This is a genomic window from Rhizobium sp. SVR5-9E (assembly GCF_056755095.1).
Genome location: NZ_JBNDHS010000045.1, coordinates 1 through 51,204, shown reverse-complemented (window position 1 = coordinate 51,204; position 51,204 = coordinate 1). Strand labels below are relative to the sequence as shown.

General features: G+C 61.4%; 48 protein-coding genes and 2 pseudogenes. 24 read left to right on the top strand and 26 right to left on the bottom strand.

Going from position 1 to position 51,204, the window contains the following annotated elements; all coding sequences use genetic code 11:
- The 5 genes from ACPYOJ_RS19925 to ACPYOJ_RS19905 form a co-directional block, all read left to right on the top strand.
- On the top strand, window positions 1–877 hold an 877-nt coding region (locus ACPYOJ_RS19925; protein WP_481417790.1), incomplete at its 5' end, for an aminotransferase-like domain-containing protein.
- A 19-nt stretch (window positions 878–896) separates the two neighbouring features.
- A complete protein-coding gene (locus tag ACPYOJ_RS19920; RefSeq protein ID WP_481417789.1) occupies window positions 897–1,901 on the top strand; it encodes a carbon-nitrogen hydrolase family protein in 1,005 nt (334 codons plus the stop codon).
- Complete coding sequence (locus tag ACPYOJ_RS19915) at window positions 1,889–3,319, top strand: cytochrome ubiquinol oxidase subunit I (protein ID WP_481417788.1); 1,431 nt, start codon at window positions 1,889–1,891, stop codon at window positions 3,317–3,319. Before ACPYOJ_RS19920 ends, ACPYOJ_RS19915 begins: the two co-directional genes overlap by 13 nt.
- A gap of 5 nt (window positions 3,320–3,324) precedes the next feature.
- On the top strand, window positions 3,325–4,332 hold the full coding sequence (gene cydB, locus ACPYOJ_RS19910; RefSeq protein WP_481417787.1) for a cytochrome d ubiquinol oxidase subunit II: 1,008 nt from the start codon (window positions 3,325–3,327) through the stop codon (window positions 4,330–4,332).
- Window positions 4,332–4,472, top strand: coding sequence for a DUF2474 domain-containing protein (locus tag ACPYOJ_RS19905; RefSeq protein WP_481417786.1), 141 nt, complete (start codon window positions 4,332–4,334; stop codon window positions 4,470–4,472). Before cydB ends, ACPYOJ_RS19905 begins: the two co-directional genes overlap by 1 nt.
- Before the next feature lie 57 nt (window positions 4,473–4,529).
- Here ACPYOJ_RS19905 and ACPYOJ_RS19900 read toward each other — a convergent pair whose 3' ends face one another.
- The 7 genes from ACPYOJ_RS19900 to cyoA form a co-directional block, all read right to left on the bottom strand.
- Complete coding sequence (locus tag ACPYOJ_RS19900; RefSeq protein WP_481417785.1) at window positions 4,530–5,015, bottom strand: DUF934 domain-containing protein; 486 nt, start codon at window positions 5,013–5,015, stop codon at window positions 4,530–4,532.
- Window positions 5,002–7,008: a DUF2849 domain-containing protein gene (locus tag ACPYOJ_RS19895; protein WP_481417784.1), complete on the bottom strand. Its 2,007-nt coding sequence runs from the start codon at window positions 7,006–7,008 to the stop codon at window positions 5,002–5,004. Before ACPYOJ_RS19895 ends, ACPYOJ_RS19900 begins: the two co-directional genes overlap by 14 nt.
- A gap of 37 nt (window positions 7,009–7,045) precedes the next feature.
- Window positions 7,046–8,269, bottom strand: a complete 1,224-nt coding sequence (hemA, locus tag ACPYOJ_RS19890) for a 5-aminolevulinate synthase (RefSeq protein ID WP_481417783.1) — start codon at window positions 8,267–8,269, stop codon at window positions 7,046–7,048.
- Between the two features lie 63 nt (window positions 8,270–8,332).
- Entirely contained in the window at window positions 8,333–8,701 is a 369-nt protein-coding gene (gene cyoD, locus ACPYOJ_RS19885) for a cytochrome o ubiquinol oxidase subunit IV (protein ID WP_481417782.1), read from the bottom strand.
- On the bottom strand, window positions 8,701–9,324 hold the full coding sequence (gene cyoC / locus ACPYOJ_RS19880; RefSeq protein ID WP_481417781.1) for a cytochrome o ubiquinol oxidase subunit III: 624 nt from the start codon (window positions 9,322–9,324) through the stop codon (window positions 8,701–8,703). The genes cyoD and cyoC overlap by 1 nt, the downstream gene beginning before the upstream one ends.
- A gap of 3 nt (window positions 9,325–9,327) precedes the next feature.
- Entirely contained in the window at window positions 9,328–11,304 is a 1,977-nt protein-coding gene (cyoB, locus tag ACPYOJ_RS19875; protein WP_481417780.1) for a cytochrome o ubiquinol oxidase subunit I, read from the bottom strand.
- A complete protein-coding gene (cyoA, locus tag ACPYOJ_RS19870) occupies window positions 11,304–12,326 on the bottom strand; it encodes a ubiquinol oxidase subunit II (protein WP_481417779.1) in 1,023 nt (340 codons plus the stop codon). The genes cyoB and cyoA overlap by 1 nt, the downstream gene beginning before the upstream one ends.
- A gap of 449 nt (window positions 12,327–12,775) precedes the next feature.
- Here cyoA and napE point away from each other — a divergent pair, with 449 nt between their 5' ends.
- The 6 genes and pseudogenes from napE (at window position 12,776) to ACPYOJ_RS19840 (ending at window position 17,232) form a co-directional block, all read left to right on the top strand.
- Window positions 12,776–12,964, top strand: a complete 189-nt coding sequence (gene napE / locus ACPYOJ_RS19865; protein WP_481417778.1) for a periplasmic nitrate reductase, NapE protein — start codon at window positions 12,776–12,778, stop codon at window positions 12,962–12,964.
- Window positions 12,965–12,969: 5 nt separating this feature from the next.
- On the top strand, window positions 12,970–13,293 hold the full coding sequence (locus tag ACPYOJ_RS19860; protein ID WP_481417777.1) for a 4Fe-4S dicluster domain-containing protein: 324 nt from the start codon (window positions 12,970–12,972) through the stop codon (window positions 13,291–13,293).
- Window positions 13,286–13,567, top strand: coding sequence for a chaperone NapD (locus ACPYOJ_RS19855; protein ID WP_481417776.1), 282 nt, complete (start codon window positions 13,286–13,288; stop codon window positions 13,565–13,567). The genes ACPYOJ_RS19860 and ACPYOJ_RS19855 overlap by 8 nt, the downstream gene beginning before the upstream one ends.
- A pseudogene (gene napA / locus ACPYOJ_RS19850) lies at window positions 13,542–16,044 on the top strand (periplasmic nitrate reductase subunit alpha). The gene ACPYOJ_RS19855 and the pseudogene napA overlap by 26 nt, the downstream one beginning before the upstream one ends.
- A complete protein-coding gene (locus ACPYOJ_RS19845) occupies window positions 16,014–16,517 on the top strand; it encodes a nitrate reductase cytochrome c-type subunit (RefSeq protein WP_481417775.1) in 504 nt (167 codons plus the stop codon). Before napA ends, ACPYOJ_RS19845 begins: the two are co-directional and overlap by 31 nt.
- Before the next feature lie 4 nt (window positions 16,518–16,521).
- A complete protein-coding gene (locus ACPYOJ_RS19840; protein ID WP_481417774.1) occupies window positions 16,522–17,232 on the top strand; it encodes a NapC/NirT family cytochrome c in 711 nt (236 codons plus the stop codon).
- Window positions 17,233–17,309: 77 nt separating this feature from the next.
- On the opposite strand, the gene ACPYOJ_RS19835 is transcribed toward ACPYOJ_RS19840, so the two are convergent.
- Entirely contained in the window at window positions 17,310–18,524 is a 1,215-nt protein-coding gene (locus tag ACPYOJ_RS19835) for an alpha/beta hydrolase (protein WP_481417773.1), read from the bottom strand.
- Between the two features lie 395 nt (window positions 18,525–18,919).
- On the bottom strand, window positions 18,920–19,576 hold the full coding sequence (locus tag ACPYOJ_RS19830) for a TetR/AcrR family transcriptional regulator (protein WP_481417772.1): 657 nt from the start codon (window positions 19,574–19,576) through the stop codon (window positions 18,920–18,922).
- Between the two features lie 124 nt (window positions 19,577–19,700).
- Here ACPYOJ_RS19830 and ACPYOJ_RS19825 point away from each other — a divergent pair, with 124 nt between their 5' ends.
- From ACPYOJ_RS19825 to ACPYOJ_RS19800, 6 genes are all read left to right on the top strand, one after another.
- On the top strand, window positions 19,701–20,894 hold the full coding sequence (locus tag ACPYOJ_RS19825) for an HlyD family secretion protein (protein ID WP_481417771.1): 1,194 nt from the start codon (window positions 19,701–19,703) through the stop codon (window positions 20,892–20,894).
- Window positions 20,895–20,917: 23 nt separating this feature from the next.
- On the top strand, window positions 20,918–22,501 hold the full coding sequence (locus tag ACPYOJ_RS19820; protein ID WP_481417770.1) for a DHA2 family efflux MFS transporter permease subunit: 1,584 nt from the start codon (window positions 20,918–20,920) through the stop codon (window positions 22,499–22,501).
- A gap of 346 nt (window positions 22,502–22,847) precedes the next feature.
- Window positions 22,848–23,879, top strand: a complete 1,032-nt coding sequence (locus tag ACPYOJ_RS19815; protein ID WP_481417793.1) for an ABC transporter substrate-binding protein — start codon at window positions 22,848–22,850, stop codon at window positions 23,877–23,879.
- Window positions 23,880–23,890: 11 nt separating this feature from the next.
- Complete coding sequence (locus ACPYOJ_RS19810; RefSeq protein WP_168832108.1) at window positions 23,891–24,736, top strand: ABC transporter ATP-binding protein; 846 nt, start codon at window positions 23,891–23,893, stop codon at window positions 24,734–24,736.
- A complete protein-coding gene (locus ACPYOJ_RS19805) occupies window positions 24,733–25,557 on the top strand; it encodes an ABC transporter permease (protein ID WP_481417769.1) in 825 nt (274 codons plus the stop codon). The genes ACPYOJ_RS19810 and ACPYOJ_RS19805 overlap by 4 nt, the downstream gene beginning before the upstream one ends.
- A gap of 87 nt (window positions 25,558–25,644) precedes the next feature.
- Complete coding sequence (locus ACPYOJ_RS19800; RefSeq protein WP_481417768.1) at window positions 25,645–26,334, top strand: class II aldolase/adducin family protein; 690 nt, start codon at window positions 25,645–25,647, stop codon at window positions 26,332–26,334.
- A gap of 65 nt (window positions 26,335–26,399) precedes the next feature.
- On the opposite strand, the gene ACPYOJ_RS19795 is transcribed toward ACPYOJ_RS19800, so the two are convergent.
- From ACPYOJ_RS19795 to ACPYOJ_RS19775, 5 genes are all read right to left on the bottom strand, one after another.
- Window positions 26,400–27,155: an IclR family transcriptional regulator gene (locus ACPYOJ_RS19795; protein ID WP_481417792.1), complete on the bottom strand. Its 756-nt coding sequence runs from the start codon at window positions 27,153–27,155 to the stop codon at window positions 26,400–26,402.
- 402 nt (window positions 27,156–27,557) lie between these two features.
- Entirely contained in the window at window positions 27,558–28,337 is a 780-nt protein-coding gene (locus ACPYOJ_RS19790) for an amino acid ABC transporter ATP-binding protein (protein WP_481417767.1), read from the bottom strand.
- 31 nt (window positions 28,338–28,368) lie between these two features.
- Window positions 28,369–29,172: a transporter substrate-binding domain-containing protein gene (locus ACPYOJ_RS19785; protein ID WP_481417766.1), complete on the bottom strand. Its 804-nt coding sequence runs from the start codon at window positions 29,170–29,172 to the stop codon at window positions 28,369–28,371.
- 50 nt (window positions 29,173–29,222) lie between these two features.
- Window positions 29,223–29,879 (bottom strand): amino acid ABC transporter permease, encoded by a 657-nt coding sequence (locus ACPYOJ_RS19780; RefSeq protein ID WP_481417791.1) that lies wholly within the window; start codon window positions 29,877–29,879, stop codon window positions 29,223–29,225.
- Window positions 29,880–29,897: 18 nt separating this feature from the next.
- A complete protein-coding gene (locus ACPYOJ_RS19775) occupies window positions 29,898–30,566 on the bottom strand; it encodes an amino acid ABC transporter permease (RefSeq protein ID WP_481417765.1) in 669 nt (222 codons plus the stop codon).
- A 403-nt stretch (window positions 30,567–30,969) separates the two neighbouring features.
- On the opposite strand from ACPYOJ_RS19775, the gene ACPYOJ_RS19770 reads away from it, so the two are divergent.
- The 4 genes from ACPYOJ_RS19770 to ACPYOJ_RS19755 all read left to right on the top strand — a co-directional run bounded on the left by ACPYOJ_RS19770 (window position 30,970) and on the right by ACPYOJ_RS19755 (window position 36,673).
- A complete protein-coding gene (locus ACPYOJ_RS19770) occupies window positions 30,970–32,007 on the top strand; it encodes a LacI family DNA-binding transcriptional regulator (protein ID WP_481417764.1) in 1,038 nt (345 codons plus the stop codon).
- A gap of 107 nt (window positions 32,008–32,114) precedes the next feature.
- A complete protein-coding gene (locus tag ACPYOJ_RS19765; RefSeq protein ID WP_481417763.1) occupies window positions 32,115–33,725 on the top strand; it encodes an acyl CoA:acetate/3-ketoacid CoA transferase in 1,611 nt (536 codons plus the stop codon).
- Window positions 33,722–34,498, top strand: coding sequence for an enoyl-CoA hydratase/isomerase family protein (locus ACPYOJ_RS19760; protein WP_481417762.1), 777 nt, complete (start codon window positions 33,722–33,724; stop codon window positions 34,496–34,498). Before ACPYOJ_RS19765 ends, ACPYOJ_RS19760 begins: the two co-directional genes overlap by 4 nt.
- A 90-nt stretch (window positions 34,499–34,588) precedes the next feature.
- On the top strand, window positions 34,589–36,673 hold the full coding sequence (locus ACPYOJ_RS19755; RefSeq protein WP_481417761.1) for an FAD-binding protein: 2,085 nt from the start codon (window positions 34,589–34,591) through the stop codon (window positions 36,671–36,673).
- A gap of 95 nt (window positions 36,674–36,768) precedes the next feature.
- Here the strand turns inward: ACPYOJ_RS19755 and ACPYOJ_RS19750 are convergent, their stop codons facing one another.
- From ACPYOJ_RS19750 to ehuB, 9 genes are all read right to left on the bottom strand, one after another.
- Entirely contained in the window at window positions 36,769–38,139 is a 1,371-nt protein-coding gene (locus tag ACPYOJ_RS19750; protein WP_481417760.1) for an aminotransferase, read from the bottom strand.
- A gap of 16 nt (window positions 38,140–38,155) precedes the next feature.
- A complete protein-coding gene (locus ACPYOJ_RS19745; protein ID WP_481417759.1) occupies window positions 38,156–39,640 on the bottom strand; it encodes an NAD-dependent succinate-semialdehyde dehydrogenase in 1,485 nt (494 codons plus the stop codon).
- A gap of 92 nt (window positions 39,641–39,732) precedes the next feature.
- A complete protein-coding gene (locus ACPYOJ_RS19740) occupies window positions 39,733–40,245 on the bottom strand; it encodes an Lrp/AsnC family transcriptional regulator (RefSeq protein ID WP_481417758.1) in 513 nt (170 codons plus the stop codon).
- A gap of 30 nt (window positions 40,246–40,275) precedes the next feature.
- On the bottom strand, window positions 40,276–41,268 hold the full coding sequence (locus tag ACPYOJ_RS19735) for a cyclodeaminase (protein WP_481417757.1): 993 nt from the start codon (window positions 41,266–41,268) through the stop codon (window positions 40,276–40,278).
- Window positions 41,258–42,277, bottom strand: coding sequence for a hydroxyectoine utilization dehydratase EutB (gene eutB / locus ACPYOJ_RS19730; protein WP_481417756.1), 1,020 nt, complete (start codon window positions 42,275–42,277; stop codon window positions 41,258–41,260). The genes ACPYOJ_RS19735 and eutB overlap by 11 nt, the downstream gene beginning before the upstream one ends.
- Window positions 42,278–43,051: an ectoine/hydroxyectoine ABC transporter ATP-binding protein EhuA gene (gene ehuA, locus ACPYOJ_RS19725; protein ID WP_168832093.1), complete on the bottom strand. Its 774-nt coding sequence runs from the start codon at window positions 43,049–43,051 to the stop codon at window positions 42,278–42,280.
- Window positions 43,048–43,743: an ectoine/hydroxyectoine ABC transporter permease subunit EhuD gene (ehuD, locus tag ACPYOJ_RS19720; protein ID WP_168832092.1), complete on the bottom strand. Its 696-nt coding sequence runs from the start codon at window positions 43,741–43,743 to the stop codon at window positions 43,048–43,050. The genes ehuA and ehuD overlap by 4 nt, the downstream gene beginning before the upstream one ends.
- Before the next feature lie 4 nt (window positions 43,744–43,747).
- Entirely contained in the window at window positions 43,748–44,419 is a 672-nt protein-coding gene (ehuC, locus tag ACPYOJ_RS19715) for an ectoine/hydroxyectoine ABC transporter permease subunit EhuC (RefSeq protein WP_481417755.1), read from the bottom strand.
- 120 nt (window positions 44,420–44,539) lie between these two features.
- Window positions 44,540–45,400, bottom strand: a complete 861-nt coding sequence (gene ehuB / locus ACPYOJ_RS19710; protein WP_481417754.1) for an ectoine/hydroxyectoine ABC transporter substrate-binding protein EhuB — start codon at window positions 45,398–45,400, stop codon at window positions 44,540–44,542.
- A 183-nt stretch (window positions 45,401–45,583) separates the two neighbouring features.
- Here ehuB and ACPYOJ_RS19705 point away from each other — a divergent pair, with 183 nt between their 5' ends.
- From ACPYOJ_RS19705 to ACPYOJ_RS19695, 3 genes are read left to right on the top strand one after another with little or no spacing between them, the layout of a single operon-like run.
- The gene (locus tag ACPYOJ_RS19705) at window positions 45,584–46,768 is read left to right on the top strand and encodes a M24 family metallopeptidase (protein WP_481417753.1); all 1,185 of its coding nucleotides are present in this window, start codon (window positions 45,584–45,586) and stop codon (window positions 46,766–46,768) included.
- Window positions 46,769–46,772: 4 nt separating this feature from the next.
- Window positions 46,773–47,927, top strand: a complete 1,155-nt coding sequence (gene argE, locus ACPYOJ_RS19700) for an acetylornithine deacetylase (protein WP_481417752.1) — start codon at window positions 46,773–46,775, stop codon at window positions 47,925–47,927.
- 39 nt (window positions 47,928–47,966) lie between these two features.
- The gene (locus ACPYOJ_RS19695; protein ID WP_481417751.1) at window positions 47,967–48,710 is read left to right on the top strand and encodes a GntR family transcriptional regulator; all 744 of its coding nucleotides are present in this window, start codon (window positions 47,967–47,969) and stop codon (window positions 48,708–48,710) included.
- Between the two features lie 161 nt (window positions 48,711–48,871).
- Here the strand turns inward: ACPYOJ_RS19695 and ACPYOJ_RS19690 are convergent, their stop codons facing one another.
- The 3 genes and pseudogenes from ACPYOJ_RS19690 to ACPYOJ_RS19680 all read right to left on the bottom strand — a co-directional run.
- Window positions 48,872–49,603 (bottom strand): hypothetical protein, encoded by a 732-nt coding sequence (locus tag ACPYOJ_RS19690; RefSeq protein ID WP_481417750.1) that lies wholly within the window; start codon window positions 49,601–49,603, stop codon window positions 48,872–48,874.
- Window positions 49,604–49,818: 215 nt separating this feature from the next.
- Window positions 49,819–49,898: pseudogene (locus ACPYOJ_RS19685) on the bottom strand (IS6 family transposase); the annotation flags it as partial.
- A 131-nt stretch (window positions 49,899–50,029) separates the two neighbouring features.
- On the bottom strand, window positions 50,030–51,204 hold a 1,175-nt coding region (locus ACPYOJ_RS19680), incomplete at its 5' end, for a sensor histidine kinase (protein ID WP_481417749.1).

Here is a 51,204-nt window from a genome sequence, read left to right as displayed (position 1 = left end):
CGCCCTGTTCGCAATTTGCGATCTGCTGCTCAGCCGCGGTGATGTCATTGCTGCCGGCGCGGTCACCTATCCCGGCCTGAAGGCGGTCGCCATGCAGAAAGGAATTCTCCTGGAGCCGCTGGCCATGGACGATCAAGGCATCATTCCTGATGCCTTCGAAAAGGTCTGCCGCGAGAAGGGGCCGAAAGTCCTCTATCTAATCCCGACGATCGACAATCCGACGACGGCCACGTTGCCAGAAGAGCGGCGGCGGGCGCTTGCCGCGCTCGCGCGCAGGCATGGCGTTGCGATCATCGAGGACGATCCCTATGCGCCGTTGCGTCCGGAGCGTCTCGTCGCCGTGGCGGAACTGGCGAGCGACATCACCTGGCACATCGCCACGCTCTCGAAATGCGCAACGCCCGCACTGCGGGTTGCCTATGTGGTGGCACCGAATGCCAGCCAGGCACTCAGGCTCGCCGGCGTGCTGCGTGCGACGATCCTTATGGCTCCGCCCCTGATGTCCGCGCTGGCAAGCCGTTGGATCTCGGACGGGACCCTCGAGGGGATTGCGGATGCCATCCGGGCAGAGAACGTCGAGCGCCAGAAGCTGGCGTCATCTATCTTCAGGGACATTCCTTTTGCCGCCGATCCGCATGGGCATCACCTCTGGCTGCGTTTGCCCGATCATTGGCGTGCAGCGGATTTTGCCGAACATGCCGATCGCGCCGGGGTCTCGATCGTAGCAAGCTCTGCCTTCGCGACGAGCGCGCATCCGATCGAGGCTGTCAGAATATCGCTCGGCGTCGCTCCGGATCGCGGCGCGCTGGAAGACGCGCTCACCTTGCTTTCCGGCCTGATTGCACAGCCGTCGCTGGCATCCAGGGCCGTCGTTTAGGTTTTGGGGGATCATCGTCATGTCCGATATTTTCAAAGCCGCCGTCATCCAGGCCGCACCCGTGCTATTCGACACGCCGAGGACGATCGCGAAGCTTGCCGATCTCACCCGCGATGCCGCAGGGAAGGGGGCTCGGCTGGTCGTGTTTCCCGAGGCGTTCGTCGGTGGCTATCCGAAAGGCATTGACTTCGGGGCGCGGCTCGGCATGCGCAGCCCCGAAGGCCGCGAGGACTTCCGGCGCTATCACGAGAGCGCAATCGACGTGCCCGGCACCGAGGCGGCACGGCTTGGCGAGATCGCCCGTGACAACTGTGTTCATCTGGTCGTCGGCGTGATCGAGCGGGACGGCGGAACGCTTTACTGCACGTCTCTCACCTACGGACCATCGGGCCGGCTTCTCGGAAAGCATCGCAAGCTGATGCCGACGGCGCTCGAACGCCTCGTGTGGGGCTTTGGCGACGGCTCGACGATCGGTGTCGCCGATACGCCGCTCGGCCGTATCGGCAGCGTCATCTGCTGGGAAAACTACATGCCGCAGCTGCGCATGGCGATGTACGCACAAGGGGTCGAGCTCTATTGCGCGCCGACGGTGGATGACCGCGATACATGGCTGCCGACGATGCGGACGATCGCACTGGAAGGGCGATGCTTCGTCATCTCGGCCTGCCAGTATTTCAGGCGCGACAACGCGCCGCTGGACTACGCGCCCATTCAAGGAGATGATCCTCGGACAGTGCTCATTCGCGGCGGCTCCTGCATCATCGACCCACTCGGAAATATCCTCGTCGAACCCGACTTCACGGGAGAGACCATCAAACTTGCCGAGATCGACCGGCGGGTGATTGCGCGCGGCAAGTATGACCTCGACGTCGTGGGGCACTACGCCCGTCCCGATGTCTTCCGGCTGTCAGTCGACACGCGGCCGAAGTCGGCGGTGGCGTTCGAGCCGCAATCGAACAAGGGCTCCGATCTGGGACCTGCCATCCCTGTCGAGCCGAAGGAGGATACGTTATGTTCGGATTGACGGCACTGGAACTGGCGCGCATCCAGTTTGGCTTTACGATTTCCTTCCACATCGTCTTCCCCGCCATCACCATCGGGCTCGCCAGCTATTTAGCCGTGCTCGAAGGTCTCTGGCTGTGGCGGCAGGAGGCGGTCTACCGCGACCTCTATCATTTCTGGTCGAAGATCTTCGCTGTCAACTTTGCGATGGGCGTCGTCTCCGGCCTGGTCATGGCCTACCAGTTCGGCACCAACTGGAGCTATTTCTCGTCTTTCGCCGGCAGCGTCACCGGACCACTTCTCACTTACGAGGTGCTGACGGCCTTCTTTCTCGAGGCCGGCTTTCTCGGTGTCATGTTGTTCGGCTGGAACAAGGTCGGTCCCGGGCTGCATTTCTTCGCGACGATCATGGTGGCGCTCGGCACGCTGATCTCGGCCACCTGGATTCTGGCCTCCAACAGCTGGATGCAGACGCCGCAGGGCTTCGAGGTCATTAACGGTCGCGTCGTGCCGGTCGACTGGCTGAAGGTGATCTTCAATCCCTCCTTTCCCTACCGTCTGGCGCACATGACGATCGCCGCCTATCTCACGACCGCACTTTTCGTCGGCGCCTCTGGCGCCTGGCATCTGCTGCGGGCGAACGCTACGCCGGCGGTGCGCACCATGCTCTCGATGGCGATGTGGATGGTGCTCGTCGTGGCGCCGATCCAAATCCTGGTCGGCGACCAACATGGCCTCAACACTCTGGAGCACCAGCCGGCCAAGATCGCCGCTATCGAGGGTCACTGGGAGAACATACCTGGCGAGAGCGTGCCGCTCATCCTCTTCGGACTGCCCGACATGGCGGCGGAAACGACGCGCTTTGCGATCGAGATCCCCTATCTCGGCAGCTTGATCCTCGCCCATGATATCAACGGCCACATTCCGGGCCTTAAGGAGTTCGCGCCGGAGGACCGGCCGAACTCGGCGGTCGTCTTCTGGACTTTCCGGCTGATGGTTGGTCTCGGCGTGCTGATGCTGCTGCTTGGCCTCTGGAGTCTCTATCTGCGCTGGCGGGGCGGACTTTATTACTCAAGACCGTTTCTGCGTTTCGCGACGCTCATGGGCCCAGCCGGCGTGATCGCCATCCTTGCCGGCTGGCTCACCACGGAGATCGGGCGGCAGCCATGGGTGGTCTACGGCGTGATGCGGACGAAGGATGCGGTCTCGAACCATTCGGCACTGGCGCTCTCGACGACGCTGATCATGTTCGTCATCATGTACTGTGCTGTCTTCGGCACCGGCGTCAGCTACATGCTGAAACTGGTCGTCAAGGGACCGCAGCCCTTCGACGAACATCCGCCGCACGACAAGGTACAATCGCAGCGGCCGGCGCGGCCGCTTTCTGCGGCACCGGACAACGTCGATTCGGCGGCTGACGCCGGACGGAAGGAGGCTTGACGGCTATGGGCATCGATCTTCCCCTCATCTGGGCCATCATCATCGGCTTCGGTCTTATGATGTACGTCATCATGGACGGTTTTGATCTCGGCATCGGCATCCTGTTTCCATTCGTCGCGAGCCGCGAGGACCGGGATACGATGGTCAATACCGTGGCGCCGGTCTGGGACGGCAACGAAACCTGGCTCGTCCTTGGTGGCGCGGCCCTGCTTGCCGCCTTTCCGCTCGCCTATTCGGTCATCCTTAGCGCGCTCTACCTGCCCCTCGTCCTGATGCTGGCGGGGCTGATCTGGCGCGGCGTCGCCTTCGAATTCCGCTTCAAGGCAGATGAGGCCCACAAACCCTTCTGGGACAAGGCCTTTGCCTGGGGCTCCTATATCGCGACCTTCTCGCAGGGCGTGTCGCTCGGCGCCTTCATCAACGGTTTCGAGGTTACCAACGGCGCCTATTCCGGCGGGCTGCTCGACTGGCTGACGCCGTTCAGCCTGTTCACCGGTCTCGGCCTTCTCGTCGCCTATGCGCTGCTCGGCTCAACCTGGCTCGTCATGAAGACGGAAGGGCCACTGCAGCAGCGCATGAAGGACCTTGCTCGGCCGGTGACGCTCGGCCTGCTTGCCGTCGTCATCGTCGTCAGCGTTTGGACGCCGCTTGCCCATGCTCCGGTTGCCGACCGCTGGTTCTCGCTGCCGAACATGATCTTCTTTGCGCCGGTGCCGGTCCTCGTGCTGCTTGCGACGCTCGCGACCCTCAGAGCCTTGCAGCGCGACTCCCACGCAGGACCCTTCTTGCTGGCGCTCGTCATGCTGTTTCTCGGCTATAGCGGCCTGGGGATCAGCCTGTGGCCGAATATCATCCCGCCTTCGATCTCGATCTGGGATGCCGCCGCGCCGCCGCAGAGCATGGGCTTCACGCTGGTCGGCGCGCTTTTCATTATCCCCTTCATCCTCGCCTATACCGCCTGGTCCTACTACGTCTTCCGCGGCAAGGTGAGGCCGGGCGAGGGCTATCACTGATGCCGGACGCGACCACCCGCAAAGACTGGTTGCGCCGGTTTGGCTGGCTCGTGCTGATCTGGACCGCGAGCGTCGTCGCGCTTGCGGTCGTTGCCATGCTATTCAGGCTGATAATGGGCTTTGCCGGATTGACTGTGTAGCCGCCCGATGCCCGCGGGTGCGAATGGAGGCGGCTCATCGCGGCCTCCGGAATGGGTTCAATTCCCGCGTTTCACGAGCCGCTGCAACAGCGGCTGGGGACGTTCGCCTTCCGCCGCGCTGGCAGAACTTGCCTGCTGCCATTGTGCAGGTGGATGCTCGGCGGGGGTTACGATAGACGTGAAACCACATTGCGCCAGCAACGGAAGCTGATCCGGGAGGATGTGGCCAATGGCTCGGACATCGCCCATGAAGCCATGGCGCTGCCGCAGCGAACGGGCCGCGGTAAAGCCGCGTCCGTCGCGGAACTTCGGAAATGGAATGACCACCAGATCAATCTGATCGAGAAACGGCGCCACAAGGTCCGGCGAGGTCTCCGGCGACAGCAGAATGCCGGCCGGTCGTGCCTCAAGGGATACCGCACCGAGTTCCTGCAACACATCGAACGATGCGATCCGGTACGGCCCGAGCGAACCTTGTTCACCTGCTTCCGGATAGATCCAGCGATCGGGAATCTCGTTACCCACTTGATTAATCAGCGCCATAGACGGCCTCCTTGAAGGGGGTTGCGCCGAGCCGCCGGTAAGTGTCGATGAACGCCTCGCCCCCGATGCGGTTGCCGAGATAGGCATCGACGATAGCCTCGATGGCATCGACGACATTTTCGGAGGCGACGGACGGGCCGATGATGCTGCCGATCGACGCCCTGTCGTCGGCCGAGCCGCCGAGGGTGATCTGGTAGACCTCCTCGCCGTTCTTGTCGACGCCGAGAAGGCCAATATGGCCGACATGGTGATGGCCGCAGGCATTGATGCAGCCGGAGATGTTGAGATCAATCGCCCCTATCTCCTGCTGGCGTTCGGGATCGGCAAAACGCTCGGCGATGCGCTGCGCGACGGGAATGGAGCGTGCGGTGGCAAGACTGCAATAGTCCATGCCCGGGCAGGCGATGATAATCAGCCCGACATTGCCGCTCGCAAGCCCGGCTGCAACCAAGCCCTTCCAGAGGGTATGCAGATCGTCCTTGCGTACATGCGGCAGCACGAGGTTCTGTTCGTGGGAGACGCGGATCTCGCCGAAGGAATGCCGGTCGGCAAGATCGGCGACAGCCTCCATCTCTTCGGCACTGACGTCGCCCGGGATGCCGCCGACGGGCTTCAGCGAAACGACGGCTGAGATATAGCCCGCCTGCCGGTGCGGATGCGTATTGGTTTTCACCCAGGCGCGAAAGGCGCGATCCGCGGCAAGCGCCCGCTCAAGCTCTGCCGAATGGCGCAGCAGGTTCTCGAAAGGCGGCGGAACGAAGCGAGCGGCGACGGCTTCGACGATCTCGTTTTCCAGCACGCAGTGATCGGCCGGCAGGCCAGCGAATTCTTCCTCTATCATCCGGATGAAATTCTCCGGCTTCATCTCGCGCAACAGGATCTTGATGCGGGCTTTGTAGATGTTGTCGCGTCGGCCAAGCGCATTGTAGACGCGCAGGATCGCCTCGACATAGCGCAACAGGTCGCGAACCGGCAGCCAGTCGCGCACCTTGGTGCCGACGACCGGCGTGCGGCCGAGACCGCCGCCGGCATAGATGGTGAAGCCCGGTTCGCCAGCGGCATTGCGGCTTGCCAGGATGCCGATGTCGTGTACCCGCACGGCCGCCCGGTCCTTAGGGCTGCCGGTGATGGCGATCTTGAACTTGCGTGGCAGGTAGGTGAATTCCGGATGATCGGTCGACCATTGCCGGAGGATCTCGGCATAAAGGCGCGGATCGACCACTTCCTCGGCCGCAGCCCCGGAAAAATGGTCGGTCGTGACATTGCGCACGCAATTGCCGCTGGTCTGGATCGCATGCAGGTCGGCTTCGGCCAGGATCGCCAGGATATCCGGCGCATCCTTGAGTCGCGGCCAGTTGAACTGAATGTTCTGGCGTGTCGTGAAATGCCCGTAGCCGCGGTCGTAGTGCCGGGCGACATAGGCAAGCTGGCGCATCTGCGCGGCGCTGAGCACGCCATAGGGCAGGGCGACCCGCAGCATATAACCATGAAGCTGCAAATAGAGACCGTTCATCAGCCTGAGCGGCTTGAACTCCTCCTCGCTGAGTTCGCCGGCAAGCCGCCGGTCCACCTGGCGGCGGAACTGTTCGGCGCGGTCGCGCAGGAACTGCCGGTCGTACTCGTCATAGCGGTAGATGCCGGCGTAGGGCGAAACCGAGGAGGCTGAGGGCGGTTCCGGAAAGGGCGGCTCCGCCCATTGCGCGGCCGGTGCCTTCTTCGCCAGGTCGGGGCGCACGCTCGGGCCGCTGCCCCGCAGGCGTTCACGCCTGGCGCTTGCCCTCCATTCCCCGCCTGTTTCATCGGCGCCGATCTCGCGCACGTCGACGACGATATTGCCGCGTTCGCTGAGGCGGGCGGTCTCCAGAGATGCGGCAAGCCCTCCCTCATCGATGGGCATCGCCTTCTCGATCTCTTCGGTCCAGCGCTCTCTGGCGTCGAGCCAGACGGCAACGCCATCGGCGAGCCGGTTGGCGGTAATCAGGTGTGCGGGCATATCCGTCCCTCCCTTTGCAAGAAACCAACGTAAGAAATCAGGCTGCCGCCCGACGGCCGTGCCAGCCGAGCCGGTCGCGCACGTCGATGAGGCCTTCGACCAGGGCGCGCATGTGCGCTTCCGTGTGGAAGGGCGTCGGCGTGATCCTCAGACGTTCCTGGCCCCGTGCTACCGTCGGATAGTTGATCGGCTGGACATAGATGTTGTGACGGGCGAGCAGCAGCTCGCTGGTCTGGCGGCACAGATGCGCATCGCCGATGATCAGGGGCAGGATGTGGCTCGGGCTGTCGAGGACCGGCATGTCCGCCGCCTCCAGCATCGCCTTGAGCTGCCGGACATTCGCCTGCTGCTCCGCCCGCTCCTCGGGATGGGCCTTCAGGTGCTGCACAGCCGCAAGCGCCCCGGCGGCGAGATGCGGGCACATGGAGGTGGTGAAGATGAAACTGTCGGCAAAACTGCGCACGACGTCCATCAGCAGCGCCGGCCCGGTAATATACCCGCCCATGACGCCGAAGGCCTTGGCGAGCGTTCCCTCGATGATCGTCAGCCGCCCGGCGACGCCCTGCTGCTCGGCAACGCCGCCGCCATGGGTACCGTAGAGGCCGACGGCATGCACTTCATCGAGATACGTGATGGCGCCGTGTCTCTCGGCGACGTCGCAGATGGCGGCGATCGGCGCGATATCGCCGTCCATGCTGTAGACGCTCTCGAAGGCGACGATCTTCGGCCGCGCCGGATCGATCGCGCTCATCAGTTCGTCGAGATGGGCGGGGTCGTTGTGGCGGAAGATGAAGCGCTCCGCGCCGGAGCGGCGGATGCCCTCGATCATCGAATTATGGTTCAGCGCATCGGAGAAAATGGCGCAGCCGGGCAACAGCTTGCCGAGCGTGCTGAGAGCTGCAAGATTCGAAATCCAGCCCGAGGTGAAAATCAGCGCCGCTTCCTTGCCGTGCAGGTCGGCGAGTTCCGTTTCCAGCGCAACATGCTGGCGGTTGGTGCCCGAGATGTTGCGCGTGCCGCCGGTTCCGGCGCCGAAATCGTCGATCGCCGCATGCATGGCGGCTAGCACGTCCGGGTGCTGGCCCATACCGAGATAGTCGTTGCTGCACCAGACGGTCACGCGACGGGTCTCACCCGTCGGGCCATGCCAGAGTGCGCTCGGGAATTCACCGGCGATCCGTTCCAGCTCGGCGAAGGTCCGGTAGCGGCCGTCGAGCTTCAGTTCCTTGATGAGGGCCTCAAATCTTGCAGCATAGTCCATGGCCTTGCTCTTTTCTGCCGCCTCGCAACACAGGCGATCCGGCGGCTTTGGGGTGAACATTTGCTAGTCGCGTACTTTCGCGCGTTCGATCGTCATGCTTGTCGGCATCATGTTCACGTTGGCGTTGTGCATGACCCAGAGCGAGCCGCTGACGATGATGGCGATCAGCATGATCGTCAGGAGGAAGATCGTCGTGTTGTTGCGCTGCTCCGGGCTGGTGCCGAGATGCAGGAAGAAGACGAGCTGCACGATGAGCTGGACGACCGCGAGGACGGTGATCGCCGGCAGGATGGCATCACCGGGAACGAGGCCGCTCATGACGGCGCCGAAGGAGAGACCGGTCAGCAAGAGCGACAGCACGAAACCGATCACATAGGATTTCAGGCTGGCGTGCGATGCCCCGGAACTGGTGTGGGAAGAGGGATGGGACATTACAGAACCCCGCGCAGATAGACGAAGGTGAAGACGCAGATCCAGACCAGGTCGAGGAAGTGCCAGAAGAGGCTGAGGCAGGCGAGCCGGCGGCGGACGACATGATCGAGGCCGAAGCGCGAGACCTGGTGCATCATCGTTGCGAGCCAGAGGAGACCAGCCGTCACATGCAGGCCATGCGTGCCGACCAGCGTGAAATACGCCGACAGGAAGGCGCTGCGGTCCGGGCCGGCGCCCTCGTGGATGAGAGCCAGGAATTCATGCACTTCCATGGCGATGAAGGCGGCGCCGAAGACGAAGGTGATGGCGAGCCACTGAATGACCTTCTCCTTCGCACCGGCCTGCATTTGCAAGCCGGCCATGCCGAAGGTGAAGCTGCTGACCAGCAGCACCACGGTCTCGATCGCCACATAGGGAAGATCGAAGAGTTCCCTCCCGCCGGGCGCCCCGGCGGTGTTGGCGGCGAGCACGCCGAAGGTGGCGAACAGCGTCGCGAAGATGAGGCAGTCGCTCATCAGGTAGATCCAGAAGCCGAGCACGGTGTTGGCACCGCTGTCGTGTCCATGGTCGTGCTGAACCGGTGCGTGGCTGCTTCCGTGGGTGGATTTAACGAGGATGTTCATCGGTCATGCTCCCTTTCGCAACAGGGCGAAGCGTGCGTTTTCGATGCGGGCGACTTCCGCCGCCGGCACGTAGTAGTCGACGTCCCGGTCGTAGGATCGGGCGATGAAAGTGCCGACCGTGCCGAGCAGTCCGATGGCGACGAAGACCCACATGTGCCAGATGAGCGCAAAGCAGAGGACGAAGCTGAAGGCGGAGATCACGAAGCCGGCCCCTGTGTTGCGCGGCATATGGATGTCCTCGTACTCCCAGGCCCGCTGGTTGGCGCGGCCGGTCTGCTTGTTTTCCCAATGCTGTTCGAGCGAGGTGATCCTTGGGACATGCGCGAAGTTGTAGAAGGGGGCCGGCGAGGCGGTCGCCCATTCCAGGCTGCGCGCATCCCAGGGATCGCCGGTAACGTCGCGGTTCTGCTTGCGGTCTCGGATACTGACGAAGAGCTGGATCAGAATGGCGAGGATGCCGGCGCCGATGATCACCGCGCCGATCAGCGCCACCACCAGATAGGGATGCCAGCCGGGCACGTCATAATGGTTCATGCGGCGCGTCATTCCATCCAGGCCGAGGATGTAAAGCGGCGTGAAGGCGAGCCAATAGCCGATCATCCAGCACCAGAAGGAAACCTTCCCCCAGAATTCGTTCAGGGTGAAGCCGAAGACCTTGGGGAACCAGAAGCTCATACCGGCAAGGCAGCCGAAGACCACGCCGCCGATGATAACGTTGTGGAAGTGGGCGACCAGGAACAGGCTGTTGTGCAGGACGAAATCGGCGCCGGGAACGGCAAGCAGCACGCCAGTCATGCCGCCGACGGTGAAGGTCACCATGAAGCCGATGGTCCAGAGCGTGGCCGAATGGAAGCGGATGCGCCCGCGGTACATCGTGAACAGCCAGTTGAACAGCTTCACCCCCGTCGGGATCGAGATGATCGTCGTCATGATGCCGAAGAAGGCATTGACGTTGGCGCCGGAACCCATGGTGAAGAAGTGGTGCAGCCAGACGAAGAAGGAGAGGATGCCGATCGACGAGGTGGCGTAGACCATTGACTTGTAGCCGAAGAGCGGCTTGCCGGAGAAGGTCGCGATCACCTCGGAGTAGACGCCGAAGCAAGGCAGGATCAGCACATAGACCTCGGGATGGCCCCAGACCCAGATGAGGTTGATGTACATCATCGCATTGCCACCAAGCTCGTTGGTGAAGAAATGCATGTCGAAGTAGCGGTCTGCGGCAAGCAGCGCGAGGGTCGCGGTCAAGACTGGGAAGATCGCGACGATCAGGATGTTGGTGATCAGCGCCGTCCAGACGAACACCGGCATTTTCATCAGGTCCATGCCCGGCGCGCGCATGCGCAAGATGGTCACGACGAAGTTGATGCCGGCGAGAGTCGTTCCGAGCCCCGAGACCTGCAGCGACCATATGTAATAGTCGACCCCGACCGTCGGGCTGTAGCCGAGCTCGGAGAGCGGCGGATAGGCAACCCAGCCGGTAGCGGCGAAATCACCGACGAACATGGAGACCATGACCAGGGCGGCGCCGACCGCCGAGAGCCAGAAGCCCAGCGAGTTGACGAAGGGATAGGCGACGTCGCGGGCGCCGAGCTGCAGCGGCACGACAACGTTCATCAGGCCGAGGATGAAAGGTGTCGCCACGAAGAAGATCATGATCACGCCATGGGCGGTGAAGATCTGATCGTAGTGATGCGGCGGGAGATAACCGGCGGCATCGTTGCTGGCGATCGCCTGCTGCGCGCGCATCATGATGGCGTCGGCAAAGCCGCGTAGCAGCATGACCAGCCCGAGGCCGAAATACATCACGCCGATCTTCTTGTGATCGACGGAGGTGATCCATTCCGTCCAGAGATATTTCCACCAGCCGTTATAGGTGATCCAGGCGAGGAGGCCCACGCCGAGAAGGGCGACGACTGCGCCAGTCCCCATGATGATGGGCTCATGGAGGGGGACGGCATCGAGAGTGAGTTTACCAAGCATCAGTTCTTGTTCCAGGCGAGCGGATAAGGGGTTTCAGCGGTGCAGATGTCGGTGCTGGCGTCGCGCGCCATCTCCGGCATGCGGTCGGCCATGTACCGGTTGACAACCGTGTCGAAGAGGCCGGGCTCGACGCTGGCATAGAGCGCGACGGGGTTCTTGATGCTCGGCTGCTCCAGGGACTGGTAGTTGGCGGCGTCGAGCTTCTGCGGCGAGGTCTTCACCTGATTGACCCACTCCGCGAACGCATCCGCGCTTGTTGCTGCGACGTCGAAATGCATGTCGGAAAAGCCGGGGCCACTGAAGGCCGAGGACAGTCCTTCATAGGTGCCCGGCTCGTTGGCGATGAGGTGCAGCTGGGTCTGCATTCCGGCCATGGCATAGATCTGGCTGCCGAGCTGCGGGATGAAGAAGGAGTTCATCATCGATTCCGCCGTGAGCTTGAAACTGATCGGCGTATCCACCGGGATCGCCAGGTGATTGACGGAAGCGATGCCGTAGTCAGGGTAGATGAACAGCCATTTCCAGTTCAGCGCGACGACCTCGACGCGAACGGGCTTGGCGTTCGATTCGAGTGGCTTGTATGGATCGAGCGAATGGGTCGTCTCCCAGATCATCACCGCGAGAATGCCGACAATCAGGCACGGGATCGTCCAGACCACCGCCTCGATTGCGGTCGAATGCGCCCAAGTCGGCGCATACGTCGCTTTAGTGTTGCTGGCGCGGTATCGCCAGGCGAAGTACACGGTCAAAACCATGACGGGGATGACCACGAGCAGCATCAGCCCGAGCGCGACGAGGATCAGCGTCCTCTCCTGAATACCGATGTCGCCCTTCGGGGCCATGAGCTGGATGTTGTTGCAAGCGGTCAACGGGAGGAGCAAGAAAAACAACGCTACATGCCGAAACCACCGGAAGAGGTCGGTATGGACACCGCCCCTGCCTCCGATGACGCGAGGCCGCGAAGAAAGGAGCCGTCCTTCCCGGCGGTCGGCGATGATATCGCCCGTACATTTCTCAGACATTATATGCTCTATAGCCATACATTCATCGGATCGATGCGTATGCGGTACCAGCAAAATATCCGGCAATCAACACATACATTCTGTATATTGTATGGGTGCGACAAACTGCGCGCGTAAGGTCGAAAAGCGAACGGGCCGCGTCGCAAGCTTTTCGGGCCTGGCTGCCCGCGAGGATGCACGGACAAAAGCCGGACAATTGAAGCATGGATCATATTGGCGATGGCCCGGCATGGGCGCTACGCCTGAACTAGCGGGACTTCGACGTCGATGAGAGCGCGCTCAAACCGGTGGGTGCTTGGGTATGCGCTCACGATCGACGACCCACGACCGGCTAGGCTTCCATAGAGTCTCCGTGATGCTACATAGGCTCGGTTCATTTCCTTGTTATCTTTGCTGGTGCCATCCCAAGAGGTTGGCCTGGCGAGCATTCAATTCTGGAAGGGGCCCGAATGGTTGTTCCAGCGAATAGCAACCGAAGGCTCGGCGCTCCGCGCACACGCAAGGCGGAACTCCTGATTTTTTTGAGCCTTGCCTTTGGAGTTTGGCCTATCCTGGCCGTCGCTTTCGTCGGTGGCTACGGTTTCTTGGTCTGGATCTTCCAGATCATTTTCGGCCCTCCCGGACCTCCGGGGCATTGAAGGCGATGGCCATGGCGACGAGATTGCTTTCGCGGAGACAACTTCTGGGCGGCCACTGTGCCCATCCGGGCGGCGCGCTTCGATCTGGCGCCTCGTTGCCTCTAATAGCAACGATAGGCGAGCGATGTCTGGGAATGAGTTTCGTCGCCTGTCAGTGTTGCAGGGACGTCTGCCCCCAACAGGCAATCAATTTTCGCCCGCGCTTGGGCGGCCCTTTCGTTCCGACCATCGACGAGAGCATCTGCACCGGGTGCGGCGAGTGTCTGGAGAGCTGCCCGGTCGGTGCGGTGGTGCTGCGAAGCGTCGAAGCGGAGCGTGTCGATGTCTGAGGGCGCCCAATGGCACATCTCAAGCGCAGTCGTGATGGTCAAACCCGGCTCATTGGAGCCTACGCTCGCTTCGCTTGCGCAAATGCCGGGGGTGGAAGTGCATGGCCACGCGAGGGGGAAGATCATCGTTGTCATCGAGGGCGAGGGGCCAAACGTCCTGGGGGACCGGCTTCATCGCATATCGCTGCTCGACGGCGTGATCAGCGCCAACATGGTCTTCGAGCATGTCGAACGGGGGGAGAATCAGGATGTCCGGAGAACTGAGCCGACGTGACATTCTTAAAGCCCAGGCGGCCGGAATTGCCGCGATTGCCGCAGGAATTGCACTCCCGGCTCGCGCACAGCCCGTGCCCGGCGGGGTCGAGGCATTGCAGATCAAGTGGTCGAAAGCACCCTGCCGCTTCTGCGGGACGGGGTGCGGCGTCATGGTCGGCGTCAAGGAAGGGCAGGTCGTTGCAACGCACGGCGACATGCAGGCCGAGGTCAATCGGGGGCTGAACTGCATCAAGGGCTACTTCCTGTCCAAGATCATGTACGGCGAAGATCGGCTCCAGACCCCGCTTTTGCGCAAGCGCAACGGCATCTACGCCAAGGACGGCGAATTCGAGCCGGTGAGCTGGGATGAGGCGTTCGATGTGATGGCCGCGCAATGCAAGCGGGTCCTGAAGGAGAAGGGGCCAACGGCGGTCGGAATGTTCGGCTCCGGCCAATGGACGATTTTCGAAGGCTATGCGGCGACCAAGCTGATGCGCGCGGGCCTTCGGTCAAACAACCTAGACCCCAATGCCCGTCATTGCATGGCGTCAGCCGCCTACGCATTCATGCGCACCTTCGGCATGGACGAACCAATGGGCTGCTACGACGATTTCGAGAACGCCGACGCGTTCGTGCTTTGGGGTTCGAACATGGCCGAAATGCACCCGATCCTCTGGACCCGCGTTGCGGATCGCCGCCTTGGCCAGCCGCATGTCCGGGTCGCCGTTCTTTCAACATTCACCCACCGGAGCATGGACCTCGCCGACATTCCAATCATTTTTAAGCCCGGCACCGATCTGGTCATCCTGAACTACATTGCCAACCACATCATTCAAACTAATCGCGTCAACCAAGACTTCGTCACCAAGCACACGACGTTTGCGAAGGGTGTCACCGACATCGGCTACGGGCTGCGTCCTGACAATCCTCGCGAAACCGGAGCTGCCAATGCGGCCGATCCCGCGAAGACGGAGCCGATCGATTTCGAGCAATTCAAGGCCTTCGTCTCCGATTACACGCTCAAGAAGACCGCCGAGATGACAGGAGTCGATCCGCAGTTTCTCGAGCAACTCGCCGAGCTATATGCGGATCCCAACCGCAAGGTCATGTCGCTGTGGACCATGGGCTTTAACCAGCATGTGCGGGGCGTGTGGGCCAACCAGATGGTCTACAACCTTCATCTGCTGACCGGGAAAATCTCCGAGCCTGGCAACAGCCCGTTTTCCCTGACTGGACAGCCGTCGGCCTGCGGCACGGCGCGAGAGGTAGGGACTTTCGCGCATCGCCTGCCTGCAGACATGACCGTCACCAATCCCGAACATCGCGAGCACGCGGAGGAGATCTGGCGGATCCCCCACGGCATCATTCCCGAGAAACCCGGCTACCACGCCGTCCAGCAGGATCGCATGCTCAAGGACGGAAAGCTCAATTTCTATTGGGTGCAGGTCAACAACAACGTGCAGGCTGGTCCCAACACCGCCAACGAGACTTGGCAGGGATACCGGAACCCGGAAAACTTCATTGTCGTGTCTGACGTCTACCCGACGGTGACGGCAATGAGCGCCGATCTGATCCTTCCCGCGGCGATGTGGGTTGAGAAGGAGGGCGCTTACGGCAATGCGGAACGCCGCACCCATGTCTGGCACCAGCTTGTCCAAGCCAAGGGCGAAGCCCGTTCCGATCTCTGGCAGCTCGCCGAGTTTTCGAAACGCTTCACGACCGACGAGGTCTGGCCCGCGGATATCCTCGATGCCAATGCCCAGTATCGTGGCAAGACATTGTTCGACGTTCTGTTTCGCAACGGCCAGGTCGATCAGTTTCCGCTCAGCGAGATCAGTGACGAATACGACAACAGCGAGGCCAAGGCGTTTGGGTTCTACATCCAGAAAGGGTTGTTTGAGGAATACGCGTCGTTCGGTCGTGGGCACGGTCACGACCTCGCACCCTACGACATGTACCACGAGGTCCGCGGATTGCGCTGGCCGGTGGTCAACGGAAAGGAGACGCTCTGGCGCTATCGCGAGGGCTTCGATCCCTACGTCAAGCCGGGCGAGGGTGTGAGATTCTATGGGAAGCCGGACGGCAAGGCGGTGATCTTCGCCGCTCCCTATGAGCCCCCGGCCGAACCGCCGGATGAGGAATTCGACTTCTGGCTGGTCACAGGGCGCGTGCTTGAGCACTGGCATTCCGGATCCATGACGATGCGAGTGCCCGAACTCTACAAGGCGTTTCCGGGTGCGCGTTGTTTCATGAATGCCGAGGACGCGCGCGCGCGGCATCAATCAGGGAGCCGAAGTCAGGATCGTTTCGCGGCGGGGTGAGATCCGTTCACGCGTCGATACTCGAGGCAGAAACCGCATGCCGTCCGGCGTGATCTTCGTTCCCTGGTTCGATGCCAGCCAGCTCATCAACAAGGTCACGCTTGACGCGACCGACCCGATCTCCAAACAGACGGATTTCAAGAAATGCGCGGTCAAGATCCTTCCCGTGGCCTGATCCGAGATTCTAGAGGCCGGCTCTTCGCCCTCGTCGGGCTGGTGTTCGTGGCGACGGCCGCAGGCGGCCAGATGCTGCAGCAGGAGGTGCCTCAGCTCGAAGGCCCGACACCATCGATGGCGGTTATCGGGGCCGCGCCGCTTCCCAGGTGGGTTGTCGACGATCAGCGTCGAATGCGAGCATATCCGGATCAGCCGCCGATCATCCCGCACTCGATCGAGGGCTATGAGCTTTCGGTCAATGCCAACAGATGCTTGTCCTGCCATAAGCGGGAATTCACCCAGGACTCCGGGGCGCCGATGATCAGCGTGACCCACTACATGACGCGTGACGGCCAAATGCTCGCGGACGTATCGCCCAGGCGATACTTCTGCACCGCCTGCCATGTGCCACAAGCCGATACCCGCAATCTCGTGGTCAACAAATTCAAGGATATGAGCGAACTGGGCATCAAGCCCGCCGGAAGCGAGTGATCCGATGATTTTGTGGCTCAAGAAGATACTACTCCGGGCCTGGTCGATCCTGACCACGCCCGCGGCGACCATCGGCCTGGGAGTCCTCACGCTCGGGGGCTTCATCGGAGGCGTCATGTTCTGGGGCGCATTCAATACCGCGCTGGAGCTTACCAATACCGAGAAGTTCTGCGTTTCGTGTCACGAGATGCACGACAACGTCTACCAGGAGCTGACGCGGACCATCCACTTCTCCAACCGCTCCGGCGTGCGGGCCACGTGCCCGGATTGCCACGTGCCGCACAACTGGACAGACAAGATCGCCCGCAAGATGCAGGCGTCGAAAGAGGTGTGGGGAAAGATATTCGGCACCATCGATACGAGACCGGAGTTTCTCGCAAAACGCCTCGAACTTGCGCAGCACGAGTGGGCGCGAATGAAAGCCAACGATAGCCTCGAGTGCCGCAACTGCCACTCGTCAGTCGCGATGGATCTCCAAAAACAGGCACCGCGTTCCGCCGACATTCATTCCCGGTACCTGCTTCCCGGAAAGGCGACGTGTATCGATTGCCACAAGGGGATCGCTCACGAACTTCCCAACATGCAGGGCGTCGATCCGGGCTGGAAGATGCCGAGGGAAGTCGAAGGCAAGGAGATGACCGCTGCCTCGCCGATAGATGGTCTCGAAAGGGCGATGGCCGAGGTACATGCTGCCGTCGTCCACGCCGTTCCATGACCCGAACAAAGCATGTGAAGCGCCCTGCGTTCCGAGGCGTCGCCGCGTTCGCCTGCTACGCGCGGGGTCGTAGCCTTTTATTGCGTCAGCGTTTGCGGCTTCAGGTCGCCTTCAAGCGTCTCATCGGCCGGAAGCGGCTTCCTTCTCTGCATAAGGGGCTGCTCCACGATCGTGGCCGGGACCGCAACGGCTGTCGCAGCAACGGTGCCGATATTGGTTACCGTCCCGCCGACGACAGCCGTAATGCCTTGAGCCAGCGTGACCTTGGAATCGGTGAGCGTCTGGCCCGTCATCAGGCGCTCGCCGATGAGCTGGACGATCTCCGGGCTTTCGGCGAACTTGCCGTGATTAAGGCGATCCCCGGTTTTCACCTTCGTCAGGTCAATGGCAGTGATGCCGGCTCTCTCCAGCTTCGTGCGATAAGGCTCTTCGGCCGGGTTGATGGCACCGAGGCGCGACACGCGTCCGGTGATGAAGCTCGAGATCGCCAGGGCCCTATCATCCTGGGAGACGAAGATCGTGAACTTCGGCCGCGGCTCTCCCATCTCGACGTACTGCTTGGCAAAAACCTGGATGTCGATGTCTGGCGAGGCAAGGATGACATTGTGGATCTTCGGGTTCACGTGACCATCACGGATGCCCATCTGCCGCAAGGATTCCATGGCAAGCCAGGTCCCCATTGAATGGGCCATGATGGTGATGTCCTTGACATCGCGATCGGCGGCAAGAGTGCGAAGCGCCTGCTCCAAGGCGGTGCGCGAATAATTCGTGCTTTCCTTGTCGTATTCGTAGGCGGTGACCTCCGCTCTCGACGGCCAGGTGAACAGCAGTGGCGTCGCCTGCATCTTGCTGTCGTGCACGATCTGGGCCAGCCGGAAAACTGAATCCTCGTAGGTGTTGTTGAAGCCATGGATGAAAACGAGCGCATGCCCGCCGTTCACATGCTGCCGGAACCAGGTACGCCCTTCGGCCACGGTATCTATCTGCTGGACATTGGTCACGGCAAAGTCCGTCGCCGGGTTGGGCGGCAGGCGCTGCGGCCATTGCACTGTTCCAGGTTCGCGCTTGGGCGGGATCGAAACCGATATCTGGGTGAGATGCGGCTTCGGGCTTCTCTCGCCGTTGAAGAGCGTCGCAGGATCTCCGGATGGCTCGCGTGTCGTCGCAACCAGCATGTCGACCTTGGACGTCGGCGGGGCGGATGCAGAAAGCGAGACCGGCGTCATGACGCCACTGGGATGTCCGCAACTTGTGAGGAAAACTAGAAAAAGAGCTGCACTGCGCTTTGCCATTCACGCGTTCCCGCAACTAACTCGAGATGGGGCCTCTTTCAGAGATGGACGCTAACATCCTGTTCGACCTGACGCCCGTAGAATCTCGTAGCATCTATCGCTGTAGCTGCTGGGTCGTTGCGGAAATGCAACAGAGGCTGCGGCCGCAGTACCATCAGGTTACGCGAAATGGGCGGAGCTATCCTCGATCGCGATGTCACCGCATGCAGGCCCTGATGGATCTCTCCGTTCAGAACCGGGTGACGCCGTCATCGACGAAGAGTTCTATATCGCCGGTTGTCCTGCATGCATTTGCCGCGCCGCTTCCGAGAACGAGCCGGTCTCAACGACTCTGGACGCGAGGTCGATCCGATCACCTCGCACTACTTCTGTAGCTACACGGCGGTGCGCTGCCCTTATGTTCGGTTCTTTGCAACGCCGTTCAGAAAGATATCAGCGCACATCCGTGCTCGCGCAGCGATCTCCTCGATGCTTGGTACCGGTTGCTGACCCAGCATGGCGGCGCGCTGAGGTTCCATGATCATCATTCCGCGCAGCATGCCACAGGCGGCATGCGGATCTTCGAGTGCGATCGTGCCGCGATCGACCTGCTGGCGCAGCCAGTTCTCCATCAATGTGTTGGTCCGGACGATCGCCTGCTCGTAGAAGGAGGTCGCAAGCTCCGGAAAGCGGTCTGACTCGCCAATAACGAGCCGCATGATGGTGACAGTGTCGCCGGCAAGCGCCAGCATGCCATAATCCGTCAGCATCCGCTCCAGCGCCTGCCGCAAATCTGCTACCGCAAGCGTCCTTGCGTCCTGCGCGAGCAGAAACCGGCCGGTGCGAGCGGAGATCAGGTCCGAAAAGAGATCGCCCTTCGTCGGGAAAAGCCGGTAGAGCGTTTTCGTGGAGACGCCTGCCTCCTGTGCTATGTCGGAAATGCACGCTGCCGCATAACCCTTCTCGTGGAACTGCTTGCTTGCAGCCTCGATGATCACGCGCCGCGTGTCATCGTCGCATCGCACCTGCGGCCGGCCGCGGGATCTCTTCACGTCTTCGTTATTTTGGAACATAACCATTTTCCAAATTTTTGTTGACTTCAATTTTATACGGCATATTTTGGAAAACGTCAAATTTCCTATTTCGACACCAGAGGCCGCAGCCCGATGAGACCGCGACCGGGATCCGGAGAAAGCAATGACTATCCAGAAGCTGCATGCCCTGAACAACAATAGCGTCCCGATCTCTGAAGCCGTCGCGGAAGCCTCTCCAGAAACGCTTGAAACAGGCAAGCCGCTCCGCGTTGCCGAGGCAGCTACTCCGCCCGCCGCCGAGCCGTCCCGCAAGCGGCCGGGCAGGGCGCTGTTGCTTGGCGCAAGCGCCCTCGTGCTGCTAGCGGCCGGCGTCTACTACGGCCACGACTACTGGACCGTCGGTCGCTTCCTTGTTTCGACTGACGATGCTTACGTAAAGGCCGATAACAGTACGATCGCCCCGAAGGTATCCGGCTATATCGCCGAGGTGCTCGTCAAGGACAACGAAGCGGTCAAGACCGGCCAACCGCTTGCGCGCATCGATGACCGGGATTTCAGAGCAGCGCTTGATCAGGCCAAGGCGGATGTTTCCGCCGCCGCCGCGACGCTCAATGCCAAGCAGGCGGCTCTAGACATTCAACAGTCGACGATCGCCGCTGCCCGCGCCACCGTCGAGGTCGATAAAGCCAACGAGACTTTTGCTGAGCAGAACAACAAGCGCTATGCGAGCCTTGCGACCAACGGTTACGCCCCGGTTCAGACGGCCCAGCAGGCAGCCTCGCAGATTGCGGCGGCACAGGCTACCATCGTGCGCGACAGTGCGGCTCTCGATGCTGCCGTCAAGCAGGTCGATCTCCTGAATGCCGAAGTTGCCCAGGCAAAGGCAGATGTTGCCCGCAGCCAGGCCGTGGAGCGTCAGGCCGAGCTCAATCTGTCCTATGCCACAATCGTGGCTCCGGTCGATGGCACGGTCGGCAATCGGACGCTTCGCGTTGGCCAGTATGTCCAGGCCGGCACCCAATTGATGTCGGTCGTCCCGACCAGTGCGGCCTACGTGATTGCCAACTATAAGGAAACGCAACTGACCGACGTGCACGCCGGCCAGCCGGTCGATATCGAAGTCGATATGTTCCCGGGCCGCACCTATCACGGCCATGTCGACAGCATCGCGCCGGCGAGCGGCCAGGAATTCGCCCTGCTGCCGCCTGATAACGCCACCGGCAATTTCACCAAGGTCGTCCAGCGCATCCCGGTGAAGATCATTCTTGATGGCGACAGCGCCGCCTCCGGCGATCTTCGCCCCGGCATGTCCGTCCAGCCGAGCATCGGCACCAAGGCCGATGCCGATCGCAAGTAACGCGAGGGCGTGGAGATCGTGTCATGTCCAATATCGCAACAACCGCCATCGCGGCACCGCAGCCGCGCGCCAGCACCAAGGAATGGATTGCCGTTCTCGCCGGCATGATCGGCGCCTTTATGGCGATCCTCAATATCCAGATCACCAATGCCTCGCTGCTCGACATCGAGGGCGGCATCGGCACCGGCGTCGACAACGGCGCGTGGATCTCGACGTCTTATCTGATCGGCGAGATCGTCGTCATTCCGCTCACCGCCTATTTCAGCAGCGTCTTCTCGTTTCGGCGCTACATCCTGGTGAATTCCGTCCTCTTCCCGCTGTTTTCGATGGCGTGTGCCTTCGCGCACGACCTCGGCACAATGATTGTGATGCGCGGCCTGCAGGGATTCGCCGGTGGTGTGTTGATTCCCATGGCCTTCACCATGGTTTTGACCAAGCTGCCGAAGAGCCAACAGCCGCTCGGCCTCGCGCTCTTTGCGCTGTCCGTCACCTTCGCGCCGGCGATCGGTCCGACGATCGGCGGCTACCTCACCGAAAACTACGGCTGGCAGACGATCTTCTTCATTAATACTGTCCCCAGCGCCGTCATGGCGATTGCTCTTGCCTTGACGCTCGAGAAGCAGCCGATGCAGCTGCATTTGCTGAAGGAAGGGGACTGGGCGGGCATCGTCACTATGGCGATCGGCCTTTCTGCCCTGCAGACGGTGCTCGAGGAAGGTAACAAGGATGACTGGTTCTCCTCGCCCTTCATCGTCAAACTCAGCATTGTTGCCTTTGTCTTCCTCGCGGCTTTCATCTGGATCGAGCTGAAGGTCGAAAAGCCGTTGGTGAAGCTACGGTTGCTGAAGCAGCGCAACTTCGGCATCGGCGTGCTCGTCAATGTACTGGTGGGCGTCGCTCTCTTCGGCACTGTCTATATCCTGCCGCAATATCTCGGCCAGGTGCAGCGCTACAATGCCGAGCAGATCGGCAACGTACTTGCCTGGACCGGCTTGCCGCAGCTTCTGCTGATCCCGCTGGTGCCGGTGCTGATGAAGCGCTTCGACGTCCGCTACATCGGCTTCATCGGTATCTCGATCTTCGCGGTGAGCTGCTTCATGAACATCACGCTCTCGGCCGACAATGCCGGTGACCAGTTCTGGATCCCGAACATCGTGCGCGCCATCGGCCAGGCCCTGGTGCTGACCCCGATCACTGCGATCACGACGGCCGGTATTGCGCCGTCCGATGCAGCGGCCGCCTCGGGGCTGACGAACATGCTGCGCAACCTCGGCGGCGCCGTCGGCACGGCAACGCTTGGCACGATCCTGACCAAGCGCGAGCAGTTCCATTCCAATATCATCGGCCAGTCGGTGACGCTGGCGCGCGACGAGGTCCGCGCCCGCCTAGGCCAAACGACCAACTATTTCCTGGCGCACGGCGTCTCCGACCCGGCCGTCGCCACCCAGAAAGCCATCGTCGCCCTGGGCCAAATCGTCAAACGCCAGGCCCTCATCCTTGGCTTCAGCGATACTTTCGCGGTGATCGGCACCGTGCTTGCCATTGCCGCCCTTGCCCTGCTGCTCACCCAAAAGCCAAGTGCAGGCGGGGGCGCTGGCGCCCACTGAGCACCTGCCGCCCTGCTTTGCGGTTACCGACGTGCCATGGTTTGACGCGAGGCAGATGAACGGCCTCGCGGATTTCTTTGATGCACCGAAACAACGGATTGCGGACCGCTGAAGCAGGCGGACGCAAGCCGTTGAAGCCGTAACAAAATCCCCGCATCAGCCGGTAGGCTCCCGTGATTCAACGCAGATGTGATCCGCAGAAACATTTGACAGAGGCCGATATCGCCTGTAGTTTCGCGAAATAGGAACATCGTTCCCTATAGCAGAACATCGATGGAATTTTTGGCGGGGCAGGAAAAGCCGGTCGCGCAGATGTTCATTCAACGCGGAGGAAAATGTGAACAAGATGATTCTGAGCGCCGCCCTCGTCGGGTGGATGTCATTGGGCTGTCTGCAGGCAAACGCGGCAGACATGACGACGGTTAACGTCGGAATTGCGAACTCAAGCAGCGACGTCGCCTTCTTCATCGCTGACAAGAAGGGCTACTTCCACGATGAAGGCATCGATGCGAAGTTCATCCCGTTCGATTCTGGAGCAAAGATGGTGGCTCCGTTGGGCGCCGGCCAGCTTGACGTGGCAGGCGGATCGCCTTCAGCCGGCCTCTACAATGCCGTAGCCAGAGGCATCGGCATCAAGATCGTCGCCGACAAGGGCTCGACGCCCCCCGGATACGGCTACCAGCCGCTCTTGATCCGCAAGGACCTTATCGATAGCGGCAAGTTCAAGAGCCTCGCCGACCTCAAGGGCATGAAGGTCGCCGGCAGTGCCAATGGCAGCGCCTCGACCTCCACCATGAACGAAGCACTGAAGAAGGGCGGCCTGAAGCCGGCCGACGTCGAGCGCCTCTTTCTCTCCTTCCCCCAGCATGTGCTGGCGCTCGAAAACAAGGCGGTCGATGCCGCGTTGACGACGGAGCCATCCGCATCGGAGGCGGTGCGCCGCGGAGCTGCCGTGCGCTTCATGGGAGACGATGAAATCTATCCGAACCACCAGCTCGCCGTCGTGCTCTATTCCAGCACTTTCGCGCAGGATCATCATGACGCGGCCGAAGCGTTCATGCGCGCCTATATCCGAGCCGTGCGCGACTACAACAACGCCCTTTCCAACGGCAAGCTCGCCGGCCCGAATGCCGCCGAAGTGATCTCGATCCTGACCGAATACACCTCGATCAAGGATCCGGAGACCTTCCGCACGATCGTGCCGCAGGGCACAAATCCGGATGGCAAGCTGAACCTCGCAAGTCTTCAGACCGATCTTGATTTCTTCAAGTCCGAAGGCGTGATGGAAGGCGGCGATGTCTCGCTCGACAAGGTCGTCGATGCCTCCTTCGCCGAAGACGCCGTCAAGAAGCTCGGCGCCTACCAGCCGCAGAAATAAAGGATAGCGACATGGCGAGATCCCCCCATCTTCGCAGTCTGCCGGAGGCATCCCACGAGACGCAGACGAAAATCCGGCTGCGCAACCTCACGAAATCCTTCGAGACGCCGGCCGGGACCATGACAGCGCTCGACAACGTCTCGCTGGACATCGCCGAAGGCTGTTTCTTCATGATCGTCGGCCCGAGCGGCTGCGGCAAGACCACGTTGCTGCGCATCCTCGCCAATCTGGAAACGGCGACCTCGGGCAGCGTCGAGATCACCGCGCCGGCGCAGAACCGGCCCGGCAACTCCATGGTCTTCCAAGGCGATTCCCTGTTTCCCTGGATGACCGTTTGGGACAACGCGTCCTACGGGCTGCGCCTGCGGCACGTTCCGAAGGCGCAGATCAAGGAAGTGGTCGGCCACTATCTGGACCGGACGGGACTGACCCGCTTCGCGCAAGCCTATCCCCACCAGCTTTCCGGTGGCATGCGCCAGCGCGTATCGATCGCCCGCGCTTTCGCGAACGATCCGGACATCCTCTTGATGGACGAACCGTTCTCGGCGCTGGACGAGCAGAACAAGCTGCTGCTGCAGGAAGAACTGCTGCGCATCTGGGAGGAAACCCGCAAGACGGTTCTCTTCATCACGCACAGCGTCGATGAAGCCGTTACTCTCGGCGACCGGGTGATGGTCATGTCGGCCCAGCCCGGGCGCGCCAAGGAGATTGTGGACGTTCCCTTTGAACGTCCACGCTCCGTGCTCGAATTGCGGTCGCGCCCGGCCTACGGCGAATTCGTGTACTCGATCTGGGGTCAGCTGCGCGACGAAGTACAGCGCGCCCGTTCACGCGATCTTGGGGAGACGAAGGCATGAGCATCGCAAACACCACGCAGGCCGGCAGCAAGGCCGCCCGCCCGAAGAAGGGACTTTTTGCCGCCGAAAACCGCGACCGGATGATCAGCATCGCCTCGCCGTTGGTGCTGCTGCTCGTCTGGCAGATCGCGGCGCAGGTTGGCTTGATCGACCAACGCTTCTTTCCGGCGCCGTCGAAGATCTTTTCCAGCTTCCTGTCGCTCGTTGCCGACGGTTCGCTCTGGAGCAACACCTGGGCGACGCTGCAGCGGCTCTTCTGGGGCACGCTCGTCGGCGGCATTCCGGCGCTGCTCCTCGGCGTGGCGGTCGGTCTGTCGCGGCCGCTGAGGGCCATGGTCGATCCGCTGATCTCGGCCACCTATCCCGTGCCGAAGAGCGCGATCTTCCCGCTGCTTCTGCTGGTCTTCGGGCTCGGCGAAGGCTCGAAGATCGCCATGGTCGCGATCGGCGTCTTCTATCCGGTGCTGATCAACACGGCGACCGGCGTTCTGGAGATCAACAAGATCTTTCTCGACGTGGGGCGCAATTACGGTGCCAACCGCTGGCAGGTGTTCACCACCATCGCCTTGCCTGGGGCGGTGCCGCACATCATGAGCGGCATCAAGCTCGGCCTCGGCCTCGGCCTGATGCTGATCGCGATTGCCGAGATGATCGGCTCCAAGAGCGGGCTCGGCTACATGATCTGGAACGCTTGGGAACTGCTTTCCGTCGAGCAGATGTATGTCGGCCTGCTCGTCATCGCTTTCCTGGGCTACGTGATCTCCGTCATCCTGACCGAGTTCGAGCGCAAGCTCGTGCCCTGGAAGAAAACCGCACGATAACCTCCCAAGCCTGACCACAAGAGCGGCCGCCATCCGGGCGGCCGCAACCGTTCCGGGCACTCGTGCCCCTGTTATCGGACCGCTACCATGACGAAAAATACCGAAGACCGGCATAACCTCGCCCGCGCGATCCTGATGCTTGAGCGCGCCGGCATCATCGACTTCAACGGCCATGCCAGCATGCGCCTGCCGGACGGCGATGGCATGCTGATCAATTCCGGCGCCTCGGTGCGCAGCGCGCTCACAGCGGACGACATCGTTGCTGTCGACTTCGACGGCCGGCCGATCGACGGTGGTCCCGTGCCGCCGATGGAATTCCACATCCACTCGGAAATCTACCGCCGCCGCCCTGACGTCAACGCCGTCATCCACGCCCATCCGCTTTGGTCGACGCTTTTCAGCTCGACGGGAAAACCGGTCAAGCCTGTCATCATGCAGGCCGCTGTGCTGGGCGAAATCCGGGAATTCCCAACCATCGCCTCGATCAACACCAAGGCGCTGGGCGAGGAACTCGCTACCACGCTCGGCGAACGGCGCGTCGCGCTGTTGAAATCCCATGGCGCGGTCATTGCAGCCGGCAACATCCTCGAGGCCTTCGTGCTCGCCGTCTACCTGGAAGAAAACGCCGAGCGACAGCACCGCGCCGAACAGATCGGCGAGCCGGCAGTTCTCACCAAAGAAGAGGTCGCCGTCATTTCTTCGAACCTCTGGAAACCGCATTTGCTACAGAAGGTGTGGGATTATCACGCTGCAAAACTCGACCGGGTTGGCCAGTGAGCATCGATATCTTGGCCGGAGAGTTGCGTCCTTGAAGCACGCCCGCTGCAAGCCTGCCGGCGCTGCTATCGCAGGACTAGCCTCAGCGCCCTCTGTGTCTCTCGTAGCAGCGGCAGATAGCGGGCTGGCATCTCGGCGGCCGGCACGTGGGCTGCCGGAGCGCCGATATTGATCGCCGCGACCGTTTGCCCGCGGTCGTTCTCGACGGGGACCGCAATCGAGCAGAGGCCGATCTCCAGTTCCTGGTCGATGACCGCATAGCCTTGCTCGCGCACGTGCCGGAACTCCGTGAGCAGTTCTTCCACGTCCGTCTTGGTGTTCGGCGTATTGGGCTTGAGGTCGGTGCGGGCGAGGATTGCTCTGGCTTCGGTTTCCGGGAGCGAGGCAAGCAGGACGCGGCCCATCGATGCGCAGAAAGCCGGCAAGCGGCTGCCGGGCGTCAGGTTGATCGACATGACCCGGCGCTGCGAGGCGCGCGCGACGTAGACGATCTCTGTACCATCGAGCACTGAAGCCGAGGCACTTTGCCCGGCTTTCTCGGACAGTTGATCGAGATGCGGCTGGATAAGGACGGGCAGGGGTGTCGCCGAGAGGTAGGCGTGCCCGAGCCGCAGGATCCTCGGCGTCAGCGTGAAGAACTTGCCATCGTAGTCGGCATAGCCGAGTTCGGCCAGCGTCAGCAGCGAGCGGCGGGTCGTGGCGCGGTCCAGCCCGGTGAGTTTCGAGGCGTCAGTAATGGACAGGCGCTGATGCGTTTCGCCAAACGCCTCGATGACCTTCAAGCCGCGAGCGAAGCCGCTGACGAAATCCGTTTCCCGCATCATCGACATTGCACTTTTGATTTGTCCCTACGATGAAATCTCATCATTGTTTTTACTGCAAAATTTCAAACATGTATCTCTTTGTTTTGGGTATTTTGTGCCGATTGGCGTGTCCAGCATAATTTCATGATATTCAGGCTGTCGAGAGATCCTTGGGAATGACCTCAAAGAGGCGATGATCAACTGCCCTGTACCGTGGCTGATCAGTGCAATTGTCACGATCCATGCCTTGCTTCTTCAGCAATCCGACCAGCAATCGGCTGAAGGAAATTGTGAGGCGTCTAGGCGCTACGCCTCGCCCGCGCGCACGACGCTCTCGATGAGCGAGTCGCAGATCTTAACGAACGGTGCTGGCAATCGTCGTGCGCTGTCGCTCGCGCGGGCGCTGACTAGTTCTTCGCCCTAGGAAATCTGGCCGAGGAAGGTCTTCAGGCGCTCGTTCTTCGGATTGCCGAAGAATTCGTCCGGCGCGCCCACTTCGAGGATCTCGCCGCGGTCCATGAAGATCACCCGGTCGGCGACCTGGCGTGCGAAGCCCATTTCATGGGTGACGCAGAGCATGGTCATGCCTTCCTTGGCAAGGTCGATCATCGTGTCGAGCACCTCCTTGACCATTTCCGGGTCAAGCGCCGAGGTCGGCTCGTCGAAGAGCATGATCTTCGGGTTCATGCACAGCGCACGGGCAATCGCCACGCGCTGCTGCTGGCCGCCGGAAAGCTGCGCCGGGTATTTTTCCGCCTGCTCGGGAATGCGCACCCGCTCCAGGAATTTGCGGGCGGTCTTTTCCGCCTCGGCCTTCGAGATGCCGCGCACCTTCATCGGCGCCAGGGTGCAGTTTTCCAGCACCGTCATATGCGGGAAGAGGTTGAACTGCTGGAAGACCATGCCGGTCTCTTGCCGCACGATATCGACATTCTTGCCGCCGGCGGTCAGATCATGGCCGTCGACGACGATCCGGCCCTTCTGGATCGTCTCGAGCTGGTTGATGCAGCGGATCAGCGTCGACTTGCCGGAACCGGAAGGGCCGCAGATGACGATCCGCTCCCCCCGGTTGACCGAAAGCTCGACGTCCTTCAGCGCGTGGAAGCCGCCATACCACTTGTCGACGCCTTCCATCCTGACAGCCAGATCGGAAGCTCCCCGCACGCCTGCTGCGGATGTATTTGCGCGGATCTCATTCATACGAGGAACTCCTTTCCTGTGTATTCCAGCCTTAGTTCTTGGCGTCTTTCACGAACTGCGGGAGTGGCGAACCGAGCCACTTCTCATGGATCTTCTCCAACTCTCCGTCGTTCATGGCCTTGACGATGAAGTCGTTGATCGCTGACTGCAGTTCCGGATTGCCCTTACGCATTGCGATGCCCTGCAACTGCTGATTAAAGACGAACTTCTGGTCGAAGCGGCCGGGAGCGGCCTTTTCGATCTGGGCAAAGACCACGTTGGAGACGCCCATCAGTTCGACCTGGCCGGAGAGGAGTGCCTGGACCGCGCTGGCATCGTCGTCGAAACGCTGAATTGTCGCATCCTTCGGAGCGATCTTGGTCAGCGCCGTGTCCTGCGTCGACGCCCGCGCAACGCCGATCGTCTTGCCGGACAGATCTTCGGCCTTGGTGACGTTGGCGTCCTTCACGCCGAAGACGCCGATCGAGATACCAGCGTAGGGGCGGCTGTAGTCGATACTCTTCTTCCGCTCCTCCGTGATACCCAGGCCCGCGATCAGGATATCGACCTGATTGCTCTGCAGGTACGGGATGCGGTTCGGGCCGCTGACGGGCACGATCTGGATATCGACACCCCATTCCTTGCCGAGCAGCTTGGCGACGTCGGCGTCATAGCCGTCCGGCTCGTTGTTTGCGTTTGTGAGGCCGAAGGGCGGGAAGTCGACCAGCATGCCGATCTTCAACGTTCCTGCCTTCTTGATGCTGTCGACGGTCTGCGCCGCCGCCGTCGTTGCCACTGCACCAACGATCAGGCCCGCGCCAATCGCGGCCAACATCATGCGTCTCGAAATGCTCATGCTCCTACCCTTTCGGTTATGCCGGGATATCTCCCTCCGGCGCGGGCCCCTCAACGTTTCGTTGCCAGGGAGAATTGACGTTCCATGCGTCCGGCGAGCAGCGAGAGCGGCCAGCAGAGGACGAAATAGACCGCAGCCACCGTGGAAAAGACCAGGAAGGGGCTGAAGGTCGCATTGTTGATGATCTGGCCCTGACGGGTCAGCTCGGTGAAGCCGATGATCGCCGCCAGCGACGTGCCCTTGATGAGCTGCACGAGGAAGCCAACCGTCGGCGCGACAGCGATCTTCGTCGCCTGCGGCAGGATCACGTAGCGCATGCGGTTGTAATAGCGCAGCCCGAGAGCGGTGGCAGCTTCCCGCTGTCCTGATGGAACGGCTTCGATGCACCCGCGCCAGATTTCGCCGAGGAACGCGCTGGCGTGCAGCGTGAAGGCGAAGGCAGCCGCAATCCAGGGATTGATGCCGAAACCCAGGATGTTGAGGCCGAAGAAGACCAGGAAGAGCTGCATCAGCAGCGGCGTGCCCTGGAAGATACGGATGAAGCCCGTCGCAATGAGCCGCGGCCATTTCGTGTCGGAGACGCGCACGAGCGCGATGAACAGGCCGCCGACGCCACCGCAGGCGAAGGCGATCGCCGACAGTGCGATCGTCCACTGTGCCGCGAGCACGATGATCCAGAGTTCATTGATACCGAAAGGTCTGATCAAAGGCATTGGTCGATCTCCTTATCGGCTCAACGGGTATTTGAAGGCCGCCTTCTGGATCACCGCGAAGATCGCGGAGAAGCCGATGGACATGGCGAGATAGAGCAGCGTCACGACGATATAGACCTCGAAGCTCGCAAAGGTCGCCGACTGCAGGTCGTTGCCCGCGGCAGCAAGGTCGTCGGCAGAGATTGCCGAGACGACGCTCGAGGTCAGCATCAGATAGATGAACTGGCTGGTGAGCGCCGGATAGACCGTGCGCAGCGCCGGCTTCAGTATGATGTAGCGGAAGACCTGCAGCTTGGACAGGCCGAGGGCCGTGCCTGCCTCCATCTGCCCTTTCTGGATAGACTCGATTCCGGCGCGGATGATCTCCGTGCCATAGGCGCCGAAATTGACGACGAGCGCAAGAAGCGCTGCGCTGTTTGGCGTCAAACGAAGACCCAGCGACGGAAGGCCGAAGAAGATGAAGAAGATCTGCACGAGGAAGGGCGTGTTGCGGATGATCTCGATATAGCCGTTGATCACCCAGCGCAGCGGCGCGACGTTCGACGTCTTGGCCGAGGCGCAGATGATCGAGACGATCAGGCCGAGCAACATCGCCGCACAGGAGAGCTGAATCGTCAGCCATGCACCGTAGAGCAGCTTGTCAATGCCCTCCAATACGGGCGCGAAGTTGAAAACGTACATGGACATTCCTCCTGCTCAACGTCATTCGAAAGGGGCACAGCATCCCCGAAGGGCTCGTGTATTGCGGCCCGAGAATGCAGACGCCTCCCTCGCCACCATGCTTTCATCAGCCGGCTCCCATGCAAGCCGGCATCGCTCTTTCCCCCTTGTGCCGAGACACATAAATTGGAACGTTCTAAGTTGCAAGCATCTTTTCTTGTTGTTTTGAGAATCGTCGTAGAGGTTCGTGAATCCCCATGCGGTCGGTCATGCGTACTTTAACCGCCTGAAACAACTAATAAATGTTTGCTAGCACGCGGTTCGCGAGATCTGTTTAATAGGAAACCGATCAGCGAATATCACTTGACAAACTTGGAACGTTCCAATTATTTTTCCACCATAAGCGACCGGGAAGGAGGGGAATATGGCTAAGGGGCGAGTCACTGTCGTCGACATCGCCGAGGCGGCTGGCGTCTCCAAATCGACCGTCTCGCTGGTTCTGCAAGGCTCGTCATTGGTCAAGAGCGCAACTCGCGCGAAGGTCCTCGAGGTGATGAGCGCGCTCGGTTACGTATACAACCGGGGGGCCGCGAATCTTCGTCAGACGAACGCCAGTTCCAGCATCATCGGGGTGGTCGTAAACGACCTTACGAACAACTTCTTCGCGGAACTCGCGGTGGGCGTGGACATGGTCGTGCAGTCGGCAGGCTTTGTTCAGTTCCTCTCGAACACGAGCGAGAGCATCGACCGGCAGCGTGAGGTGATCTCTTCGATGCGCGAGCATGGCATTTCAGGATTGCTTGTCTCGCCGGCCCGCGCGACGGAAGCCGCTGACTTCAAGCCTCTCGTGGCAGCCGGAATTCCAGTCGTCGTCGTCGTGCGAAGCCTTCCCGGGGCGAAGGTCTCCTCGGTGGTCGCGGACAACGCCAACGGCGTGGCGATGGCCGTTAGGCATCTGGTGTCGTTGGGACACAGGCGGATTGCTTTTCTCGGCGGGTTCCCGGACACGGCTGTCTTCGACGAGCGCATGCAGGGATACCAGACGGCCATAAAGGCCAGCGGCATCGAGTTCGATCAGAAGCTTGTCGTGCCTGGCCCGCCATCGAGGGCCGGGGGTATCGATGCGATCGGACGTGCCTTGACGATCGACGACCGCCCGACCGCGGCGGTGTGCTTCAACGACGCCGTCGCCTTCGGCGCATGCGACGGGTTGCGCGCCCGCCGGATGGAGCCGGGACAGGACTTCGCCGTGGTTGGATTCGACGACGTCATCGAGGCAAGGTCGGCGGTTCCGGCACTCACCACGATTTCCGTCGATCCGCAGGCCATGGGCAGGCGTGCCGCGCAGCTACTCCTCAAGCAGATCAGCGCAGGCAAGACCGAACCGGAAAGCGTCGTGACGGCGGTCCGACTTGTCGTCCGCGAGAGCTGCGGCGCGAAGAACGGGCGAACAGCCGCCTAACAGGGCAGACTTCCGTCTCCCAGATGGGGACAGGCCGTAGGCGTCGTTTCAACGTCGCGCGGCTATCCAGGTATGAAACCATGCAAACAGGACGAAAAGTTATCCATATGAGCAAGCACCTATCCCCGGCCGAAGCCGCCGAACTGATCCCCGACGGCGCGATCGTATCGGTCTCGTCGTCAAGCGGCCTCGGCTGCCCGGACCTCATGCTCAAGGCGATCGGCGAGCGGTTCGACGCCACTGGACACCCTCGGAACCTCACGACGCTGCATCCGATCGCGGCAGGCGACATGAGCGGGATCAAGGGCGTCGATCACATCGCCAAGAAGGGTCTGCTGGCCAAGATCATCGGTGGGTCCTATCCGTCCGGCCCCTCCAGCGCCGAACCTCCGCTCATCTGGCAGATGATCACTGGCAACGAGATTCCTGCCTATAACATCCCATCCGGCCTTCTGTTCGACATGCATCGCGAAGCCGCCGCGAAGCGTCCCGGCGTGATCACCAAGGTCGGCCTCGACACCTTCGCCGATCCGTCGCGACAGGGCTGCGCAATGAACGAGGCTGCGGCCGGTGAGCCTGTGGTGAAGAAGATCGCATTCGAAGGCGAGGAATATCTCTACTTCCCCGCCATCGCCCCTCAGGTCGCGATCATTCGCGCGACGACGGCGGACGAGCGCGGAAACCTCACATACGAGCATGAGGGCGCCTATCTCGGCGGGCTCGACCAGGCGCTCGCTGCACGAAACAATGGCGGCATCGTCATCGCTCAGGTCAAGCGCATCACGGCCGAGGGCAGTCTCAAGCCTCACGACGTCCGCGTCCCCGGCATGCTTGTCGACTACGTCGTCGTCGATCCCGACCAGAAGCAGACGACCCAGACGCTCTACGATCCGGCCATTTCCGGTGAGATCTTCCGGCCACTCGACACGTTCCGGGTGCCCGAATTCAACATCCAGAAGGTCGTCGCCCGTCGCGTGGCGCAGGAACTGCAGGCGGGAAGCTGCGTCAACCTCGGCTTCGGCATTTCTGCGAACGTGCCAAGAGTGCTTATCGAGGAGGGACTGCACGGCAAGGTCACATGGGTGATCGAGCAGGGTGCCGTCGGCGGCGTTCCGCTTCTCGACTTTGCTTTCGGTTGTGCCTCGAATGCCGACGCCTTCATGCCGTCGCCCTATCAGTTCACCTATTTCCAGGGTGCAGGCTTTGACGCATCCCTCCTGTCCTTCCTGGAGATTGGCAAGGACGGCTCCGTCAACGTCTCCAAGCTCTCCTTCCGTCCGCATGTGACGGCCGGCGCGGGCGGGTTCGTGGACATCACCGCTCGGGCGAAGAAGATCGTCTTCTCCGGCATGTTCAACGCAGGGGCAAAGCTCGGGATCGCCGACGGCAAGCTTGTGATCGAGAAGGAAGGCAAGCTGAAGAAGCTGGTCAACGAGGTCGAGCACGTGACTTTTTCGGGTAGACGCGCCGTTGAGCAGGGCCAGGACGTCACCTATGTCACGGAGCGCTGCGTCATGAAGCTGACGCCCGAGGGTGTCGTCCTCACCGAGATCGCGCTAGGCGTCGACCTGCAGACCCACATCCTCGACCAGTCGGAGTTTCCGCTGATCGTTTCCGATAATCTGAAGGTCATGGACGCGAAGCTCTTCAAAGAGGCGAATATCGGCCTCTCCCTGCCCGAAAGGGGCGCCCGCGTTCTGGAAGGAGCACGTCAATGAGCGGCACCGTAAAGGTTCACATCGAGGCGCACGTCGCGACCTTGACGGTCTCGCGACCGGAGAAGCTGAACGCTCTCGACCTCGACATGCTTAAGGCGCTCTCGGAAGCGGCCGACACCGTGGATGCCAATCCCGAGGTTCGCGTGGCGATCCTGACGGGAGAAGGAAAAGGCTTCTCCGCGGGCGGCGATATCAAGGCTTGGGGGGCCATGCAGCCGCAGAAGTTCGGCCACGACTGGGTCCGTTACGGACATCGCGTCTTCGAAAGGCTTGCGGTCCTTCGCGTCCCGCTGATCGCCGCCCTCAACGGCCATGCGCTCGGTGGAGGGCTGGAGCTGGCGGGCGTGGCGGACATCCGTATAGCAGAAGAGCAGATCAAGATCGGACTTCCGGAGACGGGTCTCGGCATGGTTCCCGGCTGGTCCGGGACCCAGCGCCTCGTCAAACGCTTCGGGGCCCAGGTCGTACGCCGGATGGCGCTTGGTGGCGAAATCTTCACCGCCGCCGAGGCCATGCAACTTGGGATCGTGGACACCGTGACGTCGACGGGCAACGCCGTGGGCGCTGCCACAGAATACGCTCAACGGATCGCGACGAGGGGTCCCGCCGCAATCGAGATTGTGAAGCTTATGATCGCGTCGGCGAGCGGCGAGGACAATGGTTCCGCCGTCGAGGCACTCGGATCGATCCTGGCGGCGAAGACAGGAGATCTCAGGGAGGGCGTCGCCTCGTTCACCGAGAAGCGGCCAGCCAAGTTCGAAGGCGCCTGGTAGCGACCAATCCATCATCGACCATGGGCGGCGGCAGCCCGTGGTCCTCGGCCTCATTGCGACTTACGGCCTTCCAGCAAGGACTAGAGATCCATGACTATCGATGTTCCTCAACACATCCTGGACGCCCTCACGGACGTCGACATGCCGAAACTTCTTCCGGAAGCCGCAGCCACCGAAACGGTGAATCTCGGCGGGATCGATGTGCCGCTCTATCGAGCCGGTTGCGTCGTGGTCGGATCCGGCGCCGCCGGACTGCGGGCGGCGGTCGAGATGAAGCGTCGCGGCGACGACGTCGTCATCGTGAGCCAGAGCGCCTGGGGAGGAACTTCCGCCTGTTCCGGTTCGGACAAGCAGACCCTCCATACGGGGAACACCGCCGACCAGGGCGACAATTTCAAGGCGATGGCCCGCGCCATCCGAGCGGGCGGCGCCATGGACGAGGACACGGCCTATGTCGAGGCGGTTGGTTCCGCACGCATGATGGCCTCGTTGCAATTCCTTGGCTTGCCGCTCCCGCAGGACCCGCTCGGCGGCACGCTGAGATATCAGACCGACCACGACGAGGTGGGACGAGCCACGAGCTGCGGCCCACGGACGTCCCGTCTCATGGTCAAGGTTCTGTCCGAGGAGGCGATCCGCCTCGACATCCCGTTCTACAACCATACGACAGCGGCCAAGCTCCTAACGGAGGGCGAAGGCGACGGACGCCGCGTGGTAGGTGTCTTGGCGGTTCGCGTAAACGATCGAACCGAAGCGAATCCTCTCGGGCTTGCATTGTTTGCCTCCCCGGTAGTCGTGCTCGCGGCAGGCGGGCCGGGCGAGCTCTATCGCGACAGCGTCTATCCGAACGGTTGCTTCGGTTCGCTGGGCCTCGCGCTCGAGGCAGGCATCGAGCTGGTAAATTTGACGGAAAGCCAGTTCGGTATCGGCACGCGGCGTGAAGGATTCCCGTGGAATCTCTCCGGAACCTACGTGCAGGCCATCCCTCACATCTATTCGGTTGACGCCGACGGAACCGAGCATCATTTCCTCGCGAAATACTATCGCACCACGCAGGAAATGGCGTCGAACATCTTCCGCAAAGGCTATCAATGGCCGTTCCACTCGACGCGAATGCTGGATTTTGGCTCGAGCCTCGTCGACCTGGCGATCTATCGCGAGACGGCCGCCGGCCGACGCGTCTTCATGGATTTCAATCGCAATCTCCTGCCTGTTCCAGGTGACCTGCCTTTCGATCTTGGCCGGCTCGACGACGATGTGAAGCGGTACCTTGGCAACGCGGGCGCGGGTCAGGATACGCCGATCCAGCGTCTACGACACATGAACCCGCTCGCGATCGAGCTGTACCGCCGCTACAAGGTCGACATCGCCGCAGAACCGCTCGAATTCGCCGTCAACAACCAGCACATGAACGGCGGGATCATGGTCGACGTCTGGGGCCGTAGCAGCCTTGCGGGCTGCTACGCGATCGGGGAGGCCGCGGGAACGCACGGGGTGACGCGCCCCGGCGGCGCCGCGCTCAACGCGGGTCAGGTCTTCGGCACGCGCGCCGCAGAGCACATCGGGGCGAGTGGCAAGGCAAAGACCGCATCGGCCGCCGACATACGAATTCCCGCGGGCGCGGCTCTTTCAGACGTGCTTTCGGTCGTGAAGCCCGACAGCTCCCTGTCCGTGAGGTCAATCCGGTCCGAGGTCCAGGCTCGGATGAGCGACAAGGCAGGCCTGATCTGCGACGGTGAGAGCGTCTCCGCCGCACTCGCGGCGGCGAGAAGCCTAAATGACCAAATCCGGCAGAATGGGATCGCCTACGAACGCGCCGGCGAGGCGGGTAGGGCGATCCAATGGCAGCAGATGGCACTCGCTTCGGAGGCGGTTCTGTCGGCCCTCGACCATTTCATCCGGAACGGAGGAGGGAGCCGGGGAGCACGGGCCATCTGCGACACGAAGGGCGAGTCGGTGCCGTTGACGAGTTCTGGCGCGCTTGAGGAATACCGTTTCCGGAAAGAGCGCGACGCCCATCGCGATGAGCAGATTGTTGTCCGCAGGCAAGGCGACGTCGTCAAGATCGCGGCTCGCGCCAACCGAAAATTCGATGAGAGCGCCAAGTCCTTCTTCGAGCGCGACTGGCCCGCATGGTTGACGGGACAGATCTATGATCTCGAAAAAAACTCCTAGAGATTGCCCCGTAGCATAGGGACCCCTGCGCGTCACAGGCCTTCCATCGGAAGTTCGGACCCCATGCTATAGGCCGGCACGGGGTCTGACGCAGCTTACCCCAGAACACCCTTGACCGCTTCCTTCACGGCTGCGACGACCTTGTCGGCCTCTTCCGGTGTAAGGCAGAGCGGCGGGGCAAAGCCCAGAATATCGCCCTGGGGCATGGCCCGCCCGATTACGCCCTGCTTGAGTAGGGCGGCTGCGACCTGAGGGCCGATCTTCTTCGCCGGATCGAAGAGGCGGCGCTCATCGCGATCCTCGACGAATTCGATCGCGCAGAGCATGCCTTCGCCGCGCACTTCGCCGACATGGGTATGGCCGCCGAGTGCTTCCCTCATGGCCTTGAGGAAATAGGCGCCTGTCTTGCCGGCATTTTCGACGAGGCCGAGTTCGTCGATCAGTTTCAGATTGGCGACGCCTGCCGCAGCCCCGATCGGATGGGCCGAATAGGTCCAGCCGTGCCCGATCGCGCCATTCTCGTCCGTGCCCCGTTCCAGAACCTTCCAGACCTTGTGTGAGACGACGGAGCTGGAAAGAGGGGCGTAGGCCGAGGTGAGGCCCTTGGCGATAGTGATCATGTCGGCTTCGATACCGTAGTGGTCGGAACCGAACATGGTGCCGAGACGGCCGAAACCGGTGACGACCTCGTCGGCGATCAGCAGGATGTCGTGCTTGCGCAGCACCTTCTGGATTGCATCCCAATATGCCGCCGGCGGGGGAACAATACCGCCCGTGCCGAGGACCGGCTCACCGATGAAGGCTGCGATGGTGTCGGCGCCTTCGCGCTCGATCAACTTTTCCAGTTCCGCCGCGCAATATGTCGAAAAATCCGCCTCGCTCATGGCGCCGTCCGGACGACGGTAATAGTATGGGGCCTCGGTATGGATCACCTGCGCCAGCGGCAGGTCGAACTTCTTGTGAAAGAGCTCCAGGCCGGTCAATGATCCCGTCATCAGTCCGGAACCATGATAGCCGCGCCAGCGCGAAATGATCTTCTTCTTCTCCGGCCTGCCGAGAATGTTGTTGTAGTACCAGATGAGCTTGACGTTCGTCTCGTTTGCGTCCGATCCGCCGAGCCCGAAATAGACTTTGGACATGTTCTTCGGTGCGCGGTCCAGGATCATCTTGGCGAGCGTGATCGAAGCTTCCGTCCCGTGGCCGACATAGGCATGATAGTAGGCGAGCTCTTTCGCCTGCGCCGCGATCGCCTCCGCGATCTCGGTACGGCCGTAGCCGACGTTCACACAATAGAGCCCGGCAAAGGCATCGAGCAGGCGGTTGCCGTCGCGATCCTCGATATAGACGCCGGAACCGCCCGTCACGATGCGGTTTGGACTTTCGCCACGCGCGTGCTGGGCAAGATGGGTCGAGGGATGGAGGAAGTTCTCGCGATCCCACTTGTCGAGTTGATCGTTTGTCAGCATCGGTCTTTCCTTTCTGTTATGCCCAATCGCGGCAGACATATTTCACGTCCATGAAGGCCTGCATTCCGTGAAGCGCCCCTTCACGGCCGAGTCCGGACTGTTTCATTCCGCCGAACGGGATAGGCGCGCCGGTGACCTTCGTCCGGTTTACGGCGACCATGCCGTATTTCAGGCTCCGGCTCGCCCTATAGATCCGGCGCGGATCCAGCGTATGCACATAGGCGACGAGACCGTATTCGGTATCGTTTGCCCATCGTAATGCCTCTTCCTCGCCGTCGAACGGCGCTATGGCCGCCACCGGGCCGAAAGTTTCTTCCCGCATGATCAGCGCGTCCGGCGGAACATCGACGAGAACGGTCGCCTCGAAGAAGAGCGGACCTTTGCCGTGGCGCTTTCCTCCCGCGAGAAGTCGCGCCCCGCGCCTCAGCGCGTCGGCCACCTGCTCTTCCTGCTTCAGCACCGCTTTCTCGTTCATCAGCGGGCCGATATCGGGGTCATCAAGACCGGCGCCGACAGTCAGCGCCGATGCGCGATCGGCAAACCGGCGGCAGAAGTCCTGGTAAACCGACCGCTCGACAAGGAAACGATTGGCGCCCAGGCAATCCTGGCCAGAGGTGGCGAACTTCGCCTTCACGGCCTCGTCAACCGCTCTCTCCATCTCGGCATCGGCAAAGAGAAGGAAGGGGGCGTGGCCCCCCAGTTCCAGCACGAGACGTTTCACCGTATCGGCAGAACGCCCATAGAGCAGCCTGCCGATCTCCGTGGATCCGGTGAAGGAAAGCGCGCGCACGCGAGGATCGGCAAGCCATGGTTCTGCGACGGTCGCAGCGTGTCCCGTCACGACGTTGAAGACGCCGGCCGGAAATCCCGCCCGCTCGGCAAGCTCGGCAAGGGCGAGCGCCGAATAGGGCGTTTCATGGCTCGGATGCGTAATGACCGTGCATCCTGCGGCAAGGGCCGCGGCGGCTTTCCGGGTCAGCATGGCGGACGGAAAATTCCAGGGCGTGATGAGCGCCGCGACACCGACCGGCTCCAGCCAGACTTCCATCTCGGCATCCGGTAGATGCGAGGTCACGCTGGAGATATCCGGGCGCTTTGCCTGCTCCGCATAGTATTCGACGAAGGATGCCGCATAGTCGATCTCGCCGCGGGCCTCGGAGATCGGCTTGCCCTGTTCGAGCACCATCAGGCGGGCTAGGTCTTCGCGGTTCTTTACGATCAGCTCGAACCAGTGCCGCAGGATGCGTGACCGCTCCTGCGGCAGGGCTGCGGCCCAGCCGGCAAAGGCGCGATCGGCCGCGTCGATCGCGGCACGGCTCTCCTCGGCCGAGAGGCTTGCCACATCGCCTAGCCAGCCGCCGCTTGCGGGGTCTGTCACCGCGAACGTCTCATTGCGAGCGGAAGCCACCCAGTGCCCGCCGATATAGGCGAACTGGCGTATCAGCCTGTGGTCGCTGAACCCTGTCAGCAGCGATTTCGGAGCTTCGGCCGGATATGCCATGCTGCACCTCTTCCCATTGATCAGGCTTCATGATCCCTCGAACGAGGCAGCCGAATTGTCTTTTCCAGGCATTGGCGGCAGACGAAATATCTTTATTTGCCACCCTCGATGGCAGCTTCTTCTCTTCCGTTCTCGAACAGGCTGTCGAAAGGCAGCGCTCCGCCCTCTTTCACAGGCTTGGTCACGATGTAGGTGTAGTAGCGCGCGACCCCCAGCGGCTGCTCCAGGAGCCGATCGATCAGGCGCTGATAGCTGTCGATATCGCGGGTGACGATGTGCAGGAGGTAATCGAAGCCGCCGCCCAGTGCCCAGCAAGCGACGATCTCCTCCTTGGCCTTCACTGCCCGCTCAAACGCCTGGAACGCGTCCGAGCGATGATGCTCGAGCTCGACGGTGACAAAGACGGTGACGCTCGAAACGATGGATTTCAGCGAGATCTCCGCCCTGTAGCTGCTGATTACGCCGGCCTTTTCCAGCCGGCTCAGGCGCTCCCAGCACGGACTCGGGCTCAGATTGATCCTGCTCGCGAGGTCAGCCTTCGAAATGCGGGCTTCGCTCGAAAGGATCTTCAGGATTTCGATATCGCGATTGTCGAGTTTCAACATGACGTCACTTGCTGCTCGAACCGAGCCATCTCACACATTCATCACGTTGCCCGCACCCTGGGCCTCGCAACGCGCGCGGGCAAAGGTGGCGATCGCGGTATCTTGCGCTCCGGTACCCGTCAGGTCTGAAATCGTCACGTCGCTTTCACTCTTGCGTCCAGCGGTTCTTCCGGTCAGCACCGCGCCGAGTTCCGCCGGCGCTCCCGTCGTCCAGAGGCCGGCGGCGATCGCGCTGCGCAGTTCGCCGAGCTTCTCGCATTGGCTCACCCGGTCGCAGACATAGAGATCGGCGCTCGCGAGCGCCTTCGGGTCGATCTCGTTCTTTTCCTCCTGGTCGGATCCCATCGCGGTAATGTGCAGGCCGGGATGCAGCCATTCGGCCTTCAATATCGGTTCGCGTGAAGGCGTGGTGGTGATGACGAGCTGGCTTTCGGCCACGAGCCGCGCCGGGTTCGCCTCGCCGCGCGCTTCGATGCCAAGCCGCGCCGCGAGATCGGCGGCGCAGGCCTCTGCTTTCGCAAGGTCTCTGCCCCAGACGATGACGCGCCTGAAGGGACGAACGAGATGCGCCGCTTCGATCTGCAGCCGAGCCTGGACGCCGGTGCCCATTACCCCCGCGGTCACGACATCGGCCGGCGCCAGATGGCGTGCCGCAACGGCGCCTGCCGCGGCCGTGCGCACATCGGTGAGGTAACCGTTGTCCAGCAGCAGAGCCTTGACGAGGCCCGTCTTCGCAGAAAAGAGGATCATCAATCCGTTGAGGCTCGGCAGGCCGATTTTAGGATTGTCGAAGAAGCCCGGGCTGACCTTGATGGCGAAGCCGTCGAGACCGGGGATATAGGCGGTTTTGACATCGACCTCCCCATTGGCCTGCGGGATCGCCATCGAAAGGATCGGTGGCATGATCACCTCGCCCGTGGCGAGGGCCGCGAATGCCCGCTCGACGATGTCGATGGCGGCAAGATCGAGCGGGACTGCCCTTCGGAGCTCCTTCTCGGTCAGGATCACGATGTCATGCGCCATAAAGCGTGCCTTCCATTAAAACGTCGCCGAGCATCACGTCCTCGCCCGATATGATTTTCGTGAATGTCGGCATGTCGAGATTGCGCCCGGTGACGATGCTGGCGGTTGGTCCTTCCGGCAGAGAAAGCTTCCCGGAAAGCACGGCGGCCAGTCCCACGACGCTTGCGCCTTCGGCCACAAATCGGTCCTCGAAATAGAGCACCTGCATGGCCCGGTAGATTTCGGCCTCGCTCACAAGAACCATGTCGTCGATCAGTTCCCGGCAGAGATCGAACGTATAGCGGTTGTCGAGTCCGATGCCGCCGCCGAGGGAATCGGCAAGGCTCGGCACTTCTTCCACCTCGACCGGCCTTCCGGCGACAAGCGACGCGGCCATCGCAGCGCCTCGATCCATGGAAATGCCGATCACACGAATATCCGGCCGGATCGCCTTGGCGGCAAGCGCGACGCCGGCGGCAAGGCCGCCGCCGGAGAGCGGAACGAGCAACGAGGCGACGTCCGGGCGGTCCTCCAGAATCTCGAGGCCGATCGTGCCCTGGCCGGCGATCACATCGGCGTGGTCGAAGGGCGGCACTTCACTGAAGCCGTCCTCGGCACACAGGCGTGTGCACTCGGCCTGTGCGTCATCCTGGCTCCTGCCGACGATGCGGACATCGGCGCCAAGCGCGCGAATACCCTCGACCTTCGCCTGCGGGACGAGGGACGACATGCACACGACAGCCGGGATGCCTCGCTTTTGCGCGGCATAGGCAACGCCCCGGCCGTGATTGCCGGTCGAGCAGCAGGCGACGCCCTTTGCTTCGGCAGGCAAACGCGCGATTGCGTTGGCCGCGCCGCGGATCTTGAAGGCGCCGATCGGCTGGGCGATCTCCAGCTTCAACAGAAATTCCCGGCCCGCCTTTCGGGTCATGAAGGGCGAGGGAACGAGAGGCGTGCGCATGGCAATGCCGACGATCCGTGCGCGCGCAGCCAACACATCGGCAAGCGTGATCAGTTCACGACCGCTCATTCACCCCTCCGTCACCGCCCTCAGGAACTGCTGCGTGCGCTCCTTCTGCGGATTGCCGAAGATCTCCGCCGGCGTTCCTTCCTCGTGGATCTTGCCCTTGTCGAAGAAGCATACGCGGTCGGAAATCTCGCGGGCGAAGCGCATCTCGTGGGTCACCATCAGCATCGTGAGATCGTGCTCGGAGGCGAGCCTGCGAATGACGTTCAGCACTTCGCCGACCAGTTCCGGGTCGAGCGCCGACGTCGGTTCGTCGAACAGCATGATGCGGGGCCGCATGGCGAGCGCCCGGGCGATGCCGACGCGCTGCTGTTGCCCGCCGGAAAGCTGGCCCGGGAATTTCTGCGCATGTTCCTTGAGGCCGACAAGCTCCAGCAGCTCTTCAGCCCGCCCCCTGGCCTCGGCCTTGGAAAGGCCCAGCACCACGTGCGGCGCTTCCATGAGGTTTCTGAGGACCGTCATATGCGGGAAGAGATTGAATTGCTGGAACACCATCCCAAGCTGCTTGCGCATTTCGCGGAGATGGTTCTCTCCGGCCGGGACGAGATCGCCATTCCTGCGCTCGTGCCACAGGGGCTCTCCGCCGACATACACGGTGCCCCCGCTGATCTTTTCCAGCGTCATCAGGATCCTGAGAACGGTCGACTTGCCGGAACCCGACGGACCGATGATCGTCACCTTTTCTCCTGGAGAAACGGTGAAATCGAGATCGTTGATGACGACGAAGTTGCCATAGGCCTTCTTGACCTTGTCGAAAACGATGACTGGCTCGCTCATCTTAACGGGATACCTCCCTTCGGTAGATTAATATCGAGATAGCGCACCAGCGCGGATGCGAAGATGGTCAGGATCAGATAAAGGCCGCCGACCATCGACAGTGGCACCAGATAGTCGAAGGTCTGATCACCGATGATCTTGGCGACGTTCAGCATTTCCAGCACGGTGACCACCGACAGCACCGGCACGTCCTTCATGATCGAAACGAGATAGTTGCCGAGCGCCGGGATGATGCGCGGCACCGCCTGCGGGAGGATGATATGCGTGAAGGTGCGGCGCGGCGGCAGGTCGAGCGCCTTGGATGCTTCGTGCTGGCCACGATCGATCGCATCGATACCGGCCCGATAGACCTCGGAGGTATAGGCACTGTACTGAATGCCGAGCGCCAGGGCGCCGGTCATGAAGGCCGGCAGCACGATGCCGTAGTCCGGCAGCACGTAATAGAGAAAGAAGAGCTGGACGAGCAGCGGCGTGTCGCGGATGAACTCCGTGATGAAGGTCGCAGGCCACGAGATGAACCGCGACGGCGCGCCCTTCAGGACGGCCAGCAGGAGGCCGATGACCATGGCGACGAAGAAGCCGAGGATGGAGGCTTCAATCGTTACCAGAAGTCCGTGCAGCAGTATGGGCAGGATGGAGATCGCGAAAGCCAGTTCGCCGTTAGCGGTATCCCATTCGTATCCGAACAGCATGGGCCTACCTCCTGTAGCCGCGCCAGCGGCTGAGCGAGTTTTCCAGGATGCGCATGATCAGCGTCAGCACCAGGGCCATGCCGAAATACATGAACAGAATGATCATGTAGATCGTGGTCGAGTCCTGATAGAAGTTGCGCAGCTGTTCCGCCTTGAAGGCGAGGTCGGCAAGGCTGATGAGGGATACGAGCGCCGTGTCCTTCAGGTTCTGGACGGCAAGGTTGCAAAAACTCGGCATCATCTCCGGTAGCGCCTGCGGCAGGGCCACGCGAAAAAGCGCCTGGCGCGGCGTGAAGTTGAGCGCGGTCGCCGCCTCGTACTGGTTGCGGCTGACGGCCTGGATCGCACCGCGCACCACCTCGGCGCCATAGGCGCCGATATTGAGCGCCAGGGCCAGCACCCCCGCGGCGACGGGCGGCAGCCTCAGATCGAGCCCGATCATGTCACCGGCGATCGGGAGCGCGAAATAGAGCCAGAAAAGCTGGACGAGCAGCGATGTGCCGCGGAAGACTTCGATGTAGACGATCGAGAAGCCCTTGACGAACCAGTTGGGCGAGAGCTTTCCGATCCCGAACAGGAAGGAGAATATTCCGCCGAGAATGGTCGAATATACGGTAAGTTCGATAGTGACCTTGGCGCCCTGGGCAAGCGGGCCAAGATATTCCGTCCAATGCATCCGCGACTTTCCCCATTATTATCGGCCGACATGCCGGCGTCCCGCTCTAAACAGGATCGGCCGGAGCTTTGCCATTTTCGCCCCGGCCGGTGGCCGTCATATCCGGTGTGATCCGCTTGATCACATTGCGCAGAGGTCTTTGGTCGTCTTGGCGGACGAGCCTTCGATATCTGCGGGCGTGAAGCCATAGCCGGTAAGGATCTTCTTCCAGTCGTCGGTCTTCTTGAAGGCTTCGAGCTCCTTGTTGAAGGCCTCGACAAGATCCTTGGAGTCCGAATTGAAGTTGAAGCCGCCCCAGCTGCGAACTTCCTTGCCGTCGACGACCGGATCCTTGAAATCATCCACGATCGCGACCTTGTCGCTCTTGGCTGCCAGTTCGCTGGCCGTCAGTCCCGTCGCGGCATAGGCATCGGCGCGACCGGTCGAGACGGTCGAGATCGCATCGGAGTTTGCGGCGATGGTGACGATGTTGCCTTCCGGCACGCCGAGCGACTGCATCATGTGAAGCTGGTCGGCGCCGGCCATGACCGCGACCTTCATGCCTTCCTTGGCAAAATCGGAATAGGTCTTCACGCCCTTCGGATTGCCGGCCGGCACGAGCAGACCCTCACCGTAGGATGTGTTCGGCTCGGAATAGACGACCTTCTGGCAGCGCTCGGGGCGGATCGCCATTTCGCTGGCGGTCATGTCGAAGCGATTGGCCTGGAGCCCCGGAATGAGCGATGAGAAATTCGTGACCACCCACTGGATGTTGTCGGCCGCGATGCCGAGCTTGCCGAGAACGGCTGTGGCGACATCAGGTCCGGCACCCTTCGCAGCACCGCTCGGGTCCATGAAGCCGTAGGGAATTTCGTTGGCGACCGCAACGCGGATGTAGCCACGGTCCTCGATCTCCTGCAGCGTGACCGCGCCTGCCGCACTGGCGCCGAAAGCCACGAGAATTGCGGTGGCCGCAGCCGCCCCAAGCATTTTCCGATTCATGATTTGCTCCCATTTTCTGTTTGTTGATCCCACGCGAATTTTTATTATGTTGTACACAACAGCATCCAGATGGCGCGATTGTCAATATTTTTCTTGCTATTTTTTGGGATTTGTAGCCTCATTTAAAGTGCATTGTACACAAATACAGCATTTGCACGAATAAACGTCACTCCCGGAGGAACCATGATCGTCAAGCGCTTGCCCTTTTCCCAGGATGAGTTTTCCCGCCGTCTGGCTAAGACCCGCGCGGCCATGGAGAAGAAGGGGATCGATGTTCTCTTCGTGGAGGATCCCTCCAACATGGCTTGGCTGACGGGTTACGACGGCTGGTCCTTCTACGTGCATCAGGGCGTCATCGTGTTCCACGACGAGGACCCCATCTGGTGGGGCCGCAGGCAGGACGCCAACGGCGCCTATCGCACCGTCTGGATGGCCGATGACCGCGTCACCTTCTACGCCGACAATTACGTGCAATCGACCGAGCGCCACCCCATGCAGGCGCTGGCGGCAATCCTCCGGGACAAGGGCTACAGCAGCAGACGCATCGGCCTCGAGCTCGAGAACTATTATTTCTCCGCCAAGGCCTACCTAACTTTGCGGGAGGAGCTGCCGGACGCGGATCTCGTCGACGCGACCGCGCTCGTCAACTGGCAGCGGAACGTCAAGAGCGGCGAGGAAATCGCCTTCATGCGCAAGGCGGCACGCATTTCCGAAAAGATCGTGGACGGTATTGCGGAGCGTATGCGGCCGGGCCTGAAGAAGAACGAGCTGGTCGCCGACATCCTTGGCGACGCCGTGCGCGGCACCGACGACGCTTGGGGTGACTATGCGGCGATCGTGCCCTTGCTTCCAAGCGGCAGCGACGCCGCCGCACCGCACCTGACATGGGACGATCGGGAAACCGAAACGGGAACCGCGACCTTCTTCGAAATCGCCGGCTGCTACCGTCGCTATCACGCACCTTTCTGCCGGACCGTTTTTCTCGGCAAGCCGCCTGCCTTCCTGCTCGAGGCGGAGAAGGCCCTGGTGGAGGGTCTCGAAGCCGGTCTGGAGGCCGCGCGCGCCGGCAACCGGGCCTGCGACATCGCCAAAGCGCTTGCCGCGCCGCTCGAGCGTGCGGGCATCGAACGCGGCGCCCGCTGCGGCTATCCGGTCGGTCTCTCCTATCCGCCGGACTGGGGCGAGCGCACGATCTCGTTGCGCGAGGAGGATCAGTCCGTACTCGAACCGGGCATGACCTTCCATTTCATGCCGGGCCTCTGGATGCAGGACTGGGGCATGGAAATCACCGAGACCATCCTGATCCGCGAAAATGGCGCCGCGGAATGCCTCTGCAGCAGACCGCGCAAGCTGATCGTCAAGGACTGATAGAATGCTCATTTCCGAGACGCGCTCGATCCTTGCCGATCTCGTCGCCTTTCCGACTGTCTCGTCCGACAGCAACCTCGCGCTGATCGCTTACGCCGCCGCCCGCCTGAACGATTGCGGAGCGCGTGTCTCCGTGATGCGCGACCAGAGCGGAACGAAGGCGAACCTCTTTGCCTCCATCGGGCCGGAGTGCGATGGCGGCATCGTGCTATCAGGCCATACCGACGTCGTGCCGGCGGAAGGGGACGAGTGGCAATCAGACCCTTTTTCGCTGCGCGAGGCGGATGGGCGTCTTTACGGCCGCGGCACCTGCGACATGAAGGGGTTCATCGCCGCAGCACTCGCCATAGCGCCGGACTATGCGAGCCTCGATCTCAGGAGGCCGGTTCACTTCGCCTTTACCTTCGATGAGGAAGTGGGCTGCCTCGGCGGCCAGGAGCTGGCTGCCGAACTCAGGCGCATCGAGCTCAAGCCCTCGGTCGCCATCATCGGCGAACCGACAGAGATGCGCATCATCGAGGGGCACAAGGGCTGCTATGAATACACGACCGAATTCACCGGACTGGAGGGTCACGCTTCCAATCCCGATCTCGGCGTGAATGCCATTGAATACGCGGTTCGCTATATTGGCCGGCTGCTGGAGATCGGCAAAGAACTTCGGGAGGCGGTTCCGGCGAGCCCCTTCACCCCGCCATGGACGACGCTGCAGGCGGGCCGCATCCAGGGCGGCACGGCCCGCAATGTGATCGCCGGTCATTGCGCCGTCGAATGGGAGATGCGGCCGATCCGCCGGGCGGATGCCGACTATGTCAAAAGCCACATAAGGGCCTATTGTGAGGAAGTCCTGCTTCCCTCCATGCGTTCGGTCTGTCCCTCGGCGGCCATCCACACGCATGTGGTGGGCGAGATCGACGGCCTCGAGCCGACGACGGAAAACGAGGCCCGGGCCATCGTCTCCGCGCTGACCGGCGCAACGACCGCGGATGTCGTTTCCTTCGGCACGGAGGCCGGGCTCTTCCAGCAGCTCGGCATTTCTACCGTGGTCTGTGGACCGGGTTCCATCGCCCAGGCCCACAAGCCAGACGAATTTGTAAGCCTCGATCAGTTGAAGGCCTGTCTGGATATGCTAAGCGGACTGAAGCAGAGGCTCATCACTTGATGTAAGGGACGATGAGACCCGACAAAGGATCCATCGTCCATGCGTGAATATGAGACGGACAACGATTACGAAATGGCTAGAGCGGCGAAGTCCGGCGGCGGTGACGAAACGCAGGTGAACGCCTCGCGCGAACGCTTTCAGCGCATCTATACGCTGCTCAGAAATCGTATCTGCCTTCTTGACTATCCGCCGGGAACACGGCTCAGCGAAGAGGCGCTCGCCGCCGAATTCGGCATCAGCCGGACGCCGCTCAGGCGCGTGCTCGGCTGGCTCGAATCCCAGGGTCTCCTGCGATCCGTGCATGGCGTGGGCACGATAGTGACGGATGTGGAAATCGATGCATTCGTCCAAGTCTATCAGCTTCGCATGGAACTTGCCGAACTGGTCGGAAAACTGTCACCCGTTCCGCCGACGCCCGAAACGATTGGGCTATTCCGTGAACTCGAGCGCCGTGGAAGCGATCTGCAGCAGAAGCCCGATCCGCGCGCCTTCGCCCAGCTTAATATCGATTTCTTCCACGGCCTGATGCGGCTGACCGAGAACGAACCGTTGCGCGAAATCTCCGAACGCCTCTACTATCAGACTGCACGGATTTGGCTCAAATCGATTTCCCAAATGAACCTCGCGCAAGAGGTGGCAATCTTTGCCCGCGAAATCGCCGAGGTTCGTACCGCCGTCGAGATCGGCGACGTCAGCGCCGCAAGCCACATTCGCCGCTCGCACATATCCATGAGCTTCGTGCGCCTCAGCAACACGAAACCCGAGACGGCAACGCAAGCTTGAGTCCCGTGCCACGCCTTTAGTTCCATAAATCATTTATGACGCCGGAATCGAATTCACAGGTCTGCGGTTCGAGTCCCTTCGAGAGCGACTACGTCGCTTCGCTGCCACTTTCCGCCAGGCGAAGGCGCGACCGCACCTCCGGCTTTTAGCTGAATGGGGTCTCAAACTGCATCGGGCGATCCGCCAGTGGAAGAATGCGCATAGAGCACGTCTCCATCGTAACCGATCGTGAAATCAGGTATGGAATATGTGCCGTCGTTATTGGCCTGAATTAACGTGCCGCTCACGCTCGTCTGGCTGGTCAAATAGCGGACATTGTTCGAAATAATGTCCTTCAGACGGCCAGTTAGCGCGTCTATTTTATTCCGATAGGCTTCATCCGTCTGATATTGCTCTGTTTTCGACGCGGCAATGAAGTTATTGAGGCCACTCGTCCACATGATCAGGTCGTTGGCACGTTTCGGTGCTTCGTCACGGACGCCCGCCTCCTTCATAGCCTGATTTTGCGGGCTGGCGGCGATGTCTTTGATGGCATTTTCTTCGTATCCTCCGCTTTCAGCGATCAATTCTTGAAAATGCCGATAGGCGGGATTGTTCTTCTCGATATCCTTTTGAAATTTACCAGGATGTTCCCAAAAATTTGCAGAGGCGTCCCTCGCTGGCGCACTGAATTCTTGCGTAGCCGAAGCAGGAAGGTTCTCGCGGCCTGAAGTAAATTTGCCGGCGGGATCGTAGATGAAGTCATCTACATTTCCGTCGTCGGGGATTAGATTTGCCGAAGGTCCGCCAGTCGTGTCTATCGGCTTCGCCTGATGCGCTGCCAAGGCTTCTGGTCTGTAAAGCGCCAAAGCCAAAGCCGGATTTCCGTAAACTGAGGGATTTAAGCTCACCATCGTTAAACCTCTATGGAAGAACGGTCCCTTTGGGCCGTAACGGGATTAACCGCAGTTCCTGCGGCTATGAATGCGCGATTTCGCATCTTGGGAATCTTGCACCCTCAGGATGTATAGCGGAGGCGGCTTGCACGTAGCTGGCGGGTGGGTTCGAGGATCCGCGCTGTCAAACGGTATTGAGTATTAAATTTGCGTGCCGGAACACAGCCTGCTCGGCGAAGACTGAGATTGTAGGTCAGTACCAGCGCACACACAGCAGGATCACGGAACGGTCGAAATGGCGGCCTTTGAACATGAAAAGCTCCTCTACGCCAACTGTCTTGCCGTCTTTCACGACATCATTGGCCAACTCATTCATCTCGGACCAACGGAAGAACCCAGGCACCGTCGAACAGCCATCGATTACGATCCGGTCAGAGCCACGGACTAACCACCCACTAGCGTGTCGGCATGTTCAGCGGGAAGAGGCGGACCCGGTACTGAAGTCAGGGTGAATTGAAAGACCGCGCCGCGGGGATTATCTGCCTCAGCCCACAATCGACCTCCATGCGCTTCGACGATCGAACGGCAGATCGACAGACCGAGACCCATGCCGCCAGGCTTGGTCGTGTAGAAGGGACTGAAAATCCGTTCGAGCAGCTCTGGTCCGAGGCCGGGGCCTGTATCAGCCACGGCCACGCACAGGCAGTTGGCGCCCTCCTTCATCGTCCGAACTCGCAGCTCGCGTGAACCGTCGATCATGGTGCCCATGGCTTCAGTAGCGTTGATGACCAGGTTCAGGATCACCTGCTGCAGTTGCACCCGGTCGCCCTGCAGGAGCGGCAGGCTATCGGCGAACTGCCTGTTCACTTTTATCCCGCTCTTGGTGATTTCGCTTCGGGCAAGGCTGATCACCTCGTCAATTGTTTCATTGATGTCGACCACCTCTTGCTGTGGTGGGGCTTTCTTGATCTGCCCGCGTATGCGGCTAATGACCTCGCCAGCCCGCCTGCCGTCCCTGGCGATCCGATCAAGCGCCTGGCGGACTTCTGCGAGATCCGGCTGCTCCATGTCCATCCAGCGCAATGCGGCCTGGGCATTGGTGACGGTTGCGGCGATCGGCTGATTGACCTCATGGGCGATCGAGGCGGTAAGCTGCCCGATGGTCGCGACCCGGTTGGCATGTGCCAGCTCCATCTGCATGTCGCGATACCGCTGCTCGCTGGCGCGGGCCTCCGCTTCGGCTCGCTTGAGTTCGGTCAGGTCGAGCACGAATATGACCGCCTTGCTGCGCGCCTCGTCGAAGGCGGCACTGGCGATCAGCACTGGCACCCGACTGCCGTCCTTGCGAAAATATTCCTTTTCGAACGGGTCGCAGCTCCCCCTGGCGCGGATATCGGCCGCCGCCCGCTCGCCGACGGATCGCCATTCGGGCGGCGTCAGCTTCGTCCAGCGGATATGTCCCGCTGCGAGATCTTGCCGGTCGTAGCCCACGCACTTCAGGAACGCGTCGTTGGCCTCGATGATCTCGCCCTCCAAAGTCATGATCAAAATCCCGATGATATTGGCATCGACCAGGCGCCGGATCTTGGCCTCGCGCTCCTCGAGGTCACGATAAAGGC

Coding starts and splice junctions, on each gene's coding strand:
- ACPYOJ_RS19825 (WP_481417771.1), top strand. CDS start 19,701: ATGACTATCCAGAAGCTGCATGCCCTGAACAACAATAGCGTCCCGATC.
- eutB (WP_481417756.1), bottom strand. CDS start 42,277: ATGAGCGGTCGTGAACTGATCACGCTTGCCGATGTGTTGGCTGCGCGC.
- cyoC (WP_481417781.1), bottom strand. CDS start 9,324: ATGAACATCCTCGTTAAATCCACCCACGGAAGCAGCCACGCACCGGTT.
- ehuC (WP_481417755.1), bottom strand. CDS start 44,419: ATGCATTGGACGGAATATCTTGGCCCGCTTGCCCAGGGCGCCAAGGTC.
- ehuA (WP_168832093.1), bottom strand. CDS start 43,051: ATGAGCGAGCCAGTCATCGTTTTCGACAAGGTCAAGAAGGCCTATGGC.
- cyoD (WP_481417782.1), bottom strand. CDS start 8,701: ATGTCCCATCCCTCTTCCCACACCAGTTCCGGGGCATCGCACGCCAGC.
- ACPYOJ_RS19820 (WP_481417770.1), top strand. CDS start 20,918: ATGTCCAATATCGCAACAACCGCCATCGCGGCACCGCAGCCGCGCGCC.
- ACPYOJ_RS19915 (WP_481417788.1), top strand. CDS start 1,889: ATGTTCGGATTGACGGCACTGGAACTGGCGCGCATCCAGTTTGGCTTT.
- ehuD (WP_168832092.1), bottom strand. CDS start 43,743: ATGCTGTTCGGATACGAATGGGATACCGCTAACGGCGAACTGGCTTTC.
- ACPYOJ_RS19785 (WP_481417766.1), bottom strand. CDS start 29,172: ATGAGCATTTCGAGACGCATGATGTTGGCCGCGATTGGCGCGGGCCTG.
- ACPYOJ_RS19900 (WP_481417785.1), bottom strand. CDS start 5,015: ATGGCGCTGATTAATCAAGTGGGTAACGAGATTCCCGATCGCTGGATC.
- cyoA (WP_481417779.1), bottom strand. CDS start 12,326: ATGTCTGAGAAATGTACGGGCGATATCATCGCCGACCGCCGGGAAGGA.
- ACPYOJ_RS19800 (WP_481417768.1), top strand. CDS start 25,645: ATGACGAAAAATACCGAAGACCGGCATAACCTCGCCCGCGCGATCCTG.
- cyoB (WP_481417780.1), bottom strand. CDS start 11,304: ATGCTTGGTAAACTCACTCTCGATGCCGTCCCCCTCCATGAGCCCATC.
- hemA (WP_481417783.1), bottom strand. CDS start 8,269: ATGGACTATGCTGCAAGATTTGAGGCCCTCATCAAGGAACTGAAGCTC.
- ACPYOJ_RS19735 (WP_481417757.1), bottom strand. CDS start 41,268: ATGGCGCATGACATCGTGATCCTGACCGAGAAGGAGCTCCGAAGGGCA.
- ACPYOJ_RS19830 (WP_481417772.1), bottom strand. CDS start 19,576: ATGTTCCAAAATAACGAAGACGTGAAGAGATCCCGCGGCCGGCCGCAG.
- ACPYOJ_RS19860 (WP_481417777.1), top strand. CDS start 12,970: ATGGCCATGGCGACGAGATTGCTTTCGCGGAGACAACTTCTGGGCGGC.
- ACPYOJ_RS19810 (WP_168832108.1), top strand. CDS start 23,891: ATGGCGAGATCCCCCCATCTTCGCAGTCTGCCGGAGGCATCCCACGAG.
- ACPYOJ_RS19740 (WP_481417758.1), bottom strand. CDS start 40,245: ATGTTGAAACTCGACAATCGCGATATCGAAATCCTGAAGATCCTTTCG.
- ACPYOJ_RS19695 (WP_481417751.1), top strand. CDS start 47,967: ATGCGTGAATATGAGACGGACAACGATTACGAAATGGCTAGAGCGGCG.
- ACPYOJ_RS19745 (WP_481417759.1), bottom strand. CDS start 39,640: ATGGCATATCCGGCCGAAGCTCCGAAATCGCTGCTGACAGGGTTCAGC.
- cydB (WP_481417787.1), top strand. CDS start 3,325: ATGGGCATCGATCTTCCCCTCATCTGGGCCATCATCATCGGCTTCGGT.
- ACPYOJ_RS19795 (WP_481417792.1), bottom strand. CDS start 27,155: ATGCGGGAAACGGATTTCGTCAGCGGCTTCGCTCGCGGCTTGAAGGTC.
- ACPYOJ_RS19845 (WP_481417775.1), top strand. CDS start 16,014: ATGCGCGGTCAAGATCCTTCCCGTGGCCTGATCCGAGATTCTAGAGGC.
- napE (WP_481417778.1), top strand. CDS start 12,776: ATGGTTGTTCCAGCGAATAGCAACCGAAGGCTCGGCGCTCCGCGCACA.
- argE (WP_481417752.1), top strand. CDS start 46,773: ATGCTCATTTCCGAGACGCGCTCGATCCTTGCCGATCTCGTCGCCTTT.
- ACPYOJ_RS19775 (WP_481417765.1), bottom strand. CDS start 30,566: ATGTACGTTTTCAACTTCGCGCCCGTATTGGAGGGCATTGACAAGCTG.
- ACPYOJ_RS19690 (WP_481417750.1), bottom strand. CDS start 49,603: ATGGTGAGCTTAAATCCCTCAGTTTACGGAAATCCGGCTTTGGCTTTG.
- ACPYOJ_RS19765 (WP_481417763.1), top strand. CDS start 32,115: ATGAGCAAGCACCTATCCCCGGCCGAAGCCGCCGAACTGATCCCCGAC.
- ACPYOJ_RS19895 (WP_481417784.1), bottom strand. CDS start 7,008: ATGCCCGCACACCTGATTACCGCCAACCGGCTCGCCGATGGCGTTGCC.
- ACPYOJ_RS19750 (WP_481417760.1), bottom strand. CDS start 38,139: ATGCTGACAAACGATCAACTCGACAAGTGGGATCGCGAGAACTTCCTC.
- ACPYOJ_RS19770 (WP_481417764.1), top strand. CDS start 30,970: ATGGCTAAGGGGCGAGTCACTGTCGTCGACATCGCCGAGGCGGCTGGC.
- ACPYOJ_RS19805 (WP_481417769.1), top strand. CDS start 24,733: ATGAGCATCGCAAACACCACGCAGGCCGGCAGCAAGGCCGCCCGCCCG.
- ehuB (WP_481417754.1), bottom strand. CDS start 45,400: ATGAATCGGAAAATGCTTGGGGCGGCTGCGGCCACCGCAATTCTCGTG.
- ACPYOJ_RS19920 (WP_481417789.1), top strand. CDS start 897: ATGTCCGATATTTTCAAAGCCGCCGTCATCCAGGCCGCACCCGTGCTA.
- ACPYOJ_RS19760 (WP_481417762.1), top strand. CDS start 33,722: ATGAGCGGCACCGTAAAGGTTCACATCGAGGCGCACGTCGCGACCTTG.
- ACPYOJ_RS19835 (WP_481417773.1), bottom strand. CDS start 18,524: ATGGCAAAGCGCAGTGCAGCTCTTTTTCTAGTTTTCCTCACAAGTTGC.
- ACPYOJ_RS19705 (WP_481417753.1), top strand. CDS start 45,584: ATGATCGTCAAGCGCTTGCCCTTTTCCCAGGATGAGTTTTCCCGCCGT.
- ACPYOJ_RS19790 (WP_481417767.1), bottom strand. CDS start 28,337: ATGAATGAGATCCGCGCAAATACATCCGCAGCAGGCGTGCGGGGAGCT.
- ACPYOJ_RS19855 (WP_481417776.1), top strand. CDS start 13,286: ATGTCTGAGGGCGCCCAATGGCACATCTCAAGCGCAGTCGTGATGGTC.
- ACPYOJ_RS19755 (WP_481417761.1), top strand. CDS start 34,589: ATGACTATCGATGTTCCTCAACACATCCTGGACGCCCTCACGGACGTC.
- ACPYOJ_RS19840 (WP_481417774.1), top strand. CDS start 16,522: ATGATTTTGTGGCTCAAGAAGATACTACTCCGGGCCTGGTCGATCCTG.
- ACPYOJ_RS19905 (WP_481417786.1), top strand. CDS start 4,332: ATGCCGGACGCGACCACCCGCAAAGACTGGTTGCGCCGGTTTGGCTGG.
- ACPYOJ_RS19815 (WP_481417793.1), top strand. CDS start 22,848: ATGATTCTGAGCGCCGCCCTCGTCGGGTGGATGTCATTGGGCTGTCTG.